The sequence below is a fragment of the Cryptosporangium arvum DSM 44712 genome, assembly GCF_000585375.1.
GTDB classification, from domain to species: domain Bacteria; phylum Actinomycetota; class Actinomycetes; order Mycobacteriales; family Cryptosporangiaceae; genus Cryptosporangium; species Cryptosporangium arvum.
The window spans coordinates 7,291,174-7,347,647 of the sequence record NZ_KK073874.1; the positions used below are offsets into that span (position 1 = coordinate 7,291,174).

Below are 56,474 nucleotides of genomic sequence, written 5' to 3' on the forward strand. Positions count from 1 at the left end.
CGGCGTACATCAGCTCGGTCCAGCCCTGGGAACCGGGCAGCGCGATCGGCGTGACCTTCTTGGACTTGAAGGTGTCGACGAGCGCCAAGAACTCGTCGTAGGTCTTCGGCGGCTGCGCACCGGCCGCGGCGAACACGGCCTTGTTGTAGAAGAAGATCACCGGCTGGGTACCGGTCATCGGCAGGCCGTACTGCTTGCCGTCGATCTTCGCGGTCTCCAGGACGGCCGGCAGGAACGTGTCCACCACTTCCGGCTTCTTCGCCAGCGCGTCGTCGAGCGGGGCGACCTGGCCGGCCTTGACGAACTGCGCGAGGTTTCCGCCGCCCCAGTTGTAGAAGACGTCCGGCGCGTTGGGCGATCCCATCGCGACCTGGATCTTCTGCTTGTAGGCGTCGTTGATGTACGTGGCGAGCGTGGCCTTGGCGTCGCCGTCCTTGTTGTAGCGGTCGACCGAGGCCTTGACGACCGGGTTGAGGCCTGCGTCCTGCAGGGACCAGACCTGCATCTTGCCGGGCGTCGAGCCCGGGCCGGAGCTCCCGCAGCCGGTTAAGGCGAGTACGGCGGCGGTCCCCAGAGCAATTGCGGTTCGGCTGAAAAGCGCGCGTCGGCGCATCTCCGCACCAGTCCTTCCCCACGTCATTGGGTTCGAAAGGTTTCGAGCGGTATGAGGTGCACGGAAGGTAGGAGGAAGCGCTTTCACGGTCAATGAGATTGCAAATCACGATCCGGTAACGTTGTAGTTATTTCGAAAAGTTTCGGCTCTACGCTGCGCAAATGCCAGCACGAACGACCATCGCGGAGATCGCTCGGACCGCCAGCGTCTCGGTGTCGACCGTTTCCAAAGTCCTCAATGGCCACAGCGACGTCGCCGAGGACACCCGGCGGCGCGTCCAGCGGCTGCTCGACGAGCGCGGCTACCGCAAGCGCCGGGCAGCCCACCACCGCGGCCACGGCGCCCTCGTCGACCTGGTGATCAACAACCTCGACAGCGCGTGGGGCCTGGAGATCCTCACCGGCGTGGAGGAGGTGGCCGAGTCGGCCGGGATCGGGCTCGTGGTCAGCGCCGTGCACAGCCGGGCCGCGCTCACCCGTCGCTGGCTCGACTCGTTGTTGGCCCGCGGCTCGCAGGGCGCGATCCTGGTCCTCTCGGACCTCGACCCGGGCACGCGTGAGCAGTTACGACGGCACGGGACGCCGATCGTCGTCATCGACGGCGTCAGCCAGCCGCCGCCGGACGTGGCGTCGGTGGGCGCGACGAACTTCGCCGGCGGTTACGCCGCGACCGAGCACCTGATCGGGCTGGGCCACCGGCGGATCGGGGTGATCGGCGGGCCTGAGCAGCTCGCCTGCACCCGTGCGCGCCTGGCCGGGTACCGGGCCGCACACGAGGCCGCCGGGCTGCCGATACCGCGCGGGGTGCTGCGGTACGGGAACTTCTACCACGACGGCGGCCTGCGCGCGGCGCAGTCGATGCTCGCGCTCGACGACCCGCCGACCGCCATCTTCGCCGGTAGCGACATGCACGCGATGGGCGTCTACGAGGCCGCGCGCCAGTTCGGACGGCACCTCCCCCGCGACTTGAGCGTCGTCGGCTTCGACGATCTGAACTTCGCGTCCTGGACCGCGCCCGCGCTCACCACCGTGCGCCAGCCGCTGCACGAGATGGGGGCCACGGCCGCACGCACGCTGCTGCGGCTGATCGGCGGGGAGAGCCTCGACTCGGCCAGCCTCGAGCTCGCGACGAGCCTCGTCGTCCGCGACAGCACGGCTCCCCCGGGAGCGGCCTGACGCGTCGCTACCCTGGAACCATGCGGGTGATGGCGCGGAGCGAGTGGAGTGCGCGCGCCTCCGCCCACGCCGAGACCGTGGACGCGCTCCTGCGTGATCACCTCGACCGGCGGCGGCGCGGGATCAAGCACCCCGTCGAGGACTTCCTGTTCGAGTACTACTCGTACCGCCCGGGGCAGCTCCGCCGGTGGTTCCCCGGGGCCGGCGTGGTGCTCGAGGGCGCGTCACCGGACGAGTTCCCCGGCCACCGCGACGGCACCCTCGACCTGCCCGCGTTCCTCGCCCGCCGGGGCGACACCGTGCGCTGGGTGCGTGACCTGCTGGCCGCGACCGCGTCCCGGCCCGCCCAGCTGGGCTGCTTCGGGATGCACGAGTGGGCGATGGTCTACCGGTCGCCGGAGACCCGTCACGCCTGGCCGCTGCGCTTGGGTGGGGCCGCCACCGACGCGGTGGTGGAGGAGCGCGGCGTGCGCTGCAGCCACTTCGACGCGTTCCGGTTCTTCACCGCGCCCGCGCGCCCGCTGAACGTCCTCCAACCCACGCGGGACGACCAGGTCCGGAACGAGCAGCCGGGCTGCCTGCACGCCACGATGGATCTCTACAAGTGGGCGCACAAGCTGGCCCCGCTGACGCCGGCCGAGCTGATCCTCGACTGCTTCCGGCTGGCGCGCGAGGTCCGCGTGCTCGACATGCGCGCCAGCCCGTACGACTTCGCCGCGCTCGGGTACGAACCGGTGCGCATCGAGACGCCGGAAGGCCGCGCCGAGTACGCGGCCACCCAGCGCGGCTTCGCCGAACGCGGCGCCGCGCTCCGCGCCCGGCTGCTCGACGTGCTGACGCCGGAGATCGTGGCGCACGAGCCGGTCTGACCGGCCCGCGGGTCAGCCGGCGACGACGGCCTGGGAGCGGCGCACGCCGTACTCGATCGCGTCGATGAGCGCCCGGCAGGACGCCTCGATGACGTTCTCGTGCACGCCGACCGTCGTCCACTCGTTCTTGTGGTCGGTGGTGTCGATGAGCACCCGGGTGACCGCGTCGGTGCCGTGCCGCCCGTCGAGGATGCGGACCTTGTAGTCGGCGAGCTCGAGGTCGGCCAGCGACGGGTAGAACGTGGTGAGCGCCTGACGCAACGCGCGGTCGAGCGCGCTGACCGGGCCGTTGCCCTCGGCCGTCGCGATCACCCGCTGGTCGCCCACGGTGACCTTGACCGTCGCCTCGCTGATCACCGCGCCGTCCTCGCGGGACTCGGCCAGCACCCGGTAGGACTCGAGCCGGAAGAACAGCGGCGCCTCGTCGCCCTCCAGCTCCGAGCGCACGAGCAGCTCGAACGACGCGTCCGCCGCCTCGAACGACGAGCCGGACGCCTCCAGCTCCTTGACCCGGTGGACGACCCGGCCCACCGCGTCCGGCTGGTCGGTCAGGTCGATGCCCAGCTCACGGGCCTTCAGCTCGATCGAGGCCCGGCCGGCCATCTCGGTGACGAGGATGCGCATGTCGTTGCCGACGGCCGCCGGCTCCATGTGGTTGTAGAGCTCCGGCGCCACCTTGATCGCGCTGGCGTGCAGGCCGGCCTTGTGCGCGAACGCGCTCGCGCCGACGTAGGGCTGGTGGGTGTCGGGGGCGATGTTCGCGATCTCGGCGATCGCGTGCGACACCCGCACGAGCTCCGGCAGGCATTCGGCCGGCACGACCGGGCGGTTCATCTTCGTCACCAACCCACCGATGACCGCGAACAGGTCCGCGTTGCCCGCGCGCTCCCCGTAGCCGTTCGCGGTGCCCTGCACGTGCGTCGCCCCGGCCTCGACCGCGGCCAGCGTGTTCGCCACCGCGCACGCGGTGTCGTCCTGGGCGTGCATGCCGACGCGGAAGCCGGTGCGGGCGATCACCTCGGACACCACCCGGCCGACGCCCATCGGCAGCATGCCACCGTTGGTGTCGCAGAGCACGCCCACGTCCGCACCGGCCTCGAACGCCGCCTCCAGCACCCGGACGCCGTAGTCGCGGTCGTGGGAGTACCCGTCGAAGAAGTGCTCGCAGTCGAGGAACACCCGGCGGCCCTCGCCGACCAGGTACGCGACCGTGTCGCGCACCATCGCGAGGTTCTCCTCGTACGTGGTCCGCAGCGCGTCGGTCACGTGCCGGACGTCGGACTTCGCCACCAGGCACACGACCGGGGTCCTGGCCGCGAGCAGCGCGGCGACCTGGGCGTCGTCCTGCACCGCGGTGTTCGCCCTGCGGGTGGAGCCGAACGCGACCAGCTGCGCGTGCTTCAGCTCGAGCTCGGAGACCGCCCGCGCGAAGAACTCCGTGTCGGTCGGGAGCGCCCCCGGCCAGCCGCCCTCGATGAACCCGACGCCGACCTCGTCCAGGAGACGCGCCACCGCGAGCTTGTCGGTGGCCGAGTACGAAATGCCCTCGCGCTGCCCACCGTCACGGAGCGTGGTGTCGAAGACGTGGAAGGTGTCATCCATGGCGAAGGCCTCTCATCAGCGGGTTCGGCGGACAAACAAAAAGACCCCCCACTTCGTGGGAGGTCTGCGCGTCAGCGTGGTGCGGGCTGGCGCGCTAGCTGGTAATGCAGAACCCGGTCATGGGTCGATAGTTACACACGGGCGTCGGTCACGGGAGCCCGACTCGCTCGTGCGTCCACATACTGGAAGGAGACCCGGTGTCCCGGCGTCCGCTCATCGGCATCACGTCCTACGTCGAGCAAGCACGCTGGGGCGTGTGGGACTTCCGCGCGTCCCTGATCCCGCACGGTTACGTGGACGCGGTGAAAGCGGCCGGTGGCCGCGCGGTGCTGCTCCCACCGGACCTGGTCGACGACGACGTGCTCGACGCGCTGGACGGGCTGATCGTGTCGGGCGGCGTCGACGTCGACCCGGCGCTCTACGGCGCCGAGCCGCACCCGTCGACCGACGCTCCGCAGGTCGACCGCGACGCCGGCGAGCTGCTGCTGATCCACGGCGCGTTCGCCCGTGACCTGCCGCTGCTGGGCGTGTGCCGGGGCGCGCAGCTGATGGCCGTCGCCCGCGGCGGGACCCTGATCCAGGACCTACCGCTCGGTGTCCACCGCGAGGTGCTCGGCGTCTTCAACCAGCACCCGGTGACGCCGGTCGGAGGTCTGGTCGCGCAGCTCCTCGGCGACGCGGAGTTCAAGGTCAACGCCCACCACCACCAGGCCGTGGACGACCCGGGTTCGCTCGTCGTCACCGCCCGCGCCGAGGACGGGGTCGTCGAGGCGGTGGAGGACCCGGCGATGCGGTTCGCGGTCGGCGTGCAGTGGCACCCGGAGCTTCTCGACGACCCCCGACTTTTCCGTGCTCTCGTCGAGTACTCTGGTTCGAGTATTCGAGACCGGAGGTGAGCGTGGCGCGGCGACGGGTGTCCAATCCCCTGGCTCTCGCGGCGCTGACGCTGCTCCAGGAACGGCCGATGCACCCGTACGAGATGTCCGCGACGCTCCGTGAGCGACGCAAGGACGAGAGCATCAAGCTCAACTACGGGTCGCTCTACTCGGTGATCGAGTCGCTGCAGCGCCACGGGCTGATCGAGGCGCAGGAGACCACCCGCGAGGGACGCCGCCCGGAGCGCACGGTCTACGCGATCACCGAGGCCGGCCACCGCGAGGCCGAAGACTGGCTCAGCGAGCTGGTGAGCCGCCCGGTGAAGGAGTTCACCCAGTTCGAGGCCGCGTTGTCGCTGCTCGGGGCGTTGCCGGTCGGTGACGTCATCCGGCTGCTCCGGGTGCGCCTGGCGTCGCTGACGCTCGAGGCCCGGTCGGCCGCCGCGGTCCAGGACGCGGTCGCCGGCCTCCCACGCGTCTTCATGCTGGAGAACGAGTACGAGGTGGCGCTGCGCGACGCCGAGATCCGGTTCGTCACCGGCCTGCTGCGCGACATCGAGGACGGCACGCTGTCCGGCCTCGACGGCTGGCAGCGGATCCACGAGCTCCGGGCTTCCGGTCTGTCTCCCGACGAGATCGACGCGAAGCTCCGGGAGGAGTTCCCGGCCCTGTCCCCGGAGGTGAGCCCACCGAAATGACGATGACCCCCGGAACGGCGCGCCAACGCCGGCCCGGGGGCCACCCCCAATTCCCCGAGTCGAGCCCGCCGCAGCGGACGCGGACCCCAGGTCGCACCTTCAGGGTACCGCCGCCGCCTCCGACGGCTCGGCTACCGACCCTGAAAGGGTTCGTCATGCCAGTCATCCGAGCGTCGGAGCTCACCAAGAGCTACCGGCGCGTCCGCGCCCTCGACGGCGTCAGCTTCGACGTGGCGTCCGGCACCGTGTTCGCGCTGCTGGGGCCGAACGGCGCCGGCAAGTCCACCACGGTCAAGATCCTCAGCACGCTGAGCAGGCCCGACGGCGGCACCGCGTCGGTCGCGGGCTTCGACGTGCTCCGGCAGCCGGCCGCGGTGCGGGCCGCGATCGGGTACGTCTCCCAGCGCCCCGGCTTCGACCCGATGGCGACCGGGCGCGAGAACCTCGTGCTCACCGCACGGCTGCGCGGGGTGTCCCGCCGGGACGCGGGCCGCCGGGCCACCGAGCTGCTCGACGCGTTCGACCTGTCCGACCACGCCGGCCGGCTCGCCCGCACCTGGTCCGGCGGGATGCAGCGCAAGCTCGACGTCGCGATGGGGCTGGTGCACGAGCCCCGGGTGCTCTACCTGGACGAGCCGACGACCGGACTCGACCCGGAGGCGCGCACCCAGCTCTGGGACACGGTCCTGCGGCTCGTGCGCGGCAGCGGGCTCACAGTCGTGCTCACCACGCACTACCTGGAGGAGGCCGATCAGATGGCCGACCGGCTGGTGATCGTCGACTCCGGACGGGTCGTCGCGGCCGGTGAGCCGGCCGCGCTCAAGGCCGAGCTCGGGGGCGACACCGTCCAGGTCGACCTGCGCTCGGCCGACGACGTGACCCGGGCCGGGCAGGTACTGGAGTCGCTGCCCGGCGTGGTGCACGTCCGCCGCGACGGCGCGCGCCTGCGTGCCCAGGCCCGGGACGCCGCGAGCGTGCTCCCCCGCGCGCTCTCCGGTCTCGGCCGCGAGGACATCGCGGTGGACGCGGCCGGTCTCGCCCGCGCGTCCCTCGACGACGTGTACCTGCGCTACGCCGGACGCGCGTACCAGGCGGTGTCGGCATGACGCTCGCGCTCGCCCAGACCGGGCTGCTCACCGCCCGCTCGTTGCGGACGCTCGGCCGCCAACCCGTCTACCTGGCGTTCTCGCTGGTGCAGCCGTTGCTGTGGCTGCTGCTGTTCGGCAGCGTGTTCACGGCCATCGGCCGACTGCCCGGGTTCGGCGGCTCGTACCTGGAGTTCCTGACGCCCGGCGTCGTCGCGATGACCGCCATGCTCACCGCGAACTGGGCCGGCACCACGTTCGTGCAGGACATCGACCGCGGCGTGATGGACCGCACGTTGAGCTCGCCCACCCGGCGCGGGGCGATCGTCGCCGCGTCGATCGTGCATCAGGGCATCAGCGTGGTGATCCTCGGCGCGCTGGTGTTCGGCGCGGCCTGGCTGGCCGGGGTGCGCTTCCCCGGTAGCTGGGTGGGCGTCCCGGTGGCGCTCGGGCTCGCCGTGCTGCTCGCCGCCGCGTTCACCGCGCTCTCCGACGCACTGGCGGTGCTGGTGCGCTCGCAGGAAGCACTGATCGGGCTGTCGCAGTTCCTCGCGCTGCCGCTGTCGTTCCTGTCGTCGGTGCTGATGGCGCCCGGGTTGATGCCGTCGTGGGTGGCGTCGGCGGCGCGCTGGAACCCGCTCGACTGGGCGGCGGTCGGCAGCCGGGAGGCGCTGTCCGCGTCGCCGGACTGGGGGCTGGTGACCCGGGACGCGGTGCAGCTGGCGGTACTCGCCCTGGTATTCGCGGTCGGGGCGGTCGGAGCGTTCCGCTCGTACCAGCGCGGTTCATGACGGGTGGGGCCCGGCGCTTGACCTACTCGATGGTACGAGTACTACGGTCGTGGCGTCGGGTCCCCGCCGTCGGGCACAGTGACGTTCATGGCTGATGGGGACGAACCGCCGTCGGAAGGAACCGCCATGGGCGCCGAGGCCATCCCGGACTGGATGCGCATTCCCCAGGGGCAATGGACGGCCGACGACTTGGACCTGGTGCCCGAGGAGGTCGGCCGCTGTGAGGTGCTCGACGGAGCACTTATCGTGATGTCCCCCCAGCGCGCTTTTCACTCGGTAGTGATCCGGCGCCTCGCTAACCTTCTCGAGTTCGCCGCCCCGCCCGGGTGGAGCGTCCTCACCGAGATGACGGTCCGCATCGATGACCGCAATCGCCCGGAGCCCGACATCGTCGTGCTGCGGCCGGGGTTCGCTGTCGAGCGGAGTACGACGACATGCTGTCCCCCGGACATCGCGTTGGCAGTCGAAGTCGTCTCGCCGGACTCGGTCCTCCGCGATCGAGTCATCAAACCGGAGAAGTTCGCGGCCGCCGGCATTCCGCAGTACTGGCGCATTGAGGACGAGGCCGGGGCGACGGTTGCTCACCTCTTCGAACTGGACCGTAGAGGCACGTATGTCGAAACGGCGGTCGAGCGCGGAAAGATCCGCCTCGACCAACCGTTCCCGCACTTCCTCGACGTCGACCGGCTGTATCCCTAGAGGGGGGTCACGTAGGCGCCGCTGATCCCGCCGTCGACCAGGAACTCGCTCGCGGTGATGAACGACGAATCGTCCGACGCCAGGAACGCCACCGCGGCCGCGATCTCGGTCGCATCGGCGAACCGCCCCATCGGGATGTGCACCATCCGCCGCGCGGCCCGCTCCGGATCGGACGCGAACAGCTCACGCAGCAACGGGGTGTCCACCGGCCCGGGTGAAACCGAGTTCACCCGGATGCCCTCGCGCGCGAACTGCACCCCGAGCTCCCGCGTCATCGCCAACACCCCGCCCTTCGAAGCGGTGTAGGAGATCTGCGAGGTGGCGGCACCCATCTTCGCCACGAACGACGCGGTGTTGATGATCGAGCCCTTGCCCTGCCGCTGCATCACCGGAATCTGCGCCTTGCAGCACAGGTACACCGACGTCAGGTTCACGTCCTGCACCCGGCGCCAGGCGTCCAGCCCGGTCGTGAGGATCGAGTCGTCGTCCGGCGGGGAGATGCCCGCGTTGTTGAACGCGATGTCCAGCCGTCCGTACGTGTCGACCGCCGCCGCCACCATCGCCGCGACGTCGGCCTCGGACGTCACGTCGGTACGCACGAACGTCCCGCCGACCTCCTTGGCGGCCGCCTCCCCCGCGGTCGGGTCCACGTCCGCCACCACGACCCGCGCGCCCTCGGACGCGAACCGCCGCACGGTCGCCAGCCCGATACCGCTTCCCCCACCGGTGACGATCGCCACGCGGTCAAGCAGTCGTTCCATTCAGTCCTCCGTCGCGATGAACACGTTTTTGACCTCGGTGAACGCGGTGAGCGCGTCCGGTCCGAGTTCCCGCCCCAGCCCGGAGCGCTTGAAGCCGCCGAACGGCGTCGAGTAGCGCACCGAGGAGTTCGAGTTGACGCTCAGGTTGCCCGCCTCGACGCCGCGCGCGACCCGCAGCGCCCGGCCGACGTCCCGGGTCCAGATCGAACCCGACAGCCCGTAGAGCGTGTCGTTGGCGATGCGCACCGCGTCGGCCTCGTCGTCGAACGGGAGCACGGCGACGACCGGACCGAACACCTCCTCGGTCACGATCCGATCGTCCGCCGAGGCCGGCAGCACCACGGTCGGCGGGAACCAGAAGCCCGGCCCGGAGGGCGCCTCACCGGCGAAGGCCACCGGGGCCTCGGCCACGTAACCCGCGACACGGGCGAGCTGCGCCGCGCTCACCAGCGGTCCCATGTCGGTGTCCGGCGCCAGCGGATCGCCGACCCGGAACGCCCGCACCGCGGGCTCCAGGAGCGCGAGGAACTCGTCGAACACCGAGCGCTGCACCAGGATCCGCGACCGCGCGCAGCAGTCCTGCCCCGCGTTGTCGAACACGCCCCCCGGCGCCGCGGTGGCCGCCCGCTCCAGGTCGGCGTCGGCGAACACGATGTTCGCGGACTTCCCGCCGAGCTCGAGCGTCACCCGCTTGATCGACACGGCGCAGGTGGCCATCACGTGCTGCCCCACCGCGGTGGAGCCGGTGAACACGATCTTCGCGACGTCGGGGTGCGTCAGCAGCCGCTCCCCCACCACCCGGCCCGCGCCGGGCAGCACGGTGAACACGCCCTCGGGGATACCGGCCTCCAGAGCCAGTTCCCCGAGCCGGATCGCGGTCAGCGGCGTCAGCTCCGCGGGTTTGAGCACCACCGTGTTCCCCGCCGCCAGCGCGGGCGCGAACCCCCAGCCCGCGATCGGCATCGGGAAGTTCCACGGCACGATGATCCCGACCACGCCTAGCGGTTCGTGGAACGTGACGTTCACGCCGCCCGCGACCGGGATCTGCCGGCCGAAGTTCCGCTCGGGCGCGCCGGCGAAGTACTCGAGGACGTCACGGACGTTCCCGGCTTCCCACCGGGCCGAGCCGATCGGGTGGCCGGCGTTCGCCACCTCCAGCGCGGCGAGTTCCTCGATGTGCGTGTCCACGACCGCGGCGAACCGGCGCAGCAGCCGCGCCCGGTCGGCCGGGGTCACGTCCCGCCAGGCCGGCCAGGCCGCGCGGGCCCGGGCGACCGCCGCGTCCGTGTCCGCGACCGACGCCAGCTGAACGGTCGTGACGGTCTCCGCCGTGGCCGGGTTGACGACCTCGTGCTCGCCGGCGAAATCCAGCGTGTTGGTGCTCACGCAAACGCTCCTAGAGACGCTCGAAGCCGCGGCGCAGCTCCCAGTCGGTGACCGCGGCGTCGAACGCGGCCAGCTCGACGTCCGCGGCGTTGAGGTAGTGATCGACGACCTCGTCGCCGAACGCTTTCCGGGCCAGGGCGGACGCGGCGAACAGCTCGCGTGCCTCGCGCAGCGTCTTCGGCACCCGGGGTGCGTCCGACGTGTACGCGTTGCCGACCAGTTCGGGCTCGAGCTCCAGCTCCTCCTCGACACCGGCCAGCCCCGCCGCGACGATCGCGGCCGACGCCAGGTACGGGTTCACGTCCGCGCCCGGCACCCGGTTCTCGAAGCGCAGCCCGTGCCCGTGCCCGACCACCCGCAGCGAACACGTGCGGTTGTCGTGCCCCCAGGCCACGGCCGTCGGCGCGAACGACCCGTCCGCGTACCGCTTGTACGAGTTGACGTTCGGCGCGAACATCAGCGTCAGCTCACGCATGTACTTCAGCTGCCCCGCGAGGAAACGCTGGAACAGCGTGTCGTCGTCGGCGAAGACCGCGGAACCGTCGAGGCCGCGCAGCGACAGGTGGATGTGGCACGAGTTGCCTTCGCGCTCGTTCACCTTCGCCATGAACGTCAGGCTGACGTTCTCCTGGGCCGCGATCTCCTTCGCGCCGTTCTTGTAGATCACGTGGTGGTCGCACGCGGCGGTCACCTCGTCGTACTTGAACGCGATCTCGTGCTGCCCGGGGTTGCACTCGCCCTTCGCCGACTCGACGGTCAGCCCGGCGCCGGTCATCGCGAGCCGGATCCGGCGGAGTAACGGCTCGATGCGCGCGGTGCCGAGCAGCGAATAGTCGACGTTGTACTGGTTGGCCGGGGTCAGGTTCCGGTAACCGGCGTTCCAGGCCTGCTCGTAGGAGTCCTTGAACACGATGAACTCGAGTTCGGTGCCGGCGTAGGCCTTCCAGCCGTGCTCGGCCAGGCGCGCGGTCTGGCGCCCCAGGATCTGCCGGGGCGACGCCACGACCGGCTTCCCGTCGAGCCACTCCAGGTCGGCGAGCAGGCCGACGCTGCCCGGGTGCCAGGGGATGCGGTGCAGCGTCGAGAGGTCGGGCTGCAGGACGAAGTCGCCGTACCCCGACGACCACGAGCTCATCGCGTACCCGTCGACCGTGTTCATGTCGACGTCCACCGCGAGCAGGTAGTTGCACCCCTCGGCGGCGTGCCCGAGCACGTCGCTCAGGAAGTACCCCGCGTCGAGCCGTTTTCCTTGCAGGCGGCCCTGCATGTCGGTGAAGCCGAGAACCACGGTGTCGATGCTTCCGTCCGCGATCTCGATGCGGAGCTGCTCGAGGTCCAACCGGCCCGCCATGCCCACCTCCGGATTTCGGTCGTTGCTGCGCAACGTAGGACTTGTGTGCCGTCCGCGCAATGGTCCACGTTCAGACCTTTACGTCGACGCAACACGCTCACCGCAGGAACCCTCGCAACAGAGCGGCGGTCGCGTCGCAATGTTCGCGCATGACGGTGTCGGCGCGGGCGGGGTCGCCGGCCGCGATCGCCGCGACCACGTCGGCGTGCTGGGCGTCGGAGTGCGCGATGTTCGTGCGCAGCACCGGGATCAGCTCGAGCAGGCCGGAGAGCCGCGCCTGCACGTCGGCCACCGCCGTGATCAGCGGTTCGTTGCCGGTGACGCTCGCGATCGCCAGGTGGAAGCGGGAGTCGGCGCGGCGCCGGAACCCGTCGTCGGGGGCCTCGGTGGCTTCGGCGAGGCACGCCCGCAGGTGGTCGTGCGCGGCGGCGGACAGGTCGGTGGAGGCCGCGAGCGCCGCCGCGCCGGGCTCGATGATCCGCCGGTAGTCCAGCGCGTGCGTGAGCGCCTCCCCCATCGAGCGCGCGACCGCCTGGGCGTCCCCGCCGCTGGGCCTGCGGTCGCAGACGAATGTTCCGCCCCCGCGCCCCCGGCGTGAGGTCACGAAGCCCGCGTCGGCCAGCGCGGCCAGCGCGTCCCGCAGCGTCATCCGGCTGACGCCGAGCATCGCGGCCAGCTCGCGTTCCGGTGGGAGCCGCTCGGTCACCGCCCCCAGGCGGATCGCGGTGGCCAGCCGCTCGACCGCCACCTCGAACGGGTTGCCGTCCCGGACCGGCCGGAACAGCGTCCGCGCGAGCGCGGCCTCCGCCCCGGACACGGCCGGATCCGGGAACGGCGCGGGATCCGCCCCGGACACGGCCGGATCTCGCTCCGGGGGCGGCGCGGGGGCGGGGATGGTCAGCCTCCGTCCACGCCCGGGATGCGGCCGTTGCGGAACGCGTCGACGAAGTGCCGGTGATCGTCGCGGACCTGGCGCGCGTAGCCCAGGCCGAACGCGACCAGATCGGCCGCGAACTCCTGGTCCCGGTCGCCGACCGCGGCCACGATCGCGTCCTCGGTCTGGAACTTCACCAGGCTCTGCTCGCTGTCGGCGTCGGACACGCAGTGCACCTTCGCGACGGCCTGCCCCAGCTGGTCGAGCAGCGGCATGATGTCGTCGGGCTCGTTCACGTCGGCCCAGTCGATGTCGTTCTCGTACGGCGACAACTCCTGCACGACCTGGCCCACGCCGTCGATCTCGGTCCAGCCCAGCCAGGGGTCGGCGTGCGCCTGCAGCGCCCGCTGCGACACCACCGTGCGGTGGCCGTGGTGCTGGAAGTAGCCCTTGATCTCCGGGTCGTCGATCACCCGGCTCGGCGCGGCGACGTTGCCCTGCTTCATCGAGAGCACGACGTCGTTCTCCAGCGCCTGCGTCGCGCCCTCGACGAGCAGGTTGTAGGCGGGCAGCCCGGCCGAGCCGATACCGAACCCGGAGCGCCCGACGATGTCCTTCACGACGTAGCTGGAGACGTCCTTGCGCTTGCCCTCCGGGATCGTCTCCAGGTACTTGCGGAACGCGCCCTCCACCAGGGCCTTCTCGGTCGACTCGAGCGGCCGGACGCCCGGGCCGTCCCGGAACACCCGGTCGGCGTTGCGGATCGTCGTGGTGCGCTGCAGGAGCGCGATCCGGGTCTGCATCCGCGAGTCGAGCAGGACGTCACGCAGCACGCCGCTGGCGCTGTCGAGCGTCAGCCGGAACTCCTCGTCACCGGCGTGCTCGTGGAAGCGCCGCACGGTGCGCAGGTAGGCGTCGGAGACCGTACGGATCATCCGCTCGATCGTGCCGTCCGACAACGCTTTCCCGAAGCCCAGCAGCGCGAGGCTGGCCGCCAGGCGCTGCAGGTCCCAGGTGTAGTGGCCGACGTAGGCCTCGTCGTAGTCGTTGACGTCGAACACCAGCACCCCGGACGAGTCCATGTACGTGCCGAAGTTCTGGCAGTGCAGATCGCCCTGGATCCAGACCCGCCGACTCCGCTCGTCGGTCCACGGGTCCTCGATGTCGATCCGCGGGTCCGTGACGTCGGCGTAGAAGATGCACGCGCTGCCACGGTAGAACGCGAACGGGTCGGCGGCCATCTTCCGGAACTTGGTCCGGAAGGCGGCCGGCGCGGCCTCGATCAGCGGCTCGAACGTGTCGACCAGGATCGTGATCAGCTGGTCGGACCGTTCGTCCGCGGGGCGGGCCGCGATGGCTTCGACCAGCGCCGTAGCCGGAGTGTCGCTCATGCGCGCAGAATAGACCGCACGGGCCAACCTTTACAGGGTCGTGATCCAGCCGTGCGTGTCCTCGGTACGGCCGTGCTGGAGGTCGAGCAGCGCGGCACGCAGCTTCATCGTGACCTCGCCGGGACCGCCGTCGGCGACCTGGAACTCGCCGTCGCTGCCCTTCACGGTGCCGACCGGCGTGATCACGGCCGCGGTGCCGCACGCGAACGCCTCGGACATCCGCCCGTTCGCGGCGGTCTCGCGCCACTCGTCGGTGGAGATGCGCCGCACCTCGGTGCTGAGGCCCAGTTCACCGGCCAACTGCAGAATGCTGTCCCGGGTGACGCCGGGCAGCAGCGAACCGTTGAGCTCGGGCGTGACGAGCGTGGTGCCGTCGAGGACGAAGTACAGGTTCATCCCGCCCATCTCCTCGATGTACTTGTGCTCGATCGCGTCGAGCCACACCACCTGGTCGCAGCCCTGCGCGGCGGCCTGGGCCTGGGCGACCAGGCTGGCGGCGTAGTTGCCCGCGCACTTCGCCTCGCCGGTGCCACCGGGCGCGGCCCGGGTGTAGTCGGTGGAGAGCCAGACGCTCACCGGCTGCACCCCGCGCGGGAAGTACGCGCCGACCGGGGACGCGATCAGCACGTAGAGGTACTCCAGCGCCGGGCGGACGCCCAGGTACGGGTCGGTCGAGAACATGAACGGCCGCAGGTAGAGGCTGGTCTCGGGCGCGCTGGGCACCCACTTCTCGTCGTGCTGGACGAGCAGCCGGATCGACTCCAGGAACAGCTCCTCGGGAAGCGGCGGCATCGCCAGGCGCGCGGCCGACCGGTTGAACCGGCGGGCGTTCTGCTCCGGCCGGAACAGGCCGAGGCTGCCGTCGGGGTGGCGGTAGACCTTCAGACCCTCGAAGATCTCCTGGCCGTAGTGCAGCGCGGAGGTGGCCGGGTCGAGGCTGATCGGCCCGTACGGCTGCAGCTGCGCGTCGTACCAGCCCTTACCGTCGGCGTACTTGATCGTCACCATGTGGTCGGTGAAGATCCGGCCGAAGCCCGGGTCGGCCATCAGCGCGGCGCGCTCGTCATCGGTACGCGGGTTCGTGGCCGGGACGATCTCGAAATCCAGGGTGCCGCTCATGAGGGTCCTTCCGCATCGCTGGGGTCAGCCCGGCCACGGGCGGGGCTGAGGGTGAATTTACCGGCAGTTCACGCGGCCGGGTTCGTCGGGAACGACGAAGGCCCGGTCACCGCGCTGGCGGTGACCGGGCCTTCGGACGGGTTGGGGCTAGCTCACCCGCTCGGCGATCCGGTCGCCCACCTCGGAGGTCCGGACGGGTACGCCCGGCTCGCGCGCGGCCAGGTCGTCGGCGACGGCGCGTTCCACCCGGGCGGCGGCGTCGGGGTGGCCCAGGTGGTCGAGCAGCAGGGCGACCGACAGGATCGTCGCGGTCGGGTCGGCGACGCCCTTGCCGGTGATGTCGGGTGCGGAGCCGTGCACCGGCTCGAACATCGACGGGAATTCCTTCGTCGGGTTGATGTTGCCGCTGGCGGCCAACCCGATGCCGCCGCTGATCGCGGCCGCGATGTCGGTGAGGATGTCGCCGAACAGGTTGTCGGTGACGACCACGTCGAAGCGCTGCGGCTGGGTCACGAAGAACATGCTCGCGGCGTCGACGTGCTGGTAGTCGGTGGCGACGTCGGGGAACTCCTTGCCCACCTCGGCGAACGTCCGCGACCACAGGTTCCCGGCGTTGACCAGCACGTTCTGCTTGTGGACGAGCGTCAGGTGGCGGCGCGGGCGGCTCTGCGCCCTGGTGTAGGCGTCGCGGATCACGCGCTCGACGCCGCTGCGCGAGTTGAGGCTCTCCTCGGTGGCGACCTCGCGGGCCGTGCCCTTGGCGAGCACACCGCCGGCGCCGACGTAGAGACCCTCGGTGCCCTCACGGACCACGACGAAGTCGATGTCGCCGGGCTTCACGCCGGCCAGCGGGCTCGTCACGCCCTCGTAGAGCCGCGCCGGGCGCAGGTTCACGTAGTGGTCGAACGCGAAGCGCAGCTTGAGCAGCAGTCCCCGCTCGAGCACACCCGGCGGAACGCCCGGGTCGCCGACGGCGCCGAGCAGGATCGCGTCGTGCCGGGACAGTTCGTCCTGCACCGAGTCGGGCAGGACCTCGCCGGTCGCGTGGTAGCGACGCGCACCGAGGTCGTACTCGGTGGTGTTCACGCCGGGGAGCACGGCGCCGAGCACCTTCAGCCCCTCGGCCACCACCTCGGGCCCGATACCGTCTCCGCCGATCACCGCGAGGTTCGTGCTCATGGCGTCACCCTAGCCGAGCGTTCCCACGGATCGGTACCCACGTCTCAGACTCCGGACAGGTCGACCGTATTGGCCGCGTGCGCTCCGATCGCGGCGGCGAGCCGCTGCAGAAGGTCGGCCGGAACCGCCTGGTCGACGGCGAGCGCCATCAGCGACTCCGCTCCGGACAGCGCCCGGGCGACCTGCATTCCGGCGATGTTGACGCCCGCGTCGCCGAGCAGCACCCCGAGCGTCCCGACCACGCCCGGACGGTCGCTGTACTGCAGGAACAACAGGTTGCCGTTGGGTACGAGGTCGATGTCGAACGTGTCGATGCTGGTGATCTTCTGCGCGCCCCGAGGTCCGGCCAGCGTCCCGGACACCGACAGCGTCCGCCCGTCGGCGAGCACCCCCGACACCGTGACGAGGTTGCGGTACTCCGCGCTCTCCTCCGACGTCGTGAGCCCCACCTCGACCCCGCGTTCCTTGGCCAGCAGCGGCGCGTTCACGAACGTCACCGACTCCTCGACGATGTCCGCGAAGACGCCCTTGAGCGCGGCCAGCTCCAGCACGCTGACGTCGTACTCGGCGATGTCACCGCGGACGTCGACGGTGATCGACCGGGCGAGACCGCTGGCCAACGCCGTGAACACGCGCCCGAGCTTCTCGGCCAGCGGCAGCGACGGCCGCACCTCCTCGGCCACCACGCCACCGGCCTGCACGTTCACCGCGTCCGGGACGAACTCGCCGTGCAGCGCCAGCCGGACGCTCCGCGCGACCGCGAGGCCGGCCTTGTCCTGCGCTTCCACGGTGGACGCTCCGAGGTGCGGCGTCGCGACCACGTTCTCCAGCCCGAACAGTGGCGAGTCGGTGCAGGGTTCCTTCGCGTAGACGTCCAGGCCCGCGCCGGCGACGCGACCCTCCTTCAGCGCCGCGTACAGGGCCTGCTCGTCGACCAACCCGCCCCGGGCGGCGTTCACGATGCGCACCGACGGCTTGACCAGGCGCAGCTCCTTCTCGCCGATCAGGCCGAGCGTCTCCGCGGTCTTGGGCAGGTGGATCGAGATGAAGTCGCTCTCGGCGAGCAGCTCCTCCAGGCTCACCAGCCGGACGCCGATCTGCGCGGCCCGCGTGGGCTGCACGTACGGGTCGTAGGCGATCAACCGGGTGCCGAACGCGGCCATCCGCTGGGCGAACAGCACCCCGATGCGCCCCAGCCCGACGACGCCGATCGTCTTGTCGGCCAGCTCGACGCCGGTGTACCGGGACCGCTTCCACTGGCCGTCGCGCAGCGCGGCGTGCGCCGGGGCGACGTTGCGGGCGCAGGCCAGCAGCAGCGCGATCGCCTGCTCGGCGGCCGAGACGATGTTCGACGTCGGAGCGTTGACCACCATCACGCCGCGGGCGGTGGCAGCGGGCACGTCGACGTTGTCGAGGCCGACCCCGGCCCGGGCGACGACCTTCAAGCGCGGCGCGGCGGCCAGCGCGGTCGCGTCGACCTGGGTGGCGCTGCGGACCAGGATCGCGTCCGCCTCGGCCAGCGCCGGGATCAGCGCGGCCCGGTCGGCGCCGTCCACATGGCGTACTTCGAAGTCCCGGGCGAGCACGTCGAGCGCGGACGGAGCGAGTTCCTCGGCGACGAGGACGACAGGCTGGGGCACGTCACGGTCCTCCCGGGCTTCGGTGCGCGATCCCGATAGTAGGTGTGTCGGCTGGTCACACGTCGCTTCGTGACGACGGTCACCAGCGCACGTGGAACAGACGTCAGATCAGCAACAGCAGTTCAACCCGCCGTCCGGAACGCGGGGGTTCGTCGCGTGCGCCAGGCACAATCGAGAAGTGACCCAGGACAGCGTGCGCCGCGAGACCACCAACCGGGGGTGGGCGGCCGCCGGGCTGCTCGGCGCGGTGTTGTCGCTCGGCTGGACCGGAGTGGCGGTGGCCTTCGTGCTTCCGGCCTTCACCGGCTCGCCGCCGGTCACCTGGGGCGACGGTGTCGCGCTGGGCATCGTCGTCGTCGGCGTTCTGTTGTTGGCGGCGATCGCCGCCGTCGGCGCCCGAGGCGCGTGGAAACACGCGTTCTACGGCGAGGAAGAGCAGCCGCGCCGCCTCATGACGGCAGGTCTCTGCACCGTGGTCATCGCGGGCTGGCCCGCCGTGGGCGCCCTCACCCGCGGCGCCGACGGCATCCTCGACCCGACCGGCGCCGGCGCGATCGCCCTGACCGCTCTCGGTGGCGTCACCCTGGTGGTCCTCCACCGGACCCGCACGGCCGGCTGAACCGGGCTCACGATAAGCAGCGCAGGAATGGGACACCCCGAGCAGCACGGGCTTTTCGACGCACCCAAGTCAAAACGCTGACATTACTCTTCGTATTCGACCCGACACATTTTCCTTGACATCCATTCAGGACTGTGTGAGTCTACTTCGGTCAGGTTTGGGGGGGAATTTCACTCGATTCATGACCAAGGGGAAACATGAATTCGACTGACCCCTACCGCAAATTCAGGGTGCAAAACTTCCCGCAAACGAACCTCTCCAATTACCTTCCGGTCGACGGCGTCGAAGTCAAATTGTTGGACGGTTGCAACCGCTCCTGCATTTTCTGCGTCAACGAGGACCACATCGGAAAACGACTCAACCCGATCGACACCGAGCGCTTCGTCCGTTCGGTCATCGAGTGGTCCGAGTCGCCGGACGAACCGGAAAAGCCGGAAGCCATCTACGGCACCGGCGGTGAGCCGCTCATGGCCATGGACCTGGTCGAGGAAGTCTTCGGCCCGTTGGCGAGCAGGGGTCTGACGACTCGGCTGGTGACCAACGGAACGCTGCTCACCCGCGACCGCATCGCCCGGCTCACCGCGATCGGGCTGACCGGCGTCAAGGTCACCTACAACACCATGCAGGAAGACCGGTTGATGGCCCTCATGAAGGGGGCGAAACCCAACGACACGAAACAGCTCCTGGAGAACATCGGCAAGGCCAAAGAGGCTGGTCTCTGGGTTTTCGTGCGCATCGGCATGGGTCAGCACAACGCCGACGAGGCCGCCGCGATCTACCGGGTCATGCGCGATCTCGGGGTCGACGTCGTCCAGATCAAGCCCTGGATTCCCTCCGGCTACGCCGCACAGGCACAGAACGAACTGAGCCTGCGTCCCAGCGCTCTGTACGACCGCTTCGCCGACATCATGATGGAGCTGTACGAGGAACTGGACACGGGCGGCCCGGAACTCACCACCTCGTGCTATCCGCCGGCCCGGCAGTTGGAGTTCACGGTCAAGGATTGCGCGAACGTCGCGAAGATCTACTGTGAGCCCGGCGGCGAGGCCCTGGTGTGCAATTTCGCCGACGAGTACCTCGGGAATTGGTACCCGGAGGAAGGCGGCCTGCTCGGAGTCGTCGCCCGGCGGCGAGAACTGTATCCGCGCATGATGGACGATCACGGTGTCGCTTCCTGCCCGGCCCGGCTGAACTGGTCGACTCCCGGTCCGGTGGTCAGCCCGGCGCCGCAATGGAAACCGGAGCGCCCGCTGATACCGCTGGAAGCCGTGAGAGTGCGGACGGCCGACTGAGTCCGCACATGAAGCGTGATGATGCCGGGCCGAGAATGCTGATCCTGTCGCGAAAGAGTCTGTCGGATCGGCCGGTGAATCAGTGGCTCGAGTGGTCCGAAGCCACCATTGTCACGACCCGGGCGCACTACGTCGACGATTCGAGCGCCTACGACAGAGCATTCACCCGAGTCGTGGCCGTCGACCAGTACACGGCCTGGGCCACTGAGCTCGAGGCCCTGCACGCCGCCCGGCAGACCGGTGCCGACCTCGTGCTGTCCTCCAGCGAGGACGACGTGCTGCGCGCGGCGCGAATTCGCGAGCGGCTCGGCCTTCCGGGCCAGTCCGTGGACTCGGCCCGGGCCTTCCGGGACAAGTTCGTCATGACCGGGACCGTCAGCCGGGCCGGGCTCCGTACTCCTGCGACCTACCGACTCGAGCATCCGCTCGATCTGCTGGACCTGCTGGACCGCCACGGCCGGCTGGTGCTCAAGCCACGGTGGGGAGCAGGCTCGGAGGGGGTACGGATCCTCCGCACCCGAGCGGAAGTCGTCGCTCTATTGAGCTCGGGGCTCTTCCCGGTCGTCGGACGCTCGCCCGAATCGTGGCTCGTCCAAGCCTTCGTCGAGGGAGAGTTCTTCCACGTCGACGGTTTGATGGCCGCGGGCACGGTGCTGCACTGCTGGCCCAGCCGCTACAACGTCGGCAACGCCGAGTCGGTCCTCGACCAGCAGACGCTGTCCAGTGTTCAGCTCGACCCGGAGGACGCGGCGCGGGTGCCGCTGCAGGATTTCACCCGCGCCGTCATCTCGGCTCTGCCCGGTCCCCCGGCGACGACCAGCTTCCATCTGGAGGCGTGGATCGAGCGCGATGGTCTGGCTACCTTCTGCGAGGTGGGTAGTCGGACCGGGGGCGGTGGAGTCGCCGGCGTCTACGAGTCGGCCTTCGGTCTCCACCTGAGCCAGGAGAACCTCCGCGGTCAGGCCGGGCAGTCCGCCGTGGTGGCGGAGCAGGACCGGCTGCCCGCAGGCATCCACGGTTGGACTGCTCTCCCGCGGGGACACGGTCGGTTCCATCCACCGGAGACCTGCCCGGTGGAGGGAGTCCGTTACCGACCCGTGCTGCCGGCCGGGGCTCAGGCGGCCGGCACGCGATACGCGGCCGATGCCAGCGCGTTGGTGCTGGCCGAGGGCCGGACCGCGGCCGAGGTACGGCAACGCCAGCAGGAGGTCGACCACTGGTGGCGGGAGGCCGGGGTATGGAGATGACGACGCGGCGCCGGATCGCGGTGCTGTCCAAAAAATCCCTGGCCGACCACGACTACCCGGGGTGGCTCGCGTCCGCCGACGGCAGGCCGCAGATCGTGCTGTTCGCCGAGGACAGCGATGCGACCCGGGCTCACCTCGCGGAGCGACCGGGCGTCTATCACCGTCACCGGCTCTTCGGGAACTGGAAGGGGAACCGCGCGGTCGACGAGGCTGTTCTCGCTGCTCACGCCGAGCAGCCGATCGACTCCGTCGTCGCGCTGAGCGAATGTGACGTCGTCCGCGCGGCTCAGCTCCGCGATCGTCTCGGGCTCCGCGGCCCCGGTCCCCGCGCTGCCCGTGCCTATCGCGACAAACTTCAGATGAAGACGCTCGCGCGACGCGCCGGCATCGCCGTCCCGGAGTTCGCCGCCGTGGACAGCGTGCTCGACCTCGACGACTTCCTCGCCGCGCACCCGGCCGGGATCGTGGTCAAACCCGTCGACGGCGCCGGGGCCGCCGAGGTACGGACAGTGACCAGCCGCGACGAGCTCGACCGCTGGGCCCGGATGCGGAACTTGTCCGGTGACGATACGGCCGGGCTGATGGTCGAGGAGTACGTCGACGCCCCCATGTTCTGCGTCGACGGGTTGGCCCGGGAAGGCCGGGTCCTGCTCGCGGTGGCGAGTCGGTACACCCGCACCCCGCTCTCGTCCCTGTCGGAGGTCGAACCGCTCGGGTTGCTGACGCTGGACCGGGGGTCGAGAGCCGATCTCGTTCTCCAGCAGACGGCACGGCGCGTCGTCGCCGCCCTTCCGCCGATGAACGGCGTGCACAGCTTCCACTGCGAGCTGTTCTGGCCGCGAGGTGGTCAGCCCTTGCTCTGCGAGATCGCCGCTCGAACCGGCGGCGGGAAGATCAGATGGATGGTCGACCACGTCCTCGGCGTCGATCTCGAAGCCGAAGCGGCCAAGGGGCAGGCGGGTCTCCCGTGGACCGGAGCTCCGAGCTCGGGAACGGGGTCGGTCGCCGGCTTCGTTCTGTTCCCGCGTCCGGGACGCCGCCTCAAACCGCTGCCGAGGGTCTGCCCCGTTCCCGGAGTCGTGGAGGTCCACGAACGTGTCGACCTGTCGGAAACAGAGGAGCGTTCGGCTGCCCACAAGAGCTCGGAATACGTCATTGATGCGACGCTGACCGCGGGCACCCATTCCGAGCTGTCGGCCGTTCACGCCGGCGCGGTCACCTGGATACAGCAGGAATCGGCTTGGTGATCCGCCCAACTCGGCGACGTGGGGAGACGTGTGGATCTGCAGATCGGTGGTCAGGCCTTTCTGGTGACGGGCGGAAGTCAAGGCGTCGGCCGGGCAATCGTGCAGCTCCTCCTGGCGGAGGGGGCGTCCGTGACCGCGTTGGCTCGGCGAGAGCAGCCGCTGCGTGATCTGGCGGACAGTTGCCGGGGTGGACGCCTCTTCACGGTGCAGGCGGACGTCACCGACGAGCGACAGATGTCGGATCAGGTGCAGGCGGCGATCGGCCACTTCGGGAGGCTGGACGGGGTCGTTGCCAACGCGGGCGCCGGTGCACCCGGGCGCCCGCTGTCGTCACCGAACGCCCTGTGGCGCGAACAGTTGGACATCAAAGTCCTTTCCGTTCTCAACACGATCCGGCCGGCCGTCGACGCGCTGACGAGAACGGCGGGTCGGGTCGTGGTCATCAACGGCGTGACCGCGCGCGCCCCCGAGACCGGAATGGCCGCGGTGAGCGCCGGCCGTGCCGCCGTCCTGAACCTGGCCCGGTCCCTGGCCGTGGAGTTGGCCCCGGACAACATCCGGGTGAACACGGTCAACCTCGGAGCGATCCTCACCGAGCGGCAGCGAAGCCGCCACCGGGCCGACGGTTCCGCGACCGCCTTCGAGGACTGGTGCCGCCAGGAGGTCGACCGGCGCGGAATCCTGGTCGGGCGGATGGGACAGCCCGCCGAGGTCGCCCCGGTGGTGGCCCTCCTGCTCAGCGGCCTGTCGGCCTACATCACCGGTACCTCGATCGATGTCGCCGGAGGTAGCGGTGGCTACCTCTGACCGGCGTGTCATCATCGCGCGGCACGGCGAGACCACCTGGTCCGCGGAGGGAAAGTTCACCGGACACCTGGATCCGCCGCTCTCGGCGCTGGGACACCGTCAGGCGCTCGCCCTGAGCCGAGCTCTGCGACCTGAGCCCTTGACGACGATCGTCAGCAGCCCGCTGGTCAGGGCCGTGCAGACCGCCAGGGAGGTGGCCTGGGCCCACGGCCTCCCCCACACCCTCGACGACCGGCTGGTGGAAGAAGACCTCGGCCCGTGGCAGGGGCTCACCCGGCACGAGGTCAGCCGAGCCCGGCCGGAGGCATTCGCGCGCTGGAGCGCCGGAGAGGTCGACCCCTTCGACGGCCGGGAGGGTCTGGCCGCGGTAGCGGCCCGCGCGGCCCCGGCCGTCCGGTCCGCGCTCGCCTCGGTGCCACCGCATCAGGCACTCCTGCTGGTCACCCACTCCAACACGGCGTTGGCGCTGCTGTCGCACCTGCTGCGCGAGCCGCTCCGCGAGAGTTTGCTGCGGCCCGGTCTTCCACCGGGCGGCTTCTGGATCCTGACCGGTGGGCACGGCCACTGGTCGATCGACGGACAGGAAGGAGCGCGGAGTGGAGCTGACCTGGACGAGTCGCGCCTCGGCAACCACGACCGGTCCGGCATTGGTGAGAGAGCAGGGCATCGCGCCGATCAAGCCGTTCCTGACCGGGCGGACGTTGGCCGCTCTGCGCGCTGAAGTCGGCACGCTGTTGACCCGGGTACCGGAACACGGCGAGCAGTTACCGTATTCGTCCGGCGCGGCCACGGCGATCGGCCGCCGACACCTGAACGACGATTTCCCGGCGTTGGCGGAGTTCTTCTCCGCCGACTGGATGCGGACGATCGCCGAGGAGTTCTTCGCCGCCGAGGACTACAGCTTCAATCACGACGTCATCGCGGTGAAAGATCTCCCCGGGACGACGCATGCGGCTCGCACACCGCACTACGACCGAACGCCGAACCTGAAGTTCTTTCTCTATCTGAGCGACGTGGGGAGCGACAACGGCCCGTTCGCCTGCCTCCCCGGTAGCCACCTGCACGCGAAGCGGGTCGAAGACCGGCGCCGGCGCGAACGGGTACTCCCTCGCCAGGACGAAACCCGGGAGCTCCCCGGTGAGCTCACGTCCGGGCTCCTACCCGTACTCGGCCCGGCCGGGACACTGCTGGTCATCGACAGCGACGTGATCCATCGGGGCCTTCCGGTGATCGACGGCTTCCGGCTGGCCGTGCGAGGCCGCTCGTATGCTCCGGAGTACGCACCGAGGTGACGTCCGCGGCGAACCTCCTGGCCGGCTTGATTCCCGGGTCACGCCAACAGCGAGTCCTGGCGTCAGCCCAGTTGTTGAACACGATCGGCAACGGCTTCTACCTCACGTCGATCGCGCTCTACCTCAGTCTGGTCCTGGATCGATCGGTCCTGCAGACCGGTCTGATTCTCAGCGGAGGCGGTGTCCTCGCCCTCGCCGGTGGACCCCTGGTGGGAAAAATCGCCGACCGCTCCGGACCCCGGCGCACCTACGTCATCGTGCTCGGCTGCGGAAGCGCAGCCATGGTCGGGCTGGCCCTGACCGGGTCGGTGTTCCTGTCGATCGGCTTCATCGGTCTGGCCAGCGTGGTCGCCACGGCCGGGCCGGCGGCGCGGGCGCCGCTCGTGAATCGGTACGGCGGAGAGCAGCCGCAGCGGTTCCGCGCCTACCTCCGGTCGACCACGAACGTCGGGTTCGCGGTGGGAGCCGGCCTCGCCGGACTGGGCCTCCACGTGGGCACGCCGACCGCCTATCAGACCCTGATCCTGCTCAACGGACTGTCGTTCCTGCTCAGCGCGGGCCTGGTCCGGCTGCTACCCGCAGACGTGGGAAGGGCGTCCGAGCCCGTCGGATCACGCCGTCGGAGCGGGGCGTTCCGCGATGCTCCGTACCTGGTCCTCGCCGTCATCGACGGCATCCTGTCGATCCAGTACCGGGTGCTGACCATCGCCGTACCGCTGTGGGTGGCCACCACCGGCCGCCCCTACTGGCTGGTCTCGGCCACGCTCGTCATCAACACCGCGATGGTGGCGCTCGGGCAGGTCTGGGTCAGCCGGGGGGTCGTGGACCTCGCCGCCGGAGCCCGGTGCCTGCGTCGGGCCGGCTTCGTCTTTCTGCTCTCCTGCGTTCTGTTTCCGCTGTCCGACCAGCTCCCCGGGTCCGCGGCCACGGTTCTGCTGCTGGTCGCGGCGGTGGTGCACACCCTCGGCGAGCTCTGGCACGCCTCCGGGGCGTTCGAGGTGTCCTTCCGGCTTGCCCCGCCGCACCGCACCGGCGAGTACCTCGGTGTGTTCGGGATGGGCGCCGGTCTGGCCGAGGTGGCGGCGCCGACCCTGCTCTCGTTCCTCTGCATCACCTGGGGAACCCCGGGATGGCTGCTGGTCGGAGGAGTCCTCGCGGCGGCCGGGCTGTGCGCCACCCCGGCCGTTCGCTGGGCTCAGGCGGCTCGCGAGCCGGCCGGTCGGGTCTCCGGGTAGGAACCAGGACGCCCACCGCTCCCGCGGTGGGCGTCCGGATCAACTAGGCCGTCTCGGTGATCGGACGGTCGACCCAGCTCATCAGGCCACGGAGCTTCTGGCCGGTGACCTCGATCGGGTCGGCGGCGTTCTCCTCGCGGAGCTTGTGGAAGTTGGCCCGGCCGTTCTCGTCCTCGGCGATCCAGTTGCGGGCGAACGTCCCGTCCTGGATCTCGGTGAGGATCTGCTTCATGGCCTTCTTCGTCTCGTCGGTGACGACACGCGGGCCCGAGACGTAGCCGCCGTACTCGGCGGTGTCGCTGACCGAGTAGTTCATCCGCGCGATGCCGCCCTCGTACATGAGGTCGACGATCAGCTTCAGCTCGTGCAGGCACTCGAAGTACGCGACCTCCGGCTGGTAGCCGGCCTGGGTCAGCGTCGAGAACCCGGCCTTGACCAGCTCCTCCACGCCACCGCAGAGGACGGCCTGCTCACCGAACAGGTCGGTCTCGGTCTCCTCGGTGAACGTGGTCTTGATCGCGCCGGCGCGGGTGCCGCCGATGCCCTTCGCGTAGCTGAGCGCGAGCGCCAGCGCGTTGCCCGACGCGTCCTGCTCGACGGCGACCAGCACCGGAACGCCCTTGCCGTCCACGAACTGGCGGCGGACGAGGTGACCGGGGCCCTTCGGCGCGATCAGCGCGACGTCGACGCCGGCCGGGGGCTTGATCAGCTCGTACCGGATGTTCAGGCCGTGCCCGAACAGCAGCGCGTCGCCGTCCTTGAGGTTCGGCGCGATGTCGTTGGCGTAGATCGTGCGCTGCGCGGTGTCGGGCGCGAGCACCATGATCACGTCGGCCTCGGCGCTGGCCTCGGCCGGGGTGACGACACGCAGGCCGGCCTCCTCCGCCTTCGGGCGGCTCTTGGAGCCCTCCGGCAGGCCGACGCGCACGTCGACGCCGGAGTCACGGAGGCTGAGGGCGTGGGCGTGCCCCTGGCTGCCGTAGCCGAGCACGGCGACCTTGCGGCCCTGGATGATCGACAGGTCCGCGTCGTCGTCGTAGAAGAGCTCGGCGCGGAGGTTTTCAGAGGCCATGACTAGTACTTCGTCCTTCCGTAGTTAATTCAGATCAAGCGCTGACGCTACGCAACGCCACCGCGGGCGCCGCGATCGACCGGGGGCCCCGACCGATCGCCACCATGCCGGACTGCACCAGTTCCTTGATGCCGTAGGGCTCCAACACGCGGACGAGAGCCTCGAGCTTCTCGGCGGTGCCGGTGGCCTCGACGGTGATCGAGTCGGTGGAGACGTCCACGACGTGCGCGCGGAAGAGCTCGACGGTTTCGAGCACGTGCGAGCGGGTTTGCGGGTCGGTGCGGACCTTGCAGAGCATCAGCTCGCGCTGGACCGACACCGACGTGTCGAGCTCGACGATCTTGATGACGTTGACCAGTTTGTTCAACTGCTTGGTGACCTGCTCGAGGGCCAGGCCCTCCACCGTGACGACCACGGTCATCCGGGAGATGTCGGGGTGCTCGGTGGGCCCGACCGCCAGCGAGTGGATGTTGAACCCGCGCCGGCTGAACAGGCCCGACACCCGGGCCAGGACACCCGGCTTGTTCTCGACCAGGACCGAAAGGGTGTGCTTGCTCATTGTCGTCGTCTCTTCCGATCAGGTCTGGTCCTCGCCCCAGACGGGGCGGACGTCACGGGCGGCCTGGATGTCGTCGTTGCTGGCGCCGGCCGCGACCATCGGCCACACCATGGCGTCCTTGCCGACCACGAAGTCGATGACGACCGGCTGGTCGTCGATCTCCATCGCCTTCTCGATCGTGGCGTCGACGTCACCCGCGGTTTCGCAGCGCAGCCCGGCGCAGCCGAGCGCGTCGGCCAGCTTCACGAAGTCGGGCACGCGCTGCTTGTGGGTCTTCAGGTCGGTGTTGGAGTAACGCTTGTCGTAGAACAGCGTCTGCCACTGCCGCACCATGCCCAGGTTGCCGTTGTTGATGACGGCGACCTTGATCGGGATGCCCTCCAGGGCGCAGGTGGCCAGTTCCTGATTGGTCATCTGGAAGCAGCCGTCGCCGTCGATCGCCCACACGGTGGTGTCGGGCTTACCGACCTTGGCGCCCATGGCGGCGGGGACGGCGTATCCCATCGTCCCGGCGCCGCCGGAGTTCAGCCAGGTGTACGGGTTCTCGTACGAGATGAACTGGCTGGCCCACATCTGGTGCTGGCCCACTCCCGCGGCGAAGATCGTCTCCGGTCCGGAGATCTTCCCCAGCCGCTCGATGACGTACTGGGGTGCCAGCGTGCCATCGGGGTGGTCGTCGTAGCCCAGCGGGTACGTCTCGCGGGTCTTGTTCAGCAGGGCCCACCAGGGGTCCAGGTCCGCGCGGTGACCGGCCTGGTGCTCGGCCTGCAGCGCGACGACCAGCTCGGCGATCACCTCGCGGGCGTCACCGACGATCGGGACGTCCGCGGTGCGGTTCTTGCTGATCTCGGCCGGGTCGATGTCGGCGTGGACGATCGTCGCGTACGGGGCGAAGCTGTCGAGGTTGCCGGTGACGCGGTCGTCGAAGCGGGCGCCCAGCGCGACGATCAGGTCGGCCTTCTGCAGCGAGGTGACCGCCGCGACGGTGCCGTGCATGCCGGGCATGCCCAGGTGCTGCGGGTGGCTGTCGGGGAACGCCCCGCGAGCCATCAGCGTGGTGATCACCGGAGCGCCGGACAGCTCGGCCAGCACCTTCAGCTCCGCCGACGCGCGGGCCTTCAGCACCCCGCCGCCGACGTAGAGCACCGGGCGCTTCGACGAGGTGAGCAGCCGGGCGGCCTCGCGGACCTGCTTGCCGTGCGGGTGCACGGTCGGCCGGTAGCCGGGCAGGTTCAGCTGCGGCGGCCAGTTGAACCGCGTCATCGCCTGCTGGACGTCCTTCGGCACGTCGACCAGGACCGGGCCGGGGCGGCCGGTGGAGGCGAGGTGGAAGGCCTCGGCGATCGTCTGCGGGATCTCTTCGGGGTGCTTGACCAGGAAGTTGTGCTTGGTGATCGGCAGCGTGATGCCGCAGATGTCCGCCTCCTGGAAGGCGTCGGTGCCGATCATCGGGGTGCTGACCTGGCCGGTGATCGCGACCATCGGCACCGAGTCCATGTACGCGTCGGCGATCGGGGTCACCAGGTTCGTCGCGCCCGGGCCGGAGGTGGCCATGCAGACGCCGACCTTGCCGGTGGCCTGCGCGTAGCCCTCGGCCGCGTGGCCTGCGCCCTGCTCGTGCCGGACCAGGATGTGCCGGACGCCCGGGGCGTCGTAGAGCGGGTCGTACGTCGGAAGAATGGTGCCGCCCGGGATGCCGAAGACCACCTCGGCGCCGACCGCCTCCAGGGAGCGGACAAGCGACTGGGCACCCGTGACCGATTCGTGGGCCGGCGGGGTGGCTGGTGCGTTCATGGCATTGGCCTCTTCGTGTAGCGGTGACGCGGTCTCGAGTTCTCGGGCAACAAAAAACCCCTCGTGCCTGCGGCACGGGGGGTGAGCGCGTCGACGTGGTGCGGTGTCGACGCGCTAGCTGAGTACGAGAATTCGGGTGGATCGCACGATCGTCACGGTAGGCCGCTTCCCACCCGACGTCAAACTCATCCCACTCTGTGGTCCACGCGTCGGCGTGGGCCGCCCTCCGTGCCCGGAGGGCGGCCCACACGGTCACTCGTAGTGGTACCGACACTCAGCGATCCGGACCTCCTCATCGACGACCTTGTAGACCAGGCGGTGCTCAAGGGTGATCCGGCGCGCCCAGTATCCGGCGCGGTCGTATTTGAGCGGCTCGGGCCGTCCGATTCCCTCGTTGCCGTTGCGCTTGATGTCGTCCAGCAGGGCGTTGATCCGCTTCACGACCCTGCGGTCCTGCTCTTGCCACCACACGTACTCATCCCAAGCGCGCGTGCTCCAGACAAGCTTCATTCGATGACATCCCTGACGATGCCGCCGCCACTTTCGAGCTCTTCGATCGACTCGAGCAGGCGACGCGCGTTGGCGGGGCTGCGGAACAGGTACAGCGTTTCCTTCATGGACTCGTACTCGTCCAAGGGGACGATGACGACTGGGTCGTGCCCAGAGCGGGTGATCACGATTTCCTCTCGGTCGTTGATCACGGCGTCGAGCACCTCGGCGTACCGCGCACGTGACTCGGAGTAGGACATGGTTCGCATTGGGACCTCCGACGATGCGGTAGCAGTTGTACAAAAAATTGTACGTCCGACCGTCGGACGCAGTCATCATATGGGCACGTACACATGAGTCGCAACCGCGAAAAAGGGGGCCGCTCCAGAACGGAGCGGCCCCCTTTGTACGAGCTAGCTGCAGACGGCGCCGGTGGCGGCGGAGCCGACGAGCTTGGCGTACTTGGACAGGACGCCGGTGTCGTAGGTGGGCGGGAGGGGCTTCCACTCCTGCCGGCGACGCTCCAGCTCGGCCTCGTCGACCAGCAGGTCCAGCGTCTGGGCGTTCAGGTCGAGCCGGATCCGGTCGCCCTCCTGCACCAGCGCGATCGGACCTCCGTGCGCGGCCTCCGGGGCGACGTGCCCGATGCACGGCCCGGTCGTCCCGCCGGAGAACCGGCCGTCGGTGAGCAGCAACACGTCCTTGCCGAGGCCCGCGCCCTTGATCGCGCCGGTCACCGCGAGCATCTCGCGCATGCCGGGGCCACCCTTCGGGCCCTCGTTGCGGATCACGATCACGTCGCCCTTGTTCAGCGTGTTGTGGGTGACCGCGTCCATCGCGCCCTGCTCGCCCTCGAACACCCGCGCGGTGCCCTCGAACACCTCGTACTCGATGCCGGCCGACTTGAGCACGGCACCGTCGGGCGCCAGCGAGCCGCGCAGCACCGTGATGCCACCGACCGGGTGGATCGGGTTCTGCACCGCGTGGATGATCTTGCCGTCCGGGTCCGGCGGAGCGATCTCGGCGAGGTTCTCGGCCAGCGTCCGACCGGTCACGGTCAGGCAGTCGCCGTGCAGCAACCCGGCGTCGAGCAGCGCCTTCATCACGACCGGCACGCCGCCGATCTCGTCGACGTCGGTCATCACGTACTGACCGAACGGCTTCACGTCGGCCAGGTGCGGCGTGCGCCGGCCGATCTCGTTGAAGTCCTCGAGCGTGATGTCGACCTTCGCCTCGTGGGCGATCGCCATCAGGTGCAGCACCGCGTTCGTGGAGCCGCCGAGCGCCTGCACCAGCGTGATCGCGTTCTCGAACGCCTCGCGGGTCATGATCTGACGCGCGGTGATGCCGTTCTTGATCAGGTTGATCACGGCCTCGCCGGACTTCACCGCGTACCCGTCGCGACGACGGTCGGGCGCCGGCGGCGCGGCCGAACCCGGCAGTGACATGCCCAGCGCCTCGGCCGCGCTGGCCATCGTGTTCGCGGTGTACATGCCGCCGCAGGCGCCCTCGCCCGGACAGATCGCTCGCTCGACCCGGTCGACCTCGTCGCGGCTGATGAGCCCGCGGGCGCAGGCCCCGACGGCCTCGAACGCGTCGATGACGGTGACCGTGCGGCCGTCGATCTTGCCGGGCAGCGTCGATCCGGCGTAGAGGAAGACCGACGCCAGGTCGAGGCGCGCGGCGGCCATCAGCATGCCGGGCAGCGACTTGTCGCAGCCGGCCAGCAGGACGCTGCCGTCCAGCCGCTCCGCCTGCATCACGACCTCGACCGAGTCGGCGATGACCTCACGGCTGACCAGCGAGTAGTGCATGCCGACGTGGCCCATCGAGATGCCGTCGGACACCGAGATCGTGCCGAACTCCATCGGGAACCCGCCGGCGGTGCGCACGCCTTCCTTGGAGGCCTTCGCGAGCCGGTCGAGCGAGAGGTTGCACGGCGTGATCTCGTTCCACGAGGACGCGACGCCGATCTGCGGCTTGGCGAAGTCCTCGTCCTTCATGCCGACGGCCCGGAGCATGCCGCGGGCCGCGGCCTTCTCGAGACCGTCGGTCACGTCGGTGCTGCGTGGTTTCAGCGGATGCGTCATACGAGTTCCTCGGCTGGGCCTTCCGGGGAAGGCGCGGGTGAGCGACGGTCGGCGCGGGGCCGACCCGCCGCCGGTGGGGAGCGTCCCGTGACCGGGGCCGGGGTAGCGGCCGTGAGCGGCAGCCGCGGTGACGGCAGCGAGCTCGGCGCCCGGGACGGCGGGGCAGCGCGGTGCCACGAGCCTACGCCGCCCCGGGCGCGCCGGACCTGCGACACTGGAAGGGTGAGCACCCAGACCCCGGCCAAGCCGGTCCGCGTCCGGTTCCGGCAGAGTTTCGCCACCGTCGCCGCGATCCTGCTGATGGCGATCGGGGCGTTCACGATCGCCGGTCAGAGCTGGTGGTACGCGCCGGTGATGGTGGTCCCGCTGGCCGCGCTGTGGTGGGTGATCCGCACCGGTGTCGACGTCGACGCCGAGCACCTCACGATCCGGCGCGCGTTCGGGCGCCGGACGCTGCGCTGGGACGAGATCGAGGGTTTCCTCTCGTCCCGGGGGCGGGTCTCGGTGCAACTGGTCGACGGCGGCACGCTCCGGCTACCCGCGGTGACCCCCGCGACCCTCCCCCGGCTGATCGAGTCGGTCGGGCTCACCACCCCCGGACCCGAACGCGCACAGGAGACCGTCACCGAGGCGTGACCGACGGCGCTGGGAGGTGCCGGTTAGGCTCGGTGCATGTCCGGGCCCACACGGCAACGAGCCTTGCGTCCGCTGGTCGTCGCGGCGACGACCCTGGTACTGGCGCTGGCCGGCTGCTCACTCGGCGCTCCCGACGAGACGGAGAGCGGCGAGTCACCGAACCTGCCGACGCCCAGCGCGTCGCCCACCGCCCCCGGCGGATCCGAGGAGGACGACGGGGTCGGCGTCCAGGTGCTGGTGAAGAACCTCCAGGTGCCGTGGGGGCTCGCCTTCCTCCCCGACGGGAAGGCGCTGGTCACCGAACGCGACACGCGGCGGATCCTGTCGATCACGCCCGGCGGCCGCGCGACCCCGGTGCAGACCATCCAGGACGCCTACTCCGGCGGTGAGGGCGGCCTGCTCGGTATCGCGGTCTCACCGAAGTACGCGACCGACAAGACGGTCTACCTCTATTACACGACACGCACCGACAACCGCATCGCGTCGCTGGTGCTGGGTCAGCAGCCGCAGCCGATCGTCACCGGCATCCCGGTGTCGGGCATCCACAACGGCGGCCGGCTCGCGTTCGGCCCCGACGGCTATCTCTACGCGGGCACCGGCGACGCCTCCGAGCGTGGCCGCGCGCAGGACCTGAAGAGCCTCGGCGGCAAGATCCTGCGGATGACCGGCGCGGGCAAACCGGCGCCGGGCAACCCGTACCCGAATTCGCTGGTGTGGTCCCGGGGCCACCGGAACGTCCAGGGCCTCACCTGGGACTCGAAGAAGCGTCTCTGGGCCACCGAGTTCGGCCAGAACGAGTGGGACGAAGTGAACGTCATCACCAAGGGCGGCAACTACGGCTGGCCGACGGTGGAGGGCATGAGCAACGACAAGCGGTTCACCAAGCCGCTCGTCGCCTGGAAGCCCGACGTGGCCTCGCCAAGCGGCGCGGTCGTCATCGGGTCGAACCTGCTGGTCGCCGCGCTGAAGGGTGAACGGCTCTGGGTGGTGACGCTCGACCCGGAGAAGGGCACGGTCGACGGCACCCCGCGGGCGATGCTGCAGAACCGGTACGGTCGGTTGCGGACGGTGGCCTCCGCCCCGGACGGATCGGTCTGGGTCGCGACGTCCAACCGGGACGGGCGCGGCAACCCCACCGTGGACGACGATCGCATCCTGCGGATCATCCCGCCCGGTTCGAGCGGCGTGGACGTGCTCTAGCGGGTTAGCCGCCCGAGGATTCCGGTAAAGAGAAGACATCGTGGGTTCTGACTCGATTCCGACGCCGCCCGACGACGCCGACGCCACTCCCGTGACGTCGGACGAGAAAGCAGTGACGGAGCCGGACGCGCCGGCGCACGGCAGGCACCGGCTGGCCCGGCTGCGCTCGGTACGCGGGCCGAAGTGGCTGCGTACGGGCGTGCTCGCGTTCCTGATCGCGCTCGTCGGCACGACGCTGGGGCTGCAGCTCGGCGGGCGGGCCGAGGTCGAGATCGGCCCGTTCCAGATGCAGCTGGCCGCGCAGCCGTCGCTGAGCGGCGGCTCACAGCTGCGCATCCCGCCGCTGGGCGCGATCTCGATCCAGAGCCACAGCGGCCCGATCCGGCTGGTCGCGCGGGTCGACGGGCTGAACGAGTCGGAGACCAGGCAGCTGATCGCCGACCCGGCACGCATCGAGGAAGCCACCGACCTCACCACCGGAGACGTCCGCTCGGCGCTGGAGACGCTCGCGCTGCGTGCGATCGGTGCGGGGCTGCTGGGCGCGGTCCTGCTCGGGGCGATCGCGTTCCGCGACGTCCGGCGAACGGCGATCACCGGCGGTATGGCGGTCGTCCTGCTCGCCGGTAGCAGCGGCATCGCGGCCGCGACCCTCAACCCGAACAGCCTGAGCCAGCCCCGCTACGAGGGGCTGCTGACGAACATCCCGGCGCTGATCGGTGACGCGCGGTCGATCTACGACAACTACGGCCAGTACCGGGGTCAGCTCGTCTCGATCCTCACCAACATGAGCAAGGTCTACGAGGCCGTCTCGACGCTGCCGAACTACCAGCCCGACCCCAACACGATCCGCGTGATGCACGTCAGCGACCTGCACAACAACCCCACCGCCTGGCAGGTGATCGGCACGATCGGCAACCAGTTCCAGGTCAACGCGGTGTTCGACACCGGCGACCTGACCGACTGGGGCAGCGCGACCGAGGCCAACCTGTACGCGAGCAACATCGCCGCGCTGAAGGTGCCGTACGTGTTCATCCGCGGCAACCACGACTCGACCGACGTCGCTCGTGCGGTCGCGACGAACCCGAACGCGGTCGTGCTCGACGACACCGTGCGCCAGGTGGCCGGCCTGACCGTTGCCGGCGCCGGCAGCAGCCGGTTCACGCCGGACAAGACCACCGGCGACGACAACGCGGGCAAGGACGTCGAGGCGCAGTCCGGTGACGCGCTCGCGGACACCGTGCAGCGGTACAACCGGGAGAACGAGAAGTCCGTCGACGTCATGATGGTGCACGAACCAGCGGCCGCCGAACCGCTCAAGGACCGCGGGCCGCTGATCCTGGCCGGGCACACCCACGAGCGGAAAGTCGAGGCGCTCGACAAGGACACCCTGCTGATGATCGAGGGGTCGACGGGAGCCGCCGGCCTGCGTGGCCTCCAGGGCGACACGCCGAAGTCGTTCGAGATGACCGTGCTCTACTTCGCGCAGGACGGCGCGCTCAAGGCATACGACGAGATCACCGTGAGCGGGTCGGGGCAGTCGCAGGTGGAGCTGCGCCGGGTCATCGTCGGCCAGCGCAACGCGGTTCCGGCGGCCACGGTCACGGCGACGCCGAGCGGCACCGTGACCGTGACCCCGTCGGCCCCGAACACCCAGCCGGTGATCCCGTCCCCTACCCCGTCGGGCTCGCCGACGGTGACCCCGACGCCGTAGTCACGAGCCTCATCCCCACGTTCGGCTGGTAGGCCCACCAGTACGTGTCCTGCGGGGTGGAGCCCACGGTGACGATCTTGATCCGACCGGCGCCGTCGATCGTCACCCGGCTGGGCGGCCGGGCGTAGGAGCCGACGTGGACGGCGCCGATCGCGGTGAGGTCGTCCGGTTCGCCACGCAGCACGAACAGCTGCGTGACCACGCGCGACCGGCGCTGGAACTCGCAGGCTTCCGCGCTCATCCCGGGCGGGCACGCGTCGTCCTGCAGGCCGGCCGTCGTGCAGCCGAGCGTGACGAGGTAGTCCGGGCGGCCGTCGCGGTCGATGTCCGCGCGGAACGCGTTGAAGTCCATGACCGTGTAGGTCCAGTCGAAGCCGTCGTGGGCGACCGTCGCCCGCCCGTCCCGGAACTCGACGACCGGGCCACCGCAGTTGCCCTTGGTCACGGCGCTCAGGTCCATCCGGGCATCGCGGATCGTGAGTTTCCAGGAGTCGTCGGTCGGGCTCGGGGCTGGTGAGGTGGCCGTGGCTGTGGTCGTGTCCGTGGCCGGGACGACACGCTCGGGTTGCTGGTTCAGGCCGGCGAGGGCCGCGCCGGCCCCGAGGATCACCAGCACCGCGGCCACCGCGCCGACGACGCCGGCCCGGCGGCGCTGGCGCCGAACGGTGGCCCTGGCGGTGCCGGGACCAGGGCCGGCCATCGTCGTCGTGGCGCGGAAAGCGGCGAACCTGTGCCGGAGCGGATCAGTGTTCACGGAGCGCTCCCGTCCGGTCGGTGGAAGAGATTTCGTCGGGGCCGAGTTCGACGGCGAGGCGGCCGCGGGCGCGGTGCAACCACGATTTGACCGTCCCGGCGGGCACCCCTTCCCGGTCGGCGATCTCGTCGATGCCCAGGTCGCCCAGGTAGAACAGGACGACGGCCCGGCGCTGCTGCGGCGGCAACGCGGCCAGTGCGGCGACCAGGTCGAGCCACTCCGGGTCCGGTGGCGGCGCCGGCTCGGCCCGCTGCTGGCGGCGGTGGGCGAACGCGACGCGGATCCGGCGCCAGCGGCTCACCGCGAGCCGGTACGCGACCGTACGCACCCAGGCCACCGGGTCGCCGTAGCCCGACACCCGCGACCAGCGTCGCCAGGCCCGGCAGAACGCCTCCTGGGTGATGTCCTCGGCTTCCGCGCGGTCGCCGAGGTACGCCGCGATCTGAGTGCCTATCGCCGCGAAGTTCGCGGTGTAGAACTCGTCGAACTCGTGTTCCGCAGTCACGCCCCCTTGTCACGCGGCGGACGGCCCGCCGGTTGCGTCCGCGCCGAAGTATTTTCTGCTGGTCCGAACCGGGCCAGTTCCGGCCTCGGTGGCCCGGTGCGCCCGGCGGTTCGCAGGTTAGCGTCGATCACGTGACTACCAGCGTGCTGAGCCTCGACGCCGTCCGGAACCAGTTCACGCCCGACCCGGGCTTCTTCAACACCGCGAGCCTGGGTGCTCCGCCGCGCGCCACGGTCGACGCGGTCCGGGCCGCGATCGACGCCTGGTCCCTCGGGCGGGCGACCGCCGGTGACTTCGACGTCTCGGTCGTGGGCGCGCGGGAGGCGTTCGCCCGTCTCGCCGGGGTGCCGGCGTCGTCGGTGGCGGCCGGTTCCACGGTGTCGCCGCTGGTGGGACTGGTCGCGGCGTCGCTGCCGGCCGGTTCGGAGGTGCTCGTCGCCGACGACGACTTCACGTCGCTGCTGTTCCCGTTCGCCGCGCAGTCCGGGCTTTCCCTCCGCTCGGTGCCGCTGGCGTCGCTGGCGTCGTCGGTGCGTGAGACGACCGCGCTGGTCGCGGTGTCGATGGTGCAGTCGGCCGACGGTCGCCTGGTCGACCTGGACGCGTTGCGCGCCACCGGGGTGCCGGTGCTGCTGGACACCACGCAGTCGACGGGGTGGCTGCCGGTGGACGTCTCGTGGGTCGACTACGTGGTGTGCGGCGCGTACAAGTGGCTGCTGTCGCCACGGGGCAGCGCGTTCCTGATCGTGCGGCCCGACCGGTTGGAGTCGCTGACCCCGCACGCGGCGAACTGGTACGCCGGGGCCGACATCTGGGCGTCGATCTACGGGTTGCCGCTGCGCCTGGCCTCCGACGCCCGGCGGTTCGACACCTCGCCGGCGTGGTTCTCCTGGGTGGGCACGGCGACGTCGCTCGAGCTGCTGGCCTCGCTCGACCCGTACGAGGTGCACGCCCACGACGTCGGGCTGGCGAACACGTTGCGTGCCGGGCTCGGGCTACCGGCGGGCGACTCGGCGATCGTCTCGGTGCCGATGGACGCGGCCGGCCAGGAGCGCCTGCGGGCCGCCGGTGTCCGCACCGCGGTGCGAGCCGGCGCGGTGCGCTTCTCCTGCCACCTCTACACGACGCCGTCCGACGTCGACCTGGCGCTGAACGCGCTGGTCGGCTGACGCCGTGGGGGCCGGCCTCCCGGCCCCCACGGCGTCGCCGCCGTCAGGACAACTTCTGGATGATCAGTTCGCGGACGGTCTTCGCGTCGGCCTGGCCCTTGGTGGCCTTCATGACCGCGCCGACGAGCGCACCGGCCGCCGCGACCTTGCCGCTGCGGATCTTCTCGGCGACGTCGGGGTTGGCCGCGATCGCCTCGTCGACCGCGGCACCGAGCGCCCCGGTGTCGCTGACGACCTCGAGCCCCCTCGACACGACGACCTCTTCCGGCGAACCCTCGCCCGCGAGCACCCCGTCGAGCACCTGACGCGCGAGCTTGTCGTTGATGCGCCCGGCGTCGACCAGCGCCTGAACCTCCGCCACCTGCGACGGGGTGATCGCCAGCGCGTCGAGCTCGGTGCCGGTCTCGTTGGCCTTGCGGGCGAGCTCGCCCATCCACCACTTGCGGGCCGCCTCCGGCGAGGCACCGGCCTCGATCGTGGCCCCGATGAGCTCCACCGCTCCGGCGTTCACCACCGAGGCCCAGTCGTGGTCGGACACGCCCCACGCCTGCTGGATGCGCTTGCGACGCTCGGCCGGCGGCTCCGGAAGCGTCGCGCGCAGCTCCTCGACCCACGCCGGGTCCGGCGCGATCGGCACCAGGTCGGGCTCGGGGAAGTACCGGTAGTCGGTGGCCTCTTCCTTGCTCCGGCCGGACGTGGTCTCCCCGGTGTCCTCGTGGAAGTGACGGGTCTCCTGAGTGATCTTGCCGCCGGCGTCGAGCACCCCGGCCTGGCGGATCATCTCCGAGCGCACCGCCCGCTCCACCGAGCGCAGCGAGTTCACGTTCTTCGTCTCGGTGCGGGTGCCCCAGGGCGCCCCGGGCCGGTTCAGCGACGTGTTCACGTCGCAGCGCATCGAGCCCTGCTCCATGCGCACGTCGGACACGTCGAGACCGCGGATGACGTCACGCAGCGCGGTGACGTACGCCCGGGCGACCTCCGGCGCTCGCTCCCCGGTGCCGACGACCGGCTTGGTCACGATCTCGACCAGCGGGATGCCGGCCCGGTTGTAGTCGACGAGCGAGTGCGTCGCCCCGTGGATACGACCGGTGGCGCCGCCGACGTGCAGCGTCTTACCGGTGTCCTCCTCCATGTGGACGCGCTCGATCTCGACCCGGATCGTCTCGCCGTCCACCTCGACGTCGAGGTAACCGTCGGTGCAGATCGGCTCGTCGTACTGGCTGATCTGGTAGTTCTTCGGCATGTCCGGGTAGAAGTAGTTCTTCCGCGCGAACCGGCACCAGGTGGCGATCGAGCAGTTGAGCGCGAGTCCGATCCGGATCGTCGCCGCCACCGCCGCCGCGTTGACGACCGGCAGCGAGCCCGGCAGGCCCAGGCACACCGGGCAGACCTGCGTGTTCGGCTCGGCGCCGAACACGGTGGCGCAGCCGCACCACATCTTGGTGTTCGTGCCCAGCTCGACGTGCGTCTCGAGCCCGATGACCGGCTCGTAGCGCTCGATGACGTCTACCGTCACTTGGATCCCTCCAGAGCGGGAGCGCGGCCGGCGAGCACACCCAGCGCGGCCTCGACCGCCGCGGCCACCCGGTAACACCGGTCGTCGGCCAGGGCGGGGGCCATGATCTGCAGGCCGACCGGCAGGTCGTGGTCAGCGCCGGGCGCCTTCGCCGTGCCGGCCGGAACCGAGATCGCGGGCAGGCCCGCCAGCGACGCGGGCAGCGTGCACAGGTCGGCCGCGTACATCGCCATCGGGTCGTTGACGCGCTCACCGAGCTTGAACGCCGTCGTCGGCGTCGGTGGGCTGACCAGCACGTCGCAGGTCTCGAACGCGGCCGCGAAGTCGCGGCTGATCAGCGTGCGGACCTTCTGGGCCTGCCCGTAGTAGGCGTCGTAGTAGCCCGAGCTCAACGCGTACGTGCCGATCATGATGCGGCGCTTGACCTCGGCCCCGAACCCGGCCTCCCGGGTGAGCGACATGACCTCTTCGAGGCTGTGGACGCCGTCGTCGCCGACCCGCAGGCCGTACCGGACCGCGTCGAAGCGGGCCAGGTTCGACGACGCCTCGCTCGGCGCGATCAGGTAGTACGCCGCCAGCGCGTAGCCGAAGTTCGGGCAGGAGACCTCGACGACCTTCGCGCCCATCTCCTCGAGCTTCGCGTACGCGTTCCTGGCCGCGGTCTCCACACCGGGCTCGTAACCCTCGCCGCCGAGCTCCTTCACCACGCCGACGGTGAGCCCGGACAGGTCGCCGTGGGCGCCCTCCCTGGCCGCGGCCACGACCGGCGGTACCGGCACGTTCAGGCTGGTGGAGTCGCACGGGTCGTACCCGGCGATGACCTCGTGCAGCAGCGCGGTGTCGAGCACCGTGCGGCCGAACGGGCCGGCCTGGTCGAGCGACGAGGAGAACGCGATCAGGCCGTAGCGCGACACGCCGCCGTAGGTCGGCTTGTGCCCGACGATGCCGGTGACCGCGGCGGGCTGGCGGATCGAGCCGCCGGTGTCGGTGCCGATCGCCAGCGGCGCCTCGAACGCGGCCACCGCGGCGCTGGAGCCGCCCGACGAGCCGCCCGGCGTGCGGGTGAGGTCCCACGGGTTGTGGCTCGCGCCGAACGCGGAGTTCTCGGTGGACGATCCCATCGCGAACTCGTCCATGTTGGCCTTGCCCAGGATGACGATGCCGGCCTCGCGCATCTTGCGCGTGATCGTCGCGTCGTAGGGCGGGATCCACCCCTCGAGGATCTTCGACCCCGAGGTGGTCTGCAGGCCGCGGGTGACGACCACGTCTTTCAGCGCCAGCGGCACCCCGGCCAGCGGGCCGAGCTGCTCGCCGTTCGCCTTCTGCGCGTCGACGGCCTCGGCCGCGGCGATCGCCCCGTCCTCGTCGACGACCAGGAAGGCGTGGACGTCACCGTCGACGCTCGCGATCCGGTCGAGGTGGGCGCGGGTGACCTCGACCGCGGTGACGTCACCGTCCGCGATCTTCGTGGCGAGTTCGGTGGCGGCCAGCTGCGTGAGTTCCGTGTCGGGCACCCTCACTCCTCTTCGGTCAGGATGCGCGGAACGCGGAATCGACCGTCCTCGGCGGCGGGGGCGGCGAGCAGCACCATCTCCCGGTCGATCGACGGCCGGACCTCGTCGGGCCGGAGGACGTTCGTGAGCGGCACCGCGTGGCTGGTCGGCGGGATGTCATCGGCGGCGACCTCGCCGACGCGGGCGACCGCGCCGAGGATCACGTCGAGCTGACCCGCGAACATGTCCAACTCGTCGTCGGTGACCGCGAGCCGGGCGAGCCGGGCGAGGTGCGCTACCTCCTCGCGGGAGATGGCGGGCATGGGAAAGCTTCCCCTCGTATAGAGCAATTCCTTGCGGCATCCTACGGCGCGGGCGGCGACGGCTCACACCGCGTTACGGGCGCGTCAGGCGCGGTCGCCGGCCGCGTCGGTGAGCGCCGGGACGATCGGGACCGTGCCCTCGACCACTTCGAGCGCGAGCCCGGCGGTGAACGGGCGGCGCAGCGACGCGAGCAGGACCTCGGCCACGTCGTCGCGCGAGATGCTCCCGCGCTCCACCTCGACGTCGAGCGCGACCCGGCCGGTGCCGGGCTCGTCGGTGAGCGCGCCGGGCCGGATGATCGTCCACGCGAGCTCGCGCTTCATCAGATCGTGGTCGGCGGCCCGCTTGGCCCGGTGGTAGGCCACGTAGACCTCGTCGGTGCCCTTCGGGAGCTCCCGCTCGACGCCGATCGCCGACACCATCAGGTACCGGGCCACCCCGGCGGCCTCGGCCGCGTCGGCGAGCAGGGCCGCGGCGCCGCGGTCGACGGTGTCTTTGCGGGCGGCTCCGCTGCCCGGCCCGGCGCCGGCGGCGAACACGACCGCGTCCGCACCGCGCACGACCGCCGCGACCTCGTCCACCGAGGCGTTCTCGAGGTCGAGCACGACGGCCTCGGCACCGGCCGCTTCGACGTCGGCGACGTGGTCGGGATTGCGGATGAGCGCGACCGGCTGATCGCCGTCGCCGCTCAGCAGCCGCTCCAGCCGCAGGGCGATCTTCCCGTGTCCACCAGCGATGACTACGCGCATGGCCCAACCGTATCCCCGCGCCGATAAATCCGTCGCGGGTGCGTGGCAGGCTGTGGATATGCCAGGGCCGCTGCGGATTCGTGGCTCGGTCGTCGTTCCGGAGGCCGAGCTCTACTGGCGTTTCTCCCGGTCGAGCGGGCCCGGTGGGCAATCGGTGAACACGGCCGACTCGCGCGTGGAGCTCTCCTGGGACCTGGAGAGCAGCTCGGCGCTGAGCCCGGTGCTCAAGGACCGCGCCCGGGAGCGGCTGGCCGGCCGGCTCGTGGAGGGTGTCGTCACGGTCGCGGCGTCCGAGCATCGCTCCCAGTACCGCAACCGCCTGGCCGCCGAGGAACGCCTCGCCGCCCTGCTGGCCGAGGCGATCGCGCCGCCGCCGCGCCCGCGCCGCCCCACCCGCCCGAGCCGGGGGTCGGTCGAACGACGGCTGAGCGAGAAGGCCCGTCGCTCGCAGACCAAGCGCCTGCGCCGCAACAATGACGACTGATTTATTTATTATCGACCGGTGATTTCCGGGACTTGATCCCGAAGCGGCAAACAAAGAGGATGAGTGTCCGTCAACGGCCCAGACTGTACGGAGCACAGGTGGCCTCCACGCAGCGCGAACGCAACTGATCGTCGCATCCCACGCCGCCGCGGGACACCCTCGGGAATGGTCTTGATATTTTTGGCTGGTCATCACCGGTTGCGAAATCGGCGGAGTGCGATTGTTCGGAAAAATAGCCGGGAAAACTGTCCGCGCTGATTCTTTCGGCGGCGTTCTGGATCGGGGCGGTGGTGCTCGGCGAGGCCGCTCAGTTCACCGCCATCTGGCTCTCGGCGTCGGCGGCGGAGCGGTTCGTCACCCGGCTCCGGGATCATGTGTTCGGCACGTGATCACGCTCTCGCCCGGCACCGTCGACCGGCTGGAGCATGGCGATCTCGTCGCCCGGCCTCACCGAGGACGTCGAGGAGATCGTCGGATCGGGGCCGGTGCGCGGTGTCGTCCGTATTCGGTGTCGTCCGTATTGGGTGTCGGCGCGTTCGGGGCGTCGGTGCGTTCGGGGCGTCGGTGCGTTCGGGGCGTCGGTGCGTTCGTGTTCGGCCGGGTCGGCGCCACCGATGCCGAGATCGTCACCGCCGCGAACGTGTTCGTCCGGAGCCGGCCCGACGGGTACGACACCGTGCTCGGCGGGCGCGGCCGCTTCCTCTCCGGCGGCCAGCGCCAGCGGATCGCGATCGCCCGCGCGCTGGTGCGCGACACCTCGATGCTGGTGCGCGACACCTCGATGCTGGTGCGCGACGAGCCCACGACCGGCCTGGACAGCGAGGCCGTCCGGCGCCTGCTCGGCCCGCTGCGCCGTCTGATGGCCGGCCGGACGACCGTGCTGATCACACACGACCTGCGGCTGGCAACCGAGGCCGATCACGTCGTCGAATTCGTGGCCGGACGAATTTGTTCTAGACCGATCGTTACAGAATCGGCATGATGGGCTGCGTACACGTTGGACAATCGAAGGAACAGCGATGGCGCAGCGCTTCACCGACAAGGTCGTACTGGTCACCGGGGCGAGCTCCGGCATCGGGCGCACCACCGCGCTCGCGTTCGCCCGGGAGGGCGCCACCGTCGTCGTGGCGGGTCGCCGTGCGGCCGCTCTCGACGCCACCGTGGAGGAGATCGCCGCGTCCGGCGGCAAAGCCTCCGCCGTCGTGGCCGACGTCTCCCAGGGCGACGCCATGCGAGCGGCCGTGTCCACCGCCGTGGAGAGGCACGGCGGCCTGCACGTCGCGGTGAACAACGCCGGGATGCTCGGACGGGTGGCCCCGCTGGCCGACCTGGGCGAGGACGACTGGTCGCAGGTACTGGCCACGAACCTCACCGGACTCTGGCTCGCGCTCAAACACGAGGTCACGCACATGCGGGCCCACGGCGGCGGCACGATCGTGAACGTCGCGTCGAACCTCGGCGCCCACGAACGGCGGGCCGGCTTCGGCGCGTACGCCGCAACCAAGGCCGGCGTGAGCGTGCTGACCCGCACAGCGGCGCGCGAGTACCTCGGCGACAACATCCGGATCAACGCGGTGAGCCCGGGCCCCATCGACACACCGATGTCGTTCGGGCCGGGCGAGTCGGTGGCGGACCGGGACGCAAGGCTCGCCGACTCGGTGCCGCTGGGCCGGGCCGGAATGCCGGAGGAGGTGGCGGCAGCGGTGCTGTATCTGGCCTCGGAAGAGGCGGGGTTCACGGTGGGCCATGATTTGGTGCTGGATGGAGGCGTCACCGCCTGAGTGGTGGTGGGGGTCTGGGCTGGTGGGTTCGGGCTTGGCGGGTTCCGGCCCGCCGGACTCGGCCCGCCGAACTCCGGCCCGCCGAACTCCGGCCCGCCGAACTCCGGCCCGCCGAACTCCGGCCCGCCGGCTTCGGGCCCGCCGGCTTCGGGCCCGCCGGACCGACCAGCGCAGAATCCACGGGTCGCGATTCTGCGGGGCGGAAGCCCGGGGCCGGATCTCGCGCGCCGGAAATCGTGCGCTCGAACGCAGCGTGCCTGGTCACTGGCGGATCCGCGCTGAATGGATTTGCGATGAATGGATCCGCTCTGGTCGATCCGCGCTGGTGAGTCGCGCCCCGCTGGGTTCAGCTCCGCTGGTCCGCCCGCCGGACCCGCCTTCTGGGCCGCCATTCGGGTCGCCGCACAGGGTCTCCGCCAGACTTGCCTCGCCCGGCGTATCCCGCCTGGCTTACCCACGGCGGAGCCAGCACATCAGGGCCAGACAACTCAAGGCCCGCCGTGAGTCAGGCGGCCGTAGGTCCCGTACGGAGCACCCGCACATCAGGCCCCAGCACGGAACGCCCGCACGGTTGGCCCAGTGAGCAACTCCGACGCGGCAGGCCTGGGGCGGAAGACCTCGACGCGGTGGGCATTGGGCAGCGCCGACGCGGGCCCCGGGCGGAAGACGCGGGCGGAAGCGCGAGACGAAAGGCCTCCACTTCACGAGCCCTCACGAATAGGCCCGGCACGGGAAAGGCGCAGGGCGAAGGCCTCCACGCTTCACGAGCCCTCACGAATAGGCCCGGTGCGGGAAAGGCCGGCACGGAGAAGGCCGGCACGGAGAAGGCCGGCACGGAGAAGGCCGGCACGGAGAAGGCCGGTGCGGAAGAAGCTCTGCGGGTCAGAGGCGGGCGGGTGCTGGGGTGGGGGTGGAGACGGAGCGGCGGTGCACGGTGTGGACCGTCAAGGCGGTCGCGGCGGCGGCGGCTGCGACGCTCCAGAAGGCTCCGGTCGCGGTCGCCGGCAGCACTCCCATCAGGCCGACCGTCGCCAACACGCGGAACACGACCGCGGGCAGGCGGATCCCAGCCCCGGGCAGGGCGTGCGCGATCACGACCGGGACGGACGTCAACGCCACGATCGCCGCGAGCAGCGCGGCGCCGACCGGCCACACCACGACGCCGGCCGCCAACGCCCCGACCACGGTGAGGACCAAGACCGCACGGTGCCGGGGTGTGGAGCGCAGCAACGCGCCCTCCAGCCCGGCGCCGGGCACGCAGCACAGGAGCACCCACACCATCGGCGCCCCACCACCCCCACCGACCACCGCGGACGCCGCGAGCACGAGCCCCACCAGCACCGCCGCAGCCGCACCGGCCGCCACCAGCGGGCGAGATCGTCGCACCTCGTTTCGCGTCATGGACCCACCCTGCCCGACCGTGTCCACAGACACAGTGGAGCCCCGTGCCGACCCGGGGGTAGACCTAGCTCTACCCCCGCAGCGCCGGTCCGTTTTCACCGTCGTGCTTGCGTGATGCCACCGCCACAACTACGCCCTAGTCCTTGTCGGCTTCTGACGCCTCCTCGGTGGTCTCGGTCTCGGCGTTCGGGTCGCCGATGGTGGCTACCGCTCGGGCGGCGTCGGGGCCGTCAGCGAGCAGAACCTTGAACCCGGCCTCGTCGAGCACCGGCACCTTCAACTGCACGGCCTTGTCGTGCTTGGACCCGGGCGACTCCCCCACCACCACGAAGCCGGTCTTCTTCGAGACCGAGCCCGACACCTTGCCGCCGCGGTTCTGGATCTCCTCCTTGGCCGAGTCACGGCTGAAGTCCTCCAGCGACCCGGTGACCACCACCGTGACACCCTCGAGCGGGCGCGGCCCCTCTTCGACCGCCTCCTCTTCGAGCCGCACGCCGGCCGCGCGCCACTTCTCGACGATCTCGCGGTGCCATTCGATCTCGAACCACTCGTGCACGGCGGTGGCGATCGTCGGGCCGACGCCCTCGGCAGTAACGAGTTCTTCGGCGCTCGCCTCGGCGATGCGGTCGATCGAACGGAACGATCGGGCCAGCGCCTGCGCGGCGGTGGGACCCACGTGCCGGATCGACAGCGCGACGAGCACACGCCAGAGCGGACGCTCCTTCGCCGCCGCGATCTCGACGAACAGCCTCTCGGTGTTCTTGGTGGGCACCGACGGGACCTTCGGCGTGCCCTTCGTGTAAAAGAACGGGACGAGCTCCTCGTCGCCGGTCTTCTTGTTCACTCGCTTGATCGCGACGTCGGCGAGCGCGTCGGGCGTCAGCGCGAAGAGGTCGCCCTCGTCGGCCAGCGGTGGCGTCTCCGGAGCGTCCGGGTGCGTGAGCGCGATCGCCGCCTCGTAACCGAGTGCCTCGATGTCGAGCGCGGACCGGCTGGCCAGGAAGAAGATCCGCTCCCGCAGCTGCGCCGGGCAGGACCGCGAATTCGGGCACCGGATGTCGACGTCGGCTTCCTTCATCGGCCGCAGCTCGGTGCCGCACTCCGGGCAGTGCGTCGGCATGACGAACTCGCGTTCGTCGCCGGTCCGCAAATCGGCGACCGGCCCGACGATCTCCGGGATGACGTCGCCGGCCTTGCGCAGCACGACGGTGTCGCCGATCAGCACGCCCTTACGCTTGACCTCGTTGGCGTTGTGCAGCGTCGCCATCTCCACGGTGGAGCCGGAGACCAGGATCGGTTCCATCACGCCGTACGGGGTGACCCGGCCGGTGCGCCCGACGTTGACGCGGATGTCGAGAAGCTTGGTGTTGACCTCTTCCGGCGGGTACTTGAACGCGATCGCCCAGCGCGGAGCACGCGAGGTGGATCCGAGTCGACGCTGGGCACCGACCTCGTCGACCTTGACCACGACACCGTCGATCTCGTGCTCGACCGAGTGCCGGTTCTCCCCGAAGTTCTCGATGTACGCGCGCACCTCGTCGAGCGTGTCGAGCACCTGGTAGTGCGAGGAGACCGGCAGGCCCCACGCCTTGAGCCGGTCGTAGGCCTGCGACTGCCGGGTGAGAGTGAAGCCCTCGCGGGCGCCGATGCCGTGCACGAGCATCCGCAGCGGCCGCGACGCGGTGACCCGGGGGTCTTTCTGGCGCAGCGAACCGGCCGCCGCGTTGCGCGGGTTGGCGAACGGCGCCTTGCCCGCCTCGACCAGGCTCGCGTTCAGATCACCGAAGGCCTCGACCGGGAAGAAGATCTCTCCCCGTACCTCGACCAGCGCCGGGACGTCGTGGCCGCCGTCGTCGGAGAGCACCGTCGGCACGTCGGCGATCGTCCGGACGTTGAGCGTCACGTCCTCGCCGGTGACGCCGTTGCCGCGGGTCAGTGCCCTGGTCAGGCGGCCGTTCTCGTAGAGCAGGTTGATCGCGAGCCCGTCGATCTTGAGCTCGCAGAGGTAGTGGATGTCGGTGCCGACCTCGCGGTGGACGCGCTCGGCCCACTCGGTGACTTCCTCCTGGCTGAACGCGTTGTCGAGGCTGAGCATCCGCTCCAGGTGGTCGACCGCGGTGAAGTCGGTGGAGAAGGTGCCCCCGACCCGCTGGGTCGGCGACTCGGGGGTCCGCAGGTCGGGATGGGCGTCCTCGATGGCCTCGAGCTCGCGCATCATGCGGTCGTAGTCGGCGTCGGACACCGTGGGCGCGTCGGAGACGTAGTACGCGAACTGGTGACCGAGGATCTCCTCGGCCAGTGCGTCGTGCTGCTTGCGAACCTCCGCCGGTGCGGGGTTCGGCACCTCTGTCTCGTCCACGCTCATGCCTCCGGATCCTTGACCAGGCTGCGACCGGCCTCGCGTACCTGTGTCAGCACAGCTCGCGCACGGTCATCGCCGGCACCGGCGAGCCCGCAGGTGGGCGTGACGACCACCTGCCTCGCCAGCGACGCGGGATCGAACCCCAGCCGCTGCCACAACGTCCGTACCGGCACCACGCTAGTGGCCGGGTCCGACAGTTTCCGTTCCCGCGCGCGGGCGGCAACGCGCTGATCAGCGGTGGTGACGGCCGACACCGGGAGAAGCGCGGGCACCATCCCGGCGAACAGCCCGAGCCCGGCGTCGAGCTCCTCGCCGATCGTGTCGATGGCGCGGGCACTCCACCGGTCGGCGGGGCCGAGCAGCGTCAGGTCGGCCGACACCGCGACGGCCCCGGCCCTCCGGAACAGCCCCCACGGCACGTCCGCGGCACAGCAGTGGAACACGACCGGCACGCCGACCTTCTCCACCAGCGTCGCGAGCACCGACTCCACCGTCGGTTCCTCCGGGCGCCGCAGCATCCCGTACCCGCTCGGTGTCTTGATGTGCCCGGCCAGCACCGCCGGCAGCGTCGGCTCGTCCAGCTGCAGCAGCAGCTCGGCCCCGGGCACCCGCCTGCGGACGTCGGCGAGGTGCGCGATCAGCCCGTCGAGCAACGACTCGGCGAGGTCACGGACGGCGCCGGGGTCCGACACCGCCGCGACCCCGTTGTGCAGCTCGAGCGATGCGGCAAGCGTCCACACGCCCGCCGCCTGGACCTTCAGTGGCCCGGAGTAGCCGTCGGCCTGCTCGGTCAGCGCGTCGAGATCCCGCTCCATCAGGTCGAGCGCCCGGCGCAGGTCGTGGCCGGGCCGGTCGACCAACCGCCACCCGGACGGCTGCAGATCGACCGGCAACTCCACCAGGAGCGAGGCGCCCCGGCCGATCAGGTCCGAACCGGGGCCGCGGTTGGGCAGCTCCGGTAGATACGCCAGGTCGGGCAGCTCGCCCAGTACCGTGCGAACGCTTTCGATCACGTCGGTGCCCGGCATCGATCCGACGCCGGTCGCCGCACCCTCGGGCCACGGATATTCCACGTCGAAACCTTATGCGAGCAGGTGCGCCACGGCGCGCGCGAGCGCTTGGTCGGCCGGCACCTCGACGTGCGGCACCACGCCGGTGCCCTCCCAGTTGCCGCCGGTGCGCGGGCTCACCGACCGGGCCACCGGGATCGTGACCCGCAGATGCGGATGGATCTGGATCCGGTCGACGGGATGCGCACCGCCTCGAGTGGTCTCGCCGATCAGCGTCGCGCGCCCGAGCTCCTTGAGGTCCCAGGCCAGCTCCTCGCCGCCGGAGAACGTGAATGCGCTGGTGAGCACGACGACCGGCAGGTCAGGCCCGAGCCAGGGCCCCGGCACGTGCGACTGGGTCCAGAACTGCCGGGTCTCGTCGGACGCGCGGAAGTAGATGTCGTTGAGCTGCACGGGCTCGGGCCCGAAGAGGTAGCTGCAGACGAACGCGACCATGTCGGGCGACCCGCCCCGGCACCGCCGCAGATCGAGGATCAGACCATCGGCGCCGTGGGCCAGCGTCATCGCCGCCGCCATCGCGGGCCCCGAGATCACCGGCGGCCACAGCAATTCGATCTCGACGTACGCCAAGTTGCCCTCGAGCCGCTCGACCTTCGGAACGCCGCCGGCCCTCCTGGCCGCCTCCCGCGCCTCCACCTCGTACTCGACCGCGTCGTCGGCGTCTTTTTCGCCGGTGGATAGAGGTAACGCCTCGTCGGTGAACTGGAGGCGGAGGTGTTTGTCGCCGTTTATCGACTGCAGGTCTTCGGTGACCAGCGCGGCCAGTTCGGCCGGCGCGAGTTCGTCGCCGTAGCGACCCCGTGCGGCACTCACCGCGTCGGCGGCACGGCGGCCGACCTCGGGAAACACATACTGATCGAGCAGCTCGATGGTGCGGTCGACGATCTCCCCGTTTCGCATGTCCACAGTGAAGCAGCGTCATTGACAAAGCGTCAAGAGATCTTGACACTTGTGGACATGGACGAGCACCTGGAGATCTCCGAGCCCGCTCAGCACAAGGCGCTGGGGCATCCGCTCCGGCACCGATTGCTGATGGCGCTCGGCCAGCAGCCGGCGACGATCAGCCAGCTCTCCCGGACGCTCGAGCAACGGAAGGGCAACATCGCCCATCACATGGACGTGCTGTACACCGCACACCTAGTGGAGATCGCGGAGACCCGCACGGTTCGCGGTGGCACCGAGCACTACTACCGGCGGGCCGCACGAAGGCTGACGTTCCTCGACCCGGACGCCACCCCGATCGTGCTGCGCGCGGTGGCCGACGAACTTGCCGTCTCCGAGGAGATCGGCGGCCGCCTGCGCAACGTGCGGCTCACCGCCGAACAAGCACGCGCCGTCACGAGCGCGATCGAGGAGGTGATCGATGACCTCGAAGACGCCGGTGACGACGCGGAGCGGTACGGCCTGCTGGCCGCGGTCTGGAAACCACAGCCAGCAGGCACGTCGTGATCAGGAGGTGAGGTCGTACACCGTTGTTCCGCCCACGGTCGTGGCCGTGTAGTTCGCCTCCACCCAGGTGGTGATCTGCGTCAGCACGGAGCCAGTTCCGCCGCCCTGTCCGCCGCCGCCGCCCTGTCCGCCCGCGATGAAGTAGCCGATCGTGCCCGCCTTCACCAGGGCCTGGAACTTCGCCAGCGTCGTCGATTCGTCGGTGCCGCTCCAGCCACCGATCGACATCACCGCCTTGCCGGTGCTCAGCTCCAGTGAGGCGGCGGACTGCGAGGAACCGACCGCGGCGGCCCAGGTCGCGTCGGACTTCGCCAGTAGAGCGCTCAACTCCGCGCTCGTCGTGGTGCCGCCTCCTCCACCGGGTCGGCTCCCCGCCGTTGAACCACCACCGTCCCCCGACGACGCCGAGCCCCCCGCCGTGGAGGAACCCGCCGTGGAGGAACCCGCCGTGGAGGAACCCGCGGATGCACTCGAGGTAGAGGAATCCGCGGATGCACTCGACGTAGAGGAACCTGCGGATGCACTCGACGTAGAAGAACCAGCGGATGCACTCGAGCCGGTCGAAGAGCCTCCGGGGCCGCCTGACGGCATCGCGCCCGAGGGCGGAGTGCCGCCGCGATTACCGCCGCCGCCTGGGCCGCCCATCGTGGCGGTCGAGACCGGGCCGGCGGTCGGAGTACTGCCCGAGTGGGCGGTGCCCGCGGTCTGCACGGCGTAGGCGCCGCTTCCGGCCAGCCCGGTCAGTACGCCCGCGAGCAGCGCCACCGTCGCCAGCTTCTTCCATCGACCGGAGAACGCCAGCGCGGCCGCCGCCGCCAGCGCACCGGCCACCACCACGTACCGCAGCGGCGAGTACCAGTCCGCGGTGCGGTTCAGCAGCACATAGCTCCACACCCCGGTCACCCCGACCATCGCCGCGAGCAGAACCCGAGCCACGACCGCACGCCCGCCCACGACCGCACGCCCGCCCGCAACCGCACGCCCGCCCACAACCGCACGCCCGTCCACAACCGCTGCCCGCTCGTGCCACAGCAGACGCCCCGATATCGCCAACGTCGCGACCACCCCGGGTGCCATCGCCACCGTGTAGTACTCGTGCACCGTGCCCTCCATGAACGAGAGCACCAACCCGGTCACCAGCGTCCACCCGCCCCACAAAATCAGCCCGGCCCGGGTGCGGTCGGTGCGCGGACGGCGGATCGTCCAGGCCACCCCGGCCACCAGCGCGATCAGCGAAGCCGGCAGCAGCCACGAGATCTGGCCGCCCATGTTCTCGTTGAACAAACGGAACAATCCCGCCGTCCCGCTGAAGCCGTTCCCGTTGCCCTCACCGCCGGTCAGGCGGCTCAGCCCGTTGTAACCCAGCGCCAGCTCCAGCGCGCTGTTGCCTTCCGAGCCACCGATGTACGGGCGTGACGTCGCCGGCCACAACTCGACGAGCGCGATCCACCAGCCTGCCGACACCACGAGCGCCAAACCGGCGAGCAGGAGCTGTCCGATGCGGCGACGCAGTCGGGGCGGGCCGGCCACCAGGTACACCAGCGCGAAGGCCGGCAGGACGAGGAACGCTTGGAGCATCTTGGTGAGGAAACCGAAGCCCAGCGCCGACCCGGCCAACAGCAGCCAGCCCGTGCGTCCGGACTCCACCGCACGCACCATGGCGTAGCCACCGGCCACCAGCAGCAGCGTCAGCAGAGCGTCCGGGTTGTTGAAGCGGAACATCAGCACGGCGACCGGTGTGAGCGCCAGCGCGGCCCCGGCGAAGAGGCCGGCCGCGTGGCCGAACCACCGTTTCACGGCGGCGTAGAGGAGCCCCACCGCGGCGACGCCCATCAGGGCCTGCGGCACGAGCATGCTCCAGCTGTTGAAGCCGAACAGCCGGCCGGACAGGCCCATCACCCAGAGGGAGGCGGGCGGCTTGTCGACCGTGATGTAGTTCGCGCTGTCCAACGAGCCGAACAACAGGGCCTTCCAGCTCCGCGTACCGGCCTGCACCGCGGCGGCGTAGAACTCGTTGGCATAGCCGGACGCGGAGAGGTTCCAGAGGTAGAGCACGGCCGTGCCGAGCAGCAGCACGAGCACCGAGAGCCGGCGGGCCGGAAACGTCCGGCCCGCAGGCCGGACGGCGCGTAGCGGTTCGGGCCGGGAGAGGGTGGCGGTCATGCCTCGACGATCGGCGGCCGCCCTGATGTGCTCCGGTGAATCCGCTGAGCGGATCCTGTGAACGTCGGAACCGGTCAAGCCGGAGTGGCGACGGCCTTCCGGGCGGAGTCGATCGTGGCCGAGCCGATCACCACGTCGCCCTCGTACAGCACGACGGCCTGGCCGGCCGCGACGCCCCGCGCGGGCGTGTGCAGCCGGACGACCCAGCGCCCGCCGTCGGGGACCGCGGTGGCCGGGAAGGTCTGGCCGTGGGCCCGCAGCTGAGCGACGCACTCGAACGGCTCGGTGCGCTCGCCGTTCGTCCAGACCGGGCGCACACCGACGACCTCGTCGACGTCGAGCGCCTCGGCCGGGCCGACGCGGACGGTGTTCTCGACCGGCGAGATGTCGAGGACGTAGCGGGGCTTGCCGTCGGCGGCCGGCCGGCCCAGCTTGAGGCCACGGCGCTGGCCGATCGTGTACGCGTAGGCACCCTCGTGACTGCCGAGCACCTCACCGGTCTCCGCGTCGACGATGTCACCGGGGGCCTCCCCCAGCGACTTGCGGAGGAAGCCGGCCGTGTCGCCGTCGGGGATGAAGCAGATGTCGTGCGAATCGGGCTTCTCCGCGACGCCGAGCCCGCGGCGGGCGGCCTCGAGCCGGACCTCCGCCTTCGTCGAGTCGCCGAGCGGGAACATCGCGTGGGCGAGCTGGTCGGGCCGCAGCACCGCGAGGACGTAGGACTGGTCCTTGCCGAAATCGACCGAGCGCCGCAGCTCGAGCCCGCTCAACCGGGCGTGGTGGCCGGTCACCACGGCGTCGAAGCCGAGGGCCAGCGCCCGGTCGAGCACGGCTTCGAACTTGATCTTCTCGTTGCACCGCAGACACGGGTTCGGCGTGCGCCCGGCCGCGTACTCGGCCACGAAGTCGTCGACGACGTCGCGGCCGAACTCGTCGGCCATCGCCCAGACGTAGAACGGGATACCGATGACGTCGGCCGCGCGGGCGGCGTCCCGGGAGTCTTCGACCGTGCAGCAGCCACGGGCGCCGAGCCGGTGCTGCTGCGGCGACGGCGAGAGCGCCAGGTGGACGCCGGTGACGTCGTGACCGGCCTCGGCCGCGCGGGCAGCCGCCACCGCGGAGTCGACTCCGCCGGACATCGCCGCCAGGACACGCATCGCTACCGCTCCTCCGAATTGGTTGCTCGATACGAGCGTACCGGGGGCGGCGGACCGCTCAGTCGGGCCGGACCGACCGGGGCCGGACATCGGTGACGAGCCCGTACTCCACCGCGTCGTCCGCGGTGAGGAACCGTCCCCGGCGGAAGTCGCCGACCACGTCGTCCAGGGGCTTGCCGGTGAGTTCGGCCACCCGGGCGTGGAGCGAGTCGACCAGCTTCTGATTGGCCGCGGCCTCACCGGCGAGTTCTCCCGCGGTGCCGGTGATGTTCGGCAGCGACGGGTCCGCGAGGCGGAACCGCGCGTGCGGGTGGGCGTAGCGCTCGGCGACCGCGGTGAGCAGGGCCAGGCTGCCGCCACCGAGCTCGCCGACCACCAGCGCGTGTACCGGGACGACGAGTGCGTCCAGCGTGTCCACCAGTGTCCAGACCGCGGTGAGATCAGCGTTTCCGCTGTTCAGGCGCAGCGCCACCGGTCGCTGGGTGCGGGTGTCGAGCAGCAGCAGCCGGCTCGCGACCCGGCTCGCGACGTCGGCATCGATCGGGCCGTTGATCTGCACGATGCGTTGATCGAGGAGCCGGTCCTCCCAGAGCTCACGGACGTCCTCGGCCGGCGGCTGCGGCGGCGCGGACGGAGGCATCGGCGGGAAGGTCGGCCGCGGCGGCTCCGGGGACGGCGGCTGCGGCGGCTGCCAGTTCGGCGGGCGCCACTCGGGGTTGCCCGGCTCCCAGGGCCGGGGTCGTTCGGGCGGAAACCAGGTTGCGGACGACATACGAATCACCACCGTCGTGAAGGACGTGCGGGTCGGTCGCCCCCGGGCGGGGGCACCGGTGCTGCATACGGACGCTCCGGAGCGGGCGATGTCGGCGCGGGGTCGTCCGGCTCCGAACCCAGCCGCGCCGCCGGCCGCAGCGGCACACCCGGTCCCGGCACACCCGGTCCCGGCACACCCGGTCCCGGCACACCCGGCACCGGCACACCCGGCACCGGCACACCCGGCACCGGCGAACCCCGCTCCGGCGCAACCGGATACGCGACCGGATTCGCCGCCGGGCGCAGATACGGCAGACCGGGCGCATCGAACCGGAGCGCGACATCCAGGCGGCCGCCGAGAGCTTCGGCGTAGCGCTCGAGCGTCGACATCCGCGGGTCGACGTCACCGGCCTCCAGCCGCGCGACCGTCGACTGGGAGGTGCCCATGCGTGCGGCGATCTCGGTCTGCGAGAGCCCCGCGGCGCGGCGGTGGTCAGCGAGCGCGCTCACCGTCTCGCGCCGACGCCGCAGCGCCGCCTCCCGGAACCCCGGCAGCCGGGGCAACTCCTCGCTCATATCAAGAACGGTATCTCTGATATGAGATAAGCGCACTCCGCCGACAGCGAACGGCAACCGCGCGAGGTTCAGGCCTTGCGGACGGCGCCGGCGCGACGAGCGCGCTCCACGACTCCGCCGATTGCGCTGACCAGCGCGTCCACGTCCTCGCTCGTCGACGTGTGCCCCAGCGAGAACCGCAACGAGCCGCGCGCCCGCTCGACCCCCGACCCCATCGCGACGAGCACGTGGCTGGGTTGCGCCACACCGGCCGAGCACGCCGACCCGGTCGAGCACTCGATGCCGCGCGCGTCCAGCAGCATCAGCAGCGCATCGCCCTCGCAGCCGGGGAACGAGAAGTGCGCGTTGCCGGGCAGGCGCGAGGGCCCGGACGCAGGTCCGTTCAGCACCGCGTCGGGCACTTCCTCGAGCAGCCGGGACACGAGCGAGTCCCGGAGTGAGGCCACCCGCGCCGCGTAGGACGCCCGGGCCTTCGTCACGGACTCCACCGCCACCGCGAACGCGACGATCGCCGGCGTATCGAGCGTGCCGGACCGCACGTCCCGCTCCTGGCCGCCGCCGTGCAGCAGCGGCACGCACGGCACGTCCCGGCCGAGCAGCAGGGCCCCGACGCCGAGCGGACCGCCGACCTTGTGCCCGGTGAGCGTCAACGCGTCCACTCCGGACGTACCGAAGTCGACCGGCACCTGGCCGACGGCCTGCACCGCGTCGCTGTGGAACGGTACGCCGGCGGCCCGGCTGATCGCTGCCAGCTCGGTGATCGGCTGCACGGTGCCGACCTCGTTGTTCGCCCACATGACGCTGACCAGCGCGACCGTGTCGCCGTGCCGCTCGAGGGCCTCGGCCAGCACCGACGGGGCCACGCAGCCGGCGTCGTCCACCGGGAGGAACTCGGCCGTGGCGCCCTCGTGCTGGGCCAGCCACTCGACGGCGTCGAGCACCGCGTGGTGTTCGACCGCGGAGGTCAGGACGACCGTGCGACGCGGATCGGCGTCGCGACGCGCCCAGAAGATGCCCTTGACAGCAAGATTGTCACTTTCGGTGCCGCCGCCGGTGAACAGCACCTCGGACGGGCGGGCACCCAGCGCGGCCGCGAGCCGCTCCCGGGCCTCCTCGACCGCGCGACGGGCCCGGCGCCCCGCCGCGTGCAGCGAGGACGGGTTGCCGACAGCGCCCAGCGCACCGGTGAGCGCGGCGACCGCCTCCGGCAGCATCGGCGTGGTCGCCGCGTGATCGAGGTACACCATGACGGCGTTCAGCCTATCCGGCGCGACCGGAGCGCCGGGGCCACCCGGGACGTCACGGCGCGGACCGCAGGCGCAGGCGCGGCGCGACCAGAACACCGACGACGGCGATGCCCACCATCGCGA

54 protein-coding genes and 1 pseudogene (2 of these 55 only partly in view) are annotated in these 56,474 nt (G+C 70.7%); 23 read left to right on the forward strand and 32 right to left on the reverse strand.

Features of this window, described 5'->3' with window-relative positions:
• On the reverse strand, positions 1–505 hold the 5' end (the start) of the coding sequence (locus CRYAR_RS33345) for an extracellular solute-binding protein (RefSeq protein ID WP_211247764.1). 683 nt of this gene lie to the left of the window's left edge; only the first 505 of its 1,188 coding nucleotides appear in the window; it begins with the start codon at positions 503–505; its stop codon lies beyond the left edge, outside the window.
• Positions 506–774: 269 nt separating this feature from the next.
• Here CRYAR_RS33345 and CRYAR_RS33350 point away from each other — a divergent pair, with 269 nt between their 5' ends.
• Positions 775–1,788, forward strand: coding sequence for a LacI family DNA-binding transcriptional regulator (locus CRYAR_RS33350; protein ID WP_035857167.1), 1,014 nt, complete (start codon positions 775–777; stop codon positions 1,786–1,788).
• A complete protein-coding gene (locus CRYAR_RS33355) occupies positions 1,785–2,657 on the forward strand; it encodes a 3-methyladenine DNA glycosylase (protein WP_425389403.1) in 873 nt (290 codons plus the stop codon). Before CRYAR_RS33350 ends, CRYAR_RS33355 begins: the two co-directional genes overlap by 4 nt.
• Positions 2,658–2,669: 12 nt before the next feature.
• Here CRYAR_RS33355 and cimA read toward each other — a convergent pair whose 3' ends face one another.
• The gene (cimA, locus tag CRYAR_RS33360; protein WP_035857169.1) at positions 2,670–4,259 is read right to left on the reverse strand and encodes a citramalate synthase; all 1,590 of its coding nucleotides are present in this window, start codon (positions 4,257–4,259) and stop codon (positions 2,670–2,672) included.
• A 197-nt stretch (positions 4,260–4,456) separates the two neighbouring features.
• Here cimA and CRYAR_RS33365 point away from each other — a divergent pair, with 197 nt between their 5' ends.
• From CRYAR_RS33365 to CRYAR_RS33385, 5 genes are all read left to right on the forward strand, one after another.
• Positions 4,457–5,155: a gamma-glutamyl-gamma-aminobutyrate hydrolase family protein gene (locus tag CRYAR_RS33365; RefSeq protein WP_051571278.1), complete on the forward strand. Its 699-nt coding sequence runs from the start codon at positions 4,457–4,459 to the stop codon at positions 5,153–5,155.
• A gap of 2 nt (positions 5,156–5,157) precedes the next feature.
• Complete coding sequence (locus tag CRYAR_RS33370; RefSeq protein ID WP_051571279.1) at positions 5,158–5,832, forward strand: PadR family transcriptional regulator; 675 nt, start codon at positions 5,158–5,160, stop codon at positions 5,830–5,832.
• A 155-nt stretch (positions 5,833–5,987) separates the two neighbouring features.
• Positions 5,988–6,938: a daunorubicin resistance protein DrrA family ABC transporter ATP-binding protein gene (locus CRYAR_RS33375; protein ID WP_035857171.1), complete on the forward strand. Its 951-nt coding sequence runs from the start codon at positions 5,988–5,990 to the stop codon at positions 6,936–6,938.
• The gene (locus CRYAR_RS33380) at positions 6,935–7,708 is read left to right on the forward strand and encodes an ABC transporter permease (RefSeq protein ID WP_035857172.1); all 774 of its coding nucleotides are present in this window, start codon (positions 6,935–6,937) and stop codon (positions 7,706–7,708) included. Before CRYAR_RS33375 ends, CRYAR_RS33380 begins: the two co-directional genes overlap by 4 nt.
• Positions 7,709–7,795: 87 nt before the next feature.
• Positions 7,796–8,407 carry a Uma2 family endonuclease gene (locus tag CRYAR_RS33385; RefSeq protein ID WP_084702018.1) on the forward strand — a complete coding sequence of 204 codons (612 nt, stop codon included), beginning with the start codon at positions 7,796–7,798 and terminating at the stop codon, positions 8,405–8,407.
• Here the strand turns inward: CRYAR_RS33385 and CRYAR_RS33390 are convergent.
• From CRYAR_RS33390 to serA, 8 genes are all read right to left on the reverse strand, one after another.
• Entirely contained in the window at positions 8,404–9,168 is a 765-nt protein-coding gene (locus CRYAR_RS33390; protein ID WP_035857174.1) for a 3-oxoacyl-ACP reductase, read from the reverse strand. The genes CRYAR_RS33385 and CRYAR_RS33390 overlap by 4 nt on opposite strands.
• The gene (locus CRYAR_RS33395; RefSeq protein WP_245620549.1) at positions 9,169–10,554 is read right to left on the reverse strand and encodes an aldehyde dehydrogenase family protein; all 1,386 of its coding nucleotides are present in this window, start codon (positions 10,552–10,554) and stop codon (positions 9,169–9,171) included.
• A 10-nt stretch (positions 10,555–10,564) separates the two neighbouring features.
• Positions 10,565–11,905 carry a glutamine synthetase family protein gene (locus CRYAR_RS33400; protein ID WP_035857175.1) on the reverse strand — a complete coding sequence of 447 codons (1,341 nt, stop codon included), beginning with the start codon at positions 11,903–11,905 and terminating at the stop codon, positions 10,565–10,567.
• Positions 11,906–12,002: 97 nt separating this feature from the next.
• Complete coding sequence (locus tag CRYAR_RS33405) at positions 12,003–12,761, reverse strand: FadR/GntR family transcriptional regulator (RefSeq protein ID WP_211247765.1); 759 nt, start codon at positions 12,759–12,761, stop codon at positions 12,003–12,005.
• Positions 12,762–12,802: 41 nt separating this feature from the next.
• Positions 12,803–14,170, reverse strand: a complete 1,368-nt coding sequence (locus tag CRYAR_RS33410; protein WP_051571280.1) for a DUF2252 domain-containing protein — start codon at positions 14,168–14,170, stop codon at positions 12,803–12,805.
• Between the two features lie 30 nt (positions 14,171–14,200).
• Positions 14,201–15,289 carry a branched-chain amino acid aminotransferase gene (locus CRYAR_RS33415; RefSeq protein ID WP_035857176.1) on the reverse strand — a complete coding sequence of 363 codons (1,089 nt, stop codon included), beginning with the start codon at positions 15,287–15,289 and terminating at the stop codon, positions 14,201–14,203.
• A 147-nt stretch (positions 15,290–15,436) separates the two neighbouring features.
• Positions 15,437–16,468, reverse strand: coding sequence for a 3-isopropylmalate dehydrogenase (locus CRYAR_RS33420; protein WP_035857177.1), 1,032 nt, complete (start codon positions 16,466–16,468; stop codon positions 15,437–15,439).
• A 44-nt stretch (positions 16,469–16,512) separates the two neighbouring features.
• Entirely contained in the window at positions 16,513–18,108 is a 1,596-nt protein-coding gene (serA, locus tag CRYAR_RS33425) for a phosphoglycerate dehydrogenase (RefSeq protein ID WP_035857178.1), read from the reverse strand.
• A gap of 178 nt (positions 18,109–18,286) precedes the next feature.
• On the opposite strand from serA, the gene CRYAR_RS33430 reads away from it, so the two are divergent.
• The 8 genes from CRYAR_RS33430 (at position 18,287) to CRYAR_RS33465 (ending at position 25,847) form a co-directional block, all read left to right on the forward strand.
• On the forward strand, positions 18,287–18,727 hold the full coding sequence (locus CRYAR_RS33430; RefSeq protein ID WP_035857179.1) for a hypothetical protein: 441 nt from the start codon (positions 18,287–18,289) through the stop codon (positions 18,725–18,727).
• 197 nt (positions 18,728–18,924) lie between these two features.
• On the forward strand, positions 18,925–20,019 hold the full coding sequence (locus CRYAR_RS33435) for a radical SAM protein (protein ID WP_084701278.1): 1,095 nt from the start codon (positions 18,925–18,927) through the stop codon (positions 20,017–20,019).
• A gap of 74 nt (positions 20,020–20,093) precedes the next feature.
• Entirely contained in the window at positions 20,094–21,266 is a 1,173-nt protein-coding gene (locus CRYAR_RS43995) for an ATP-grasp domain-containing protein (protein ID WP_169745117.1), read from the forward strand.
• A complete protein-coding gene (locus tag CRYAR_RS44000) occupies positions 21,257–22,513 on the forward strand; it encodes an ATP-grasp domain-containing protein (RefSeq protein WP_051571282.1) in 1,257 nt (418 codons plus the stop codon). The genes CRYAR_RS43995 and CRYAR_RS44000 overlap by 10 nt, the downstream gene beginning before the upstream one ends.
• Positions 22,514–22,576: 63 nt before the next feature.
• A complete protein-coding gene (locus CRYAR_RS33450) occupies positions 22,577–23,320 on the forward strand; it encodes an SDR family NAD(P)-dependent oxidoreductase (protein WP_281174696.1) in 744 nt (247 codons plus the stop codon).
• Positions 23,307–24,041, forward strand: coding sequence for a histidine phosphatase family protein (locus tag CRYAR_RS44005; RefSeq protein ID WP_051571283.1), 735 nt, complete (start codon positions 23,307–23,309; stop codon positions 24,039–24,041). Before CRYAR_RS33450 ends, CRYAR_RS44005 begins: the two co-directional genes overlap by 14 nt.
• Positions 23,971–24,612 carry a phytanoyl-CoA dioxygenase family protein gene (locus CRYAR_RS33460; RefSeq protein WP_169745118.1) on the forward strand — a complete coding sequence of 214 codons (642 nt, stop codon included), beginning with the start codon at positions 23,971–23,973 and terminating at the stop codon, positions 24,610–24,612. Before CRYAR_RS44005 ends, CRYAR_RS33460 begins: the two co-directional genes overlap by 71 nt.
• Positions 24,609–25,847, forward strand: a complete 1,239-nt coding sequence (locus CRYAR_RS33465; protein WP_051571285.1) for an MFS transporter — start codon at positions 24,609–24,611, stop codon at positions 25,845–25,847. Before CRYAR_RS33460 ends, CRYAR_RS33465 begins: the two co-directional genes overlap by 4 nt.
• 43 nt (positions 25,848–25,890) lie before the next feature.
• Here the strand turns inward: CRYAR_RS33465 and ilvC are convergent, their stop codons facing one another.
• The 6 genes and pseudogenes from ilvC to ilvD form a co-directional block, all read right to left on the reverse strand.
• Positions 25,891–26,919 carry a ketol-acid reductoisomerase gene (ilvC, locus tag CRYAR_RS33470; protein ID WP_035857184.1) on the reverse strand — a complete coding sequence of 343 codons (1,029 nt, stop codon included), beginning with the start codon at positions 26,917–26,919 and terminating at the stop codon, positions 25,891–25,893.
• Positions 26,920–26,953: 34 nt separating this feature from the next.
• Positions 26,954–27,478, reverse strand: a complete 525-nt coding sequence (ilvN, locus tag CRYAR_RS33475; protein ID WP_035857185.1) for an acetolactate synthase small subunit — start codon at positions 27,476–27,478, stop codon at positions 26,954–26,956.
• A gap of 18 nt (positions 27,479–27,496) precedes the next feature.
• Positions 27,497–29,305 (reverse strand): annotated as a pseudogene (locus tag CRYAR_RS33480) (acetolactate synthase large subunit); the annotation flags it as partial.
• Positions 29,306–29,524: 219 nt separating this feature from the next.
• Positions 29,525–29,782: a Txe/YoeB family addiction module toxin gene (locus tag CRYAR_RS33485; RefSeq protein WP_035857186.1), complete on the reverse strand. Its 258-nt coding sequence runs from the start codon at positions 29,780–29,782 to the stop codon at positions 29,525–29,527.
• Positions 29,779–30,030: a type II toxin-antitoxin system prevent-host-death family antitoxin gene (locus tag CRYAR_RS33490; protein ID WP_035857187.1), complete on the reverse strand. Its 252-nt coding sequence runs from the start codon at positions 30,028–30,030 to the stop codon at positions 29,779–29,781. The genes CRYAR_RS33485 and CRYAR_RS33490 overlap by 4 nt, the downstream gene beginning before the upstream one ends.
• A 144-nt stretch (positions 30,031–30,174) precedes the next feature.
• Positions 30,175–31,851: a dihydroxy-acid dehydratase gene (ilvD, locus tag CRYAR_RS33495; RefSeq protein ID WP_035857188.1), complete on the reverse strand. Its 1,677-nt coding sequence runs from the start codon at positions 31,849–31,851 to the stop codon at positions 30,175–30,177.
• A gap of 222 nt (positions 31,852–32,073) precedes the next feature.
• On the opposite strand from ilvD, the gene CRYAR_RS48255 reads away from it, so the two are divergent.
• The 3 genes from CRYAR_RS48255 to CRYAR_RS33510 are packed head-to-tail and all read left to right on the forward strand — an operon-like array spanning position 32,074 to position 35,398.
• Entirely contained in the window at positions 32,074–32,487 is a 414-nt protein-coding gene (locus CRYAR_RS48255; protein ID WP_051571287.1) for a PH domain-containing protein, read from the forward strand.
• 36 nt (positions 32,488–32,523) lie between these two features.
• Entirely contained in the window at positions 32,524–33,687 is a 1,164-nt protein-coding gene (locus tag CRYAR_RS33505; RefSeq protein WP_035857189.1) for a PQQ-dependent sugar dehydrogenase, read from the forward strand.
• 40 nt (positions 33,688–33,727) lie between these two features.
• Complete coding sequence (locus CRYAR_RS33510; RefSeq protein ID WP_051571288.1) at positions 33,728–35,398, forward strand: metallophosphoesterase family protein; 1,671 nt, start codon at positions 33,728–33,730, stop codon at positions 35,396–35,398.
• On the opposite strand, the gene CRYAR_RS33515 is transcribed toward CRYAR_RS33510, so the two are convergent.
• Both CRYAR_RS33515 and CRYAR_RS33520 read right to left on the reverse strand, forming a co-directional pair.
• Positions 35,358–36,152 (reverse strand): hypothetical protein, encoded by a 795-nt coding sequence (locus CRYAR_RS33515; protein WP_035857190.1) that lies wholly within the window; start codon positions 36,150–36,152, stop codon positions 35,358–35,360. The genes CRYAR_RS33510 and CRYAR_RS33515 overlap by 41 nt on opposite strands.
• The gene (locus CRYAR_RS33520; protein ID WP_051571289.1) at positions 36,142–36,657 is read right to left on the reverse strand and encodes a sigma-70 family RNA polymerase sigma factor; all 516 of its coding nucleotides are present in this window, start codon (positions 36,655–36,657) and stop codon (positions 36,142–36,144) included. The genes CRYAR_RS33515 and CRYAR_RS33520 overlap by 11 nt, the downstream gene beginning before the upstream one ends.
• Before the next feature lie 131 nt (positions 36,658–36,788).
• Here CRYAR_RS33520 and CRYAR_RS33525 point away from each other — a divergent pair, with 131 nt between their 5' ends.
• Positions 36,789–37,826 (forward strand): aminotransferase class V-fold PLP-dependent enzyme, encoded by a 1,038-nt coding sequence (locus tag CRYAR_RS33525; RefSeq protein ID WP_035857191.1) that lies wholly within the window; start codon positions 36,789–36,791, stop codon positions 37,824–37,826.
• Between the two features lie 43 nt (positions 37,827–37,869).
• Here the strand turns inward: CRYAR_RS33525 and gatB are convergent, their stop codons facing one another.
• The 4 genes from gatB to CRYAR_RS33545 all read right to left on the reverse strand — a co-directional run bounded on the left by gatB (position 37,870) and on the right by CRYAR_RS33545 (position 41,908).
• Positions 37,870–39,342, reverse strand: a complete 1,473-nt coding sequence (gatB, locus tag CRYAR_RS33530) for an Asp-tRNA(Asn)/Glu-tRNA(Gln) amidotransferase subunit GatB (protein ID WP_245620551.1) — start codon at positions 39,340–39,342, stop codon at positions 37,870–37,872.
• The gene (gene gatA, locus CRYAR_RS33535; RefSeq protein ID WP_035857192.1) at positions 39,339–40,856 is read right to left on the reverse strand and encodes an Asp-tRNA(Asn)/Glu-tRNA(Gln) amidotransferase subunit GatA; all 1,518 of its coding nucleotides are present in this window, start codon (positions 40,854–40,856) and stop codon (positions 39,339–39,341) included. The genes gatB and gatA overlap by 4 nt, the downstream gene beginning before the upstream one ends.
• A gap of 2 nt (positions 40,857–40,858) precedes the next feature.
• Positions 40,859–41,158: an Asp-tRNA(Asn)/Glu-tRNA(Gln) amidotransferase subunit GatC gene (gene gatC, locus CRYAR_RS33540; protein WP_035857193.1), complete on the reverse strand. Its 300-nt coding sequence runs from the start codon at positions 41,156–41,158 to the stop codon at positions 40,859–40,861.
• Between the two features lie 84 nt (positions 41,159–41,242).
• Positions 41,243–41,908 carry an NAD(P)H-binding protein gene (locus CRYAR_RS33545; protein ID WP_035857194.1) on the reverse strand — a complete coding sequence of 222 codons (666 nt, stop codon included), beginning with the start codon at positions 41,906–41,908 and terminating at the stop codon, positions 41,243–41,245.
• 58 nt (positions 41,909–41,966) lie between these two features.
• Between CRYAR_RS33545 and arfB the strand changes: the two genes are divergently transcribed.
• The 3 genes from arfB (at position 41,967) to CRYAR_RS33560 (ending at position 44,173) form a co-directional block, all read left to right on the forward strand.
• Positions 41,967–42,392 carry an alternative ribosome rescue aminoacyl-tRNA hydrolase ArfB gene (gene arfB / locus CRYAR_RS33550; RefSeq protein ID WP_035857195.1) on the forward strand — a complete coding sequence of 142 codons (426 nt, stop codon included), beginning with the start codon at positions 41,967–41,969 and terminating at the stop codon, positions 42,390–42,392.
• 508 nt (positions 42,393–42,900) lie between these two features.
• A complete protein-coding gene (locus CRYAR_RS48260) occupies positions 42,901–43,374 on the forward strand; it encodes an ATP-binding cassette domain-containing protein (RefSeq protein WP_211247766.1) in 474 nt (157 codons plus the stop codon).
• 37 nt (positions 43,375–43,411) lie between these two features.
• Positions 43,412–44,173 (forward strand): SDR family NAD(P)-dependent oxidoreductase, encoded by a 762-nt coding sequence (locus tag CRYAR_RS33560; RefSeq protein ID WP_035857197.1) that lies wholly within the window; start codon positions 43,412–43,414, stop codon positions 44,171–44,173.
• A gap of 882 nt (positions 44,174–45,055) precedes the next feature.
• Here the strand turns inward: CRYAR_RS33560 and CRYAR_RS33565 are convergent.
• The 4 genes from CRYAR_RS33565 to CRYAR_RS33580 form a co-directional block, all read right to left on the reverse strand.
• Positions 45,056–45,574, reverse strand: coding sequence for a hypothetical protein (locus CRYAR_RS33565; RefSeq protein ID WP_157018278.1), 519 nt, complete (start codon positions 45,572–45,574; stop codon positions 45,056–45,058).
• A 136-nt stretch (positions 45,575–45,710) separates the two neighbouring features.
• Complete coding sequence (gene ligA / locus CRYAR_RS33570) at positions 45,711–47,939, reverse strand: NAD-dependent DNA ligase LigA (protein WP_051571290.1); 2,229 nt, start codon at positions 47,937–47,939, stop codon at positions 45,711–45,713.
• Positions 47,936–48,964 (reverse strand): uroporphyrinogen decarboxylase/cobalamine-independent methonine synthase family protein, encoded by a 1,029-nt coding sequence (locus tag CRYAR_RS33575; RefSeq protein ID WP_051572312.1) that lies wholly within the window; start codon positions 48,962–48,964, stop codon positions 47,936–47,938. Before CRYAR_RS33575 ends, ligA begins: the two co-directional genes overlap by 4 nt.
• Positions 48,965–49,018: 54 nt before the next feature.
• Entirely contained in the window at positions 49,019–49,906 is an 888-nt protein-coding gene (locus tag CRYAR_RS33580) for a S41 family peptidase (protein WP_035868776.1), read from the reverse strand.
• Positions 49,907–49,963: 57 nt separating this feature from the next.
• On the opposite strand from CRYAR_RS33580, the gene CRYAR_RS33585 reads away from it, so the two are divergent.
• Positions 49,964–50,455, forward strand: a complete 492-nt coding sequence (locus CRYAR_RS33585) for an ArsR/SmtB family transcription factor (protein ID WP_035857200.1) — start codon at positions 49,964–49,966, stop codon at positions 50,453–50,455.
• Here CRYAR_RS33585 and CRYAR_RS33590 read toward each other — a convergent pair whose 3' ends face one another.
• From CRYAR_RS33590 to CRYAR_RS33615, 6 genes are all read right to left on the reverse strand, one after another.
• Positions 50,456–52,618, reverse strand: coding sequence for a glycosyltransferase family 39 protein (locus tag CRYAR_RS33590; protein ID WP_035857201.1), 2,163 nt, complete (start codon positions 52,616–52,618; stop codon positions 50,456–50,458).
• A 74-nt stretch (positions 52,619–52,692) separates the two neighbouring features.
• The gene (gene mnmA, locus CRYAR_RS33595; RefSeq protein ID WP_035857202.1) at positions 52,693–53,775 is read right to left on the reverse strand and encodes a tRNA 2-thiouridine(34) synthase MnmA; all 1,083 of its coding nucleotides are present in this window, start codon (positions 53,773–53,775) and stop codon (positions 52,693–52,695) included.
• 58 nt (positions 53,776–53,833) lie between these two features.
• Positions 53,834–54,415 carry an ATP-dependent Clp protease proteolytic subunit gene (locus CRYAR_RS33600; protein ID WP_051571291.1) on the reverse strand — a complete coding sequence of 194 codons (582 nt, stop codon included), beginning with the start codon at positions 54,413–54,415 and terminating at the stop codon, positions 53,834–53,836.
• Positions 54,416–54,552: 137 nt separating this feature from the next.
• Positions 54,553–55,104, reverse strand: a complete 552-nt coding sequence (locus CRYAR_RS49230) for a helix-turn-helix domain-containing protein (RefSeq protein ID WP_211247767.1) — start codon at positions 55,102–55,104, stop codon at positions 54,553–54,555.
• A 68-nt stretch (positions 55,105–55,172) separates the two neighbouring features.
• Entirely contained in the window at positions 55,173–56,351 is a 1,179-nt protein-coding gene (locus CRYAR_RS33610) for a cysteine desulfurase family protein (RefSeq protein ID WP_035868784.1), read from the reverse strand.
• Between the two features lie 52 nt (positions 56,352–56,403).
• Positions 56,404–56,474 carry the end of an MFS transporter gene (locus CRYAR_RS33615; RefSeq protein ID WP_051571292.1) on the reverse strand. 1,336 nt of this gene lie beyond the right edge of the window, so only the last 71 of its 1,407 coding nucleotides appear in the window; the start codon falls outside the window, past its right edge; its stop codon occupies positions 56,404–56,406.

Coding starts and splice junctions, on each gene's coding strand:
- CRYAR_RS33350 (WP_035857167.1), top strand. CDS start 775: ATGCCAGCACGAACGACCATCGCGGAGATCGCTCGGACCGCCAGCGTC.
- cimA (WP_035857169.1), bottom strand. CDS start 4,259: ATGGATGACACCTTCCACGTCTTCGACACCACGCTCCGTGACGGTGGG.
- CRYAR_RS33375 (WP_035857171.1), top strand. CDS start 5,988: ATGCCAGTCATCCGAGCGTCGGAGCTCACCAAGAGCTACCGGCGCGTC.
- CRYAR_RS33380 (WP_035857172.1), top strand. CDS start 6,935: ATGACGCTCGCGCTCGCCCAGACCGGGCTGCTCACCGCCCGCTCGTTG.
- CRYAR_RS33385 (WP_084702018.1), top strand. CDS start 7,796: ATGGCTGATGGGGACGAACCGCCGTCGGAAGGAACCGCCATGGGCGCC.
- CRYAR_RS33390 (WP_035857174.1), bottom strand. CDS start 9,168: ATGGAACGACTGCTTGACCGCGTGGCGATCGTCACCGGTGGGGGAAGC.
- CRYAR_RS33400 (WP_035857175.1), bottom strand. CDS start 11,905: ATGGCGGGCCGGTTGGACCTCGAGCAGCTCCGCATCGAGATCGCGGAC.
- CRYAR_RS33410 (WP_051571280.1), bottom strand. CDS start 14,170: ATGAGCGACACTCCGGCTACGGCGCTGGTCGAAGCCATCGCGGCCCGC.
- CRYAR_RS33415 (WP_035857176.1), bottom strand. CDS start 15,289: ATGAGCGGCACCCTGGATTTCGAGATCGTCCCGGCCACGAACCCGCGT.
- CRYAR_RS33420 (WP_035857177.1), bottom strand. CDS start 16,468: ATGAGCACGAACCTCGCGGTGATCGGCGGAGACGGTATCGGGCCCGAG.
- CRYAR_RS33435 (WP_084701278.1), top strand. CDS start 18,925: ATGAATTCGACTGACCCCTACCGCAAATTCAGGGTGCAAAACTTCCCG.
- CRYAR_RS44000 (WP_051571282.1), top strand. CDS start 21,257: ATGGAGATGACGACGCGGCGCCGGATCGCGGTGCTGTCCAAAAAATCC.
- ilvC (WP_035857184.1), bottom strand. CDS start 26,919: ATGGCCTCTGAAAACCTCCGCGCCGAGCTCTTCTACGACGACGACGCG.
- ilvN (WP_035857185.1), bottom strand. CDS start 27,478: ATGAGCAAGCACACCCTTTCGGTCCTGGTCGAGAACAAGCCGGGTGTC.
- CRYAR_RS33485 (WP_035857186.1), bottom strand. CDS start 29,782: ATGAAGCTTGTCTGGAGCACGCGCGCTTGGGATGAGTACGTGTGGTGG.
- CRYAR_RS33490 (WP_035857187.1), bottom strand. CDS start 30,030: ATGCGAACCATGTCCTACTCCGAGTCACGTGCGCGGTACGCCGAGGTG.
- ilvD (WP_035857188.1), bottom strand. CDS start 31,851: ATGACGCATCCGCTGAAACCACGCAGCACCGACGTGACCGACGGTCTC.
- CRYAR_RS33505 (WP_035857189.1), top strand. CDS start 32,524: ATGTCCGGGCCCACACGGCAACGAGCCTTGCGTCCGCTGGTCGTCGCG.
- gatC (WP_035857193.1), bottom strand. CDS start 41,158: ATGCCCGCCATCTCCCGCGAGGAGGTAGCGCACCTCGCCCGGCTCGCC.
- CRYAR_RS33545 (WP_035857194.1), bottom strand. CDS start 41,908: ATGCGCGTAGTCATCGCTGGTGGACACGGGAAGATCGCCCTGCGGCTG.
- arfB (WP_035857195.1), top strand. CDS start 41,967: ATGCCAGGGCCGCTGCGGATTCGTGGCTCGGTCGTCGTTCCGGAGGCC.
- CRYAR_RS33560 (WP_035857197.1), top strand. CDS start 43,412: ATGGCGCAGCGCTTCACCGACAAGGTCGTACTGGTCACCGGGGCGAGC.
- CRYAR_RS33565 (WP_157018278.1), bottom strand. CDS start 45,574: ATGACGCGAAACGAGGTGCGACGATCTCGCCCGCTGGTGGCGGCCGGT.
- ligA (WP_051571290.1), bottom strand. CDS start 47,939: ATGAGCGTGGACGAGACAGAGGTGCCGAACCCCGCACCGGCGGAGGTT.
- CRYAR_RS33575 (WP_051572312.1), bottom strand. CDS start 48,964: ATGCCGGGCACCGACGTGATCGAAAGCGTTCGCACGGTACTGGGCGAG.
- CRYAR_RS33580 (WP_035868776.1), bottom strand. CDS start 49,906: ATGCGAAACGGGGAGATCGTCGACCGCACCATCGAGCTGCTCGATCAG.
- CRYAR_RS33585 (WP_035857200.1), top strand. CDS start 49,964: ATGGACGAGCACCTGGAGATCTCCGAGCCCGCTCAGCACAAGGCGCTG.
- CRYAR_RS33590 (WP_035857201.1), bottom strand. CDS start 52,618: ATGACCGCCACCCTCTCCCGGCCCGAACCGCTACGCGCCGTCCGGCCT.
- mnmA (WP_035857202.1), bottom strand. CDS start 53,775: ATGCGTGTCCTGGCGGCGATGTCCGGCGGAGTCGACTCCGCGGTGGCG.
- CRYAR_RS33600 (WP_051571291.1), bottom strand. CDS start 54,415: ATGCCTCCGTCCGCGCCGCCGCAGCCGCCGGCCGAGGACGTCCGTGAG.
- CRYAR_RS49230 (WP_211247767.1), bottom strand. CDS start 55,104: ATGAGCGAGGAGTTGCCCCGGCTGCCGGGGTTCCGGGAGGCGGCGCTG.
- CRYAR_RS33610 (WP_035868784.1), bottom strand. CDS start 56,351: ATGGTGTACCTCGATCACGCGGCGACCACGCCGATGCTGCCGGAGGCG.